At 69.6% G+C, this 42,013-nt stretch carries 32 protein-coding genes and 1 pseudogene; 20 read left to right on the top strand and 13 right to left on the bottom strand.

What is annotated here, in order from left to right:
- Together ACSDR0_RS39545 and ACSDR0_RS39540 are read left to right on the top strand one after the other, a co-directional pair.
- A partial coding sequence (locus tag ACSDR0_RS39545) for a non-reducing end alpha-L-arabinofuranosidase family hydrolase (protein WP_435294086.1) occupies positions 1-222 on the top strand: 222 nt, incomplete at its 5' end.
- 392 nt (positions 223-614) lie between these two features.
- The gene (locus ACSDR0_RS39540; protein WP_435294085.1) at positions 615-1,979 is read left to right on the top strand and encodes an extracellular catalytic domain type 1 short-chain-length polyhydroxyalkanoate depolymerase; all 1,365 of its coding nucleotides are present in this window, start codon (positions 615-617) and stop codon (positions 1,977-1,979) included.
- A 74-nt stretch (positions 1,980-2,053) separates the two neighbouring features.
- On the opposite strand, the gene ACSDR0_RS39535 is transcribed toward ACSDR0_RS39540, so the two are convergent.
- Entirely contained in the window at positions 2,054-2,797 is a 744-nt protein-coding gene (locus tag ACSDR0_RS39535; protein WP_435294084.1) for a FadR/GntR family transcriptional regulator, read from the bottom strand.
- A gap of 599 nt (positions 2,798-3,396) precedes the next feature.
- On the opposite strand from ACSDR0_RS39535, the gene ACSDR0_RS39530 reads away from it, so the two are divergent.
- From ACSDR0_RS39530 to ACSDR0_RS39520, 3 genes are all read left to right on the top strand, one after another.
- Positions 3,397-4,758 carry a lectin gene (locus tag ACSDR0_RS39530; RefSeq protein ID WP_435294083.1) on the top strand — a complete coding sequence of 454 codons (1,362 nt, stop codon included), beginning with the start codon at positions 3,397-3,399 and terminating at the stop codon, positions 4,756-4,758.
- A gap of 279 nt (positions 4,759-5,037) precedes the next feature.
- Positions 5,038-7,422 carry a ricin-type beta-trefoil lectin domain protein gene (locus ACSDR0_RS39525; protein WP_435294082.1) on the top strand — a complete coding sequence of 795 codons (2,385 nt, stop codon included), beginning with the start codon at positions 5,038-5,040 and terminating at the stop codon, positions 7,420-7,422.
- 198 nt (positions 7,423-7,620) lie between these two features.
- Positions 7,621-8,004 carry a hypothetical protein gene (locus ACSDR0_RS39520; protein ID WP_435294081.1) on the top strand — a complete coding sequence of 128 codons (384 nt, stop codon included), beginning with the start codon at positions 7,621-7,623 and terminating at the stop codon, positions 8,002-8,004.
- Positions 8,005-8,048: 44 nt separating this feature from the next.
- On the opposite strand, the gene ACSDR0_RS39515 is transcribed toward ACSDR0_RS39520, so the two are convergent.
- A complete protein-coding gene (locus ACSDR0_RS39515; RefSeq protein WP_435294080.1) occupies positions 8,049-8,819 on the bottom strand; it encodes a FadR/GntR family transcriptional regulator in 771 nt (256 codons plus the stop codon).
- 139 nt (positions 8,820-8,958) lie between these two features.
- On the opposite strand from ACSDR0_RS39515, the gene ACSDR0_RS39510 reads away from it, so the two are divergent.
- The 5 genes from ACSDR0_RS39510 to ACSDR0_RS39490 all read left to right on the top strand — a co-directional run bounded on the left by ACSDR0_RS39510 (position 8,959) and on the right by ACSDR0_RS39490 (position 15,718).
- Complete coding sequence (locus ACSDR0_RS39510) at positions 8,959-10,233, top strand: ABC transporter substrate-binding protein (RefSeq protein ID WP_435294079.1); 1,275 nt, start codon at positions 8,959-8,961, stop codon at positions 10,231-10,233.
- A 163-nt stretch (positions 10,234-10,396) separates the two neighbouring features.
- A complete protein-coding gene (locus ACSDR0_RS39505) occupies positions 10,397-11,224 on the top strand; it encodes a carbohydrate ABC transporter permease (RefSeq protein WP_435294078.1) in 828 nt (275 codons plus the stop codon).
- Entirely contained in the window at positions 11,224-12,051 is an 828-nt protein-coding gene (locus ACSDR0_RS39500) for a carbohydrate ABC transporter permease (protein WP_435294077.1), read from the top strand. The genes ACSDR0_RS39505 and ACSDR0_RS39500 overlap by 1 nt, the downstream gene beginning before the upstream one ends.
- 1 nt (position 12,052) lies before the next feature.
- Positions 12,053-13,270: a mandelate racemase/muconate lactonizing enzyme family protein gene (locus ACSDR0_RS39495; RefSeq protein ID WP_435294076.1), complete on the top strand. Its 1,218-nt coding sequence runs from the start codon at positions 12,053-12,055 to the stop codon at positions 13,268-13,270.
- A 75-nt stretch (positions 13,271-13,345) separates the two neighbouring features.
- The gene (locus tag ACSDR0_RS39490) at positions 13,346-15,718 is read left to right on the top strand and encodes an NEW3 domain-containing protein (protein ID WP_435294075.1); all 2,373 of its coding nucleotides are present in this window, start codon (positions 13,346-13,348) and stop codon (positions 15,716-15,718) included.
- Between the two features lie 114 nt (positions 15,719-15,832).
- On the opposite strand, the gene larE is transcribed toward ACSDR0_RS39490, so the two are convergent.
- Genes larE through ACSDR0_RS39465 form a run of 5 tightly spaced genes read right to left on the bottom strand, consistent with a single transcriptional unit; the run spans position 15,833 to position 20,655 of the window.
- Positions 15,833-16,660, bottom strand: a complete 828-nt coding sequence (larE, locus tag ACSDR0_RS39485) for an ATP-dependent sacrificial sulfur transferase LarE (RefSeq protein ID WP_435294074.1) — start codon at positions 16,658-16,660, stop codon at positions 15,833-15,835.
- A gap of 11 nt (positions 16,661-16,671) precedes the next feature.
- Positions 16,672-17,826 carry a nickel pincer cofactor biosynthesis protein LarC gene (larC, locus tag ACSDR0_RS39480; RefSeq protein ID WP_435294073.1) on the bottom strand — a complete coding sequence of 385 codons (1,155 nt, stop codon included), beginning with the start codon at positions 17,824-17,826 and terminating at the stop codon, positions 16,672-16,674.
- Positions 17,823-18,602 carry a nickel pincer cofactor biosynthesis protein LarB gene (larB, locus tag ACSDR0_RS39475; RefSeq protein WP_435294072.1) on the bottom strand — a complete coding sequence of 260 codons (780 nt, stop codon included), beginning with the start codon at positions 18,600-18,602 and terminating at the stop codon, positions 17,823-17,825. The genes larC and larB overlap by 4 nt, the downstream gene beginning before the upstream one ends.
- Positions 18,599-19,879, bottom strand: coding sequence for a nickel-dependent lactate racemase (gene larA / locus ACSDR0_RS39470; RefSeq protein ID WP_435294071.1), 1,281 nt, complete (start codon positions 19,877-19,879; stop codon positions 18,599-18,601). The genes larB and larA overlap by 4 nt, the downstream gene beginning before the upstream one ends.
- A complete protein-coding gene (locus tag ACSDR0_RS39465; RefSeq protein ID WP_435294070.1) occupies positions 19,876-20,655 on the bottom strand; it encodes a FadR/GntR family transcriptional regulator in 780 nt (259 codons plus the stop codon). The genes larA and ACSDR0_RS39465 overlap by 4 nt, the downstream gene beginning before the upstream one ends.
- 308 nt (positions 20,656-20,963) lie before the next feature.
- Between ACSDR0_RS39465 and ACSDR0_RS39460 the strand changes: the two genes are divergently transcribed.
- The 7 genes and pseudogenes from ACSDR0_RS39460 to ACSDR0_RS39430 all read left to right on the top strand — a co-directional run bounded on the left by ACSDR0_RS39460 (position 20,964) and on the right by ACSDR0_RS39430 (position 32,666).
- The gene (locus tag ACSDR0_RS39460) at positions 20,964-22,385 is read left to right on the top strand and encodes an enolase C-terminal domain-like protein (protein WP_435294069.1); all 1,422 of its coding nucleotides are present in this window, start codon (positions 20,964-20,966) and stop codon (positions 22,383-22,385) included.
- Positions 22,382-23,452: a sugar ABC transporter substrate-binding protein gene (locus ACSDR0_RS39455; RefSeq protein ID WP_435294068.1), complete on the top strand. Its 1,071-nt coding sequence runs from the start codon at positions 22,382-22,384 to the stop codon at positions 23,450-23,452. Before ACSDR0_RS39460 ends, ACSDR0_RS39455 begins: the two co-directional genes overlap by 4 nt.
- Before the next feature lie 28 nt (positions 23,453-23,480).
- On the top strand, positions 23,481-24,968 hold the full coding sequence (locus ACSDR0_RS39450) for a sugar ABC transporter ATP-binding protein (RefSeq protein ID WP_435294067.1): 1,488 nt from the start codon (positions 23,481-23,483) through the stop codon (positions 24,966-24,968).
- Positions 24,952-25,983 carry an ABC transporter permease gene (locus ACSDR0_RS39445; RefSeq protein WP_435294066.1) on the top strand — a complete coding sequence of 344 codons (1,032 nt, stop codon included), beginning with the start codon at positions 24,952-24,954 and terminating at the stop codon, positions 25,981-25,983. The genes ACSDR0_RS39450 and ACSDR0_RS39445 overlap by 17 nt, the downstream gene beginning before the upstream one ends.
- A gap of 65 nt (positions 25,984-26,048) precedes the next feature.
- Positions 26,049-28,916 carry a glycosyl hydrolase family 95 catalytic domain-containing protein gene (locus ACSDR0_RS39440; RefSeq protein WP_435294065.1) on the top strand — a complete coding sequence of 956 codons (2,868 nt, stop codon included), beginning with the start codon at positions 26,049-26,051 and terminating at the stop codon, positions 28,914-28,916.
- Positions 28,917-29,583: 667 nt separating this feature from the next.
- Positions 29,584-29,775 (top strand): annotated as a pseudogene (locus tag ACSDR0_RS39435) (non-reducing end alpha-L-arabinofuranosidase family hydrolase); the annotation flags it as partial.
- Positions 29,776-29,930: 155 nt separating this feature from the next.
- Entirely contained in the window at positions 29,931-32,666 is a 2,736-nt protein-coding gene (locus ACSDR0_RS39430; protein WP_435294064.1) for a beta-L-arabinofuranosidase domain-containing protein, read from the top strand.
- Positions 32,667-32,728: 62 nt separating this feature from the next.
- On the opposite strand, the gene ACSDR0_RS39425 is transcribed toward ACSDR0_RS39430, so the two are convergent.
- Genes ACSDR0_RS39425 through ACSDR0_RS39405 form a run of 5 tightly spaced genes read right to left on the bottom strand, consistent with a single transcriptional unit; the run spans position 32,729 to position 37,715 of the window.
- A complete protein-coding gene (locus ACSDR0_RS39425; RefSeq protein ID WP_435294063.1) occupies positions 32,729-33,793 on the bottom strand; it encodes a glycoside hydrolase family 68 protein in 1,065 nt (354 codons plus the stop codon).
- On the bottom strand, positions 33,790-34,638 hold the full coding sequence (locus ACSDR0_RS39420) for an ROK family protein (protein WP_435294062.1): 849 nt from the start codon (positions 34,636-34,638) through the stop codon (positions 33,790-33,792). Before ACSDR0_RS39420 ends, ACSDR0_RS39425 begins: the two co-directional genes overlap by 4 nt.
- Before the next feature lie 2 nt (positions 34,639-34,640).
- A complete protein-coding gene (locus ACSDR0_RS39415) occupies positions 34,641-35,465 on the bottom strand; it encodes a carbohydrate ABC transporter permease (protein ID WP_435294061.1) in 825 nt (274 codons plus the stop codon).
- Positions 35,462-36,352 (bottom strand): carbohydrate ABC transporter permease, encoded by an 891-nt coding sequence (locus ACSDR0_RS39410; RefSeq protein WP_435294060.1) that lies wholly within the window; start codon positions 36,350-36,352, stop codon positions 35,462-35,464. Before ACSDR0_RS39410 ends, ACSDR0_RS39415 begins: the two co-directional genes overlap by 4 nt.
- A gap of 1 nt (position 36,353) precedes the next feature.
- A complete protein-coding gene (locus ACSDR0_RS39405) occupies positions 36,354-37,715 on the bottom strand; it encodes an ABC transporter substrate-binding protein (RefSeq protein ID WP_435294059.1) in 1,362 nt (453 codons plus the stop codon).
- Positions 37,716-37,822: 107 nt separating this feature from the next.
- Between ACSDR0_RS39405 and ACSDR0_RS39400 the strand changes: the two genes are divergently transcribed.
- The gene (locus ACSDR0_RS39400; protein ID WP_435294058.1) at positions 37,823-38,845 is read left to right on the top strand and encodes a LacI family DNA-binding transcriptional regulator; all 1,023 of its coding nucleotides are present in this window, start codon (positions 37,823-37,825) and stop codon (positions 38,843-38,845) included.
- 206 nt (positions 38,846-39,051) lie between these two features.
- On the opposite strand, the gene ACSDR0_RS39395 is transcribed toward ACSDR0_RS39400, so the two are convergent.
- Positions 39,052-40,437 carry a cellulose binding domain-containing protein gene (locus ACSDR0_RS39395; protein WP_435294057.1) on the bottom strand — a complete coding sequence of 462 codons (1,386 nt, stop codon included), beginning with the start codon at positions 40,435-40,437 and terminating at the stop codon, positions 39,052-39,054.
- Between the two features lie 35 nt (positions 40,438-40,472).
- Here ACSDR0_RS39395 and ACSDR0_RS39390 point away from each other — a divergent pair, with 35 nt between their 5' ends.
- Entirely contained in the window at positions 40,473-41,018 is a 546-nt protein-coding gene (locus tag ACSDR0_RS39390; RefSeq protein WP_435294056.1) for a hypothetical protein, read from the top strand.
- Between the two features lie 337 nt (positions 41,019-41,355).
- Positions 41,356-42,013 (top strand): endo-1,4-beta-xylanase (locus ACSDR0_RS39385; protein ID WP_435294055.1); only part of this gene is annotated, 658 nt, incomplete at its 3' end.

Below are 42,013 nucleotides of genomic sequence, written 5' to 3'. Positions count from 1 at the left end.
GCCGCCACCGAGAGCAACCCCTTCGCCGGCAAGGCCAACAGCGGCGCCACCTGGACCAACGACATCAGCCACGGCGAGCTACTGCGCACCAACGCCGACCAGACCATGACCGTCGACCCCTGCAACCTGCAGCTTCTCTACCAGGGACAGGCCCCCAACCCCAACCCCGGCGACTACGGCCTGTGGCCCTATCGCCCGGGCCTGCTGACCCACCAGCGCTGACGACATGACACCCATCCGGCCCCCACACTCCCGGCGCGCACCGCGAAAACGCACACCCCACCGGGCGAGCGCGACCACGGCACACGACCAGGACCGGGCCGGAACCACCACCGACCCCGGGCGGGCCCGGCCCAAGACCGAGCCCGCCCGGGTCACACGGAGAGTCCAGCTCACCCTGCCGACCTTCCTTCCGTCCTGATGAGGGGGCCTCCGGTGCGACCTGCCGCACCGGAGGCCTCGCGTTACGTCCTGGCAGGCCAGGCCGTCAGCGGGGTGGCCGAAGGCGCTGCCCCGGCGTCCTGGTGTGCTCCCCAGGCCAGACCCCGCCTGTTGACGCCGGAGTGTCCGAGCACGCGTGCTCGGAGACGCCCCGGCAATCGAAAGGACACATTGTGAAACGAAGGCTCGGGGCCATACTGGCGGCCGCCACCTTGCCCCTGGTGATCGCGGGCCTGCTCCTGGCGGTCCGGCCCGCCGCGGCCGCGTCGCTGACCCAGGTGACCAACTTCGCTACCAACCCGACGAATCTGAACATGTACATCTATGTGCCGGACAGGGTCGCGGCACGGCCGGCGATGCTGGTCATGGTCCACTACTGCACCGGCACGGCCAGCGGGGTCTTCAACAGCGTCGGTCGTGACTACGTGACCGCGGCGGACCGGTACGGGTACGTCATCGTGGTTCCGGAGGCCACCCGCGAGGGGCGGTGCTTCGACGTCTCCTCCCCCGCCGCGCTCAGGCGCGACGGCGGCGGCGACTCCACCGGGATCATGTCCATGGCCTCGTGGGCCCGGCAGCGCTACAACGTCGACCCTGCCCGCATCGTGGTCAGTGGCTTCTCCTCCGGCGCGATGATGACCAATGTGCTCGCTGCCCAGTACCCGGACGTGTTCACGGCCGCCGCGGCGTTCTCCGGCGTCCCCGCCGGGTGCTTCGCCACCACCAACGGATCGCTGTGGAACAGCCAGTGCTCCGGCGGGAACCTCATCAAGACCGCGCAGCAGTGGGGCGACCAGGCACGGGCGATGTATCCCGGATACACCGGCCGCTACCCCCGGATGCAACTGTGGCACGGCAACACCGACACCACCCTCGCCTATCCCAACTTCGGCGAAGAGATCAAGCAGTGGACCAACCTGCACGGGTTGGGCCAGACACCGGCCTTCACCGACAGCCCTCGATCGGGCGTGACCCGGACCCGGTACGGCGCCACCACGGCCCAGGCTCCCGTCGAGGCGTTCAGCTTCGCGGGCCACGGCCACTCCCTGCCGCTGGACGGCATGTTCCCCCACGCCATCACGTTCCTCGGCCTCGACGGCGGATCGGACCCGTCCCCGTCACCCACTCCGACACCGACTCCGACGCCGGGGACGGCGGGTGCGATCAGGGGTGTGGGCTCGGGCAGGTGTCTCGACGTGAGCGGTGCCTCGCAGGCCAACGGCGCCCAGGCGCAGATCTGGGACTGCAACGGCCAGGCCAACCAGCAGTGGACGGCGACCGGCGCGGGTGAGCTACGGGTCTACGGCAACAAGTGCCTGGACGTGAGCAACCAGAGCACCGCCAACGGCGCCCTCGTACAGATCTGGGACTGCAACGGCCAGAACAACCAGAAGTGGCGCCTCAACTCCGACGGCACCATCACCGCCATCGCCGCGAACAAGTGCCTGGACGTACCCAACAGCGCCACCGCCAACGGCACCAGGCTCGCCATCTGGTCCTGCAACGGCGGAGGCAACCAACGCTGGACCCGAACCTGACTCACCTGGCGAGCCCGCCCGGGACCGGTCTGCGCCCTGGGTGGGTTCTTCGGCGCGGTCGATCCGAAGAGGAGTCAATCCGTCGGCGAGAAGATGCGCTGCTGGATCTCCCTGCGGTAGTCGTCCAGCGTGTTGTCGATGTGGGTCGCCGCGGCCTGGGCCGCCGCTTCGGGGTCGCCGGCGCGGATGGCCTGGTAGATGGCGTCATGTTCCTCGACGGCCTTGGCCGCGTGCCCGCCTATCGAGCCGCGCAGCCCGATGAGGTTGGACTGGGCCTGCAGCCGGCGGACCTCCCGTACCGCTATCTGGAGGAACATGTTGTGCGAGGCCGTCGCGATGGCGGCGTGGAAGGCGTCGTCGCCCTCGATGAACAGATCCTCGCGTCCGTTGTCGAATCCGTAGCGGCACACCCCGGCCGACTTCTCGATGTCTCCCAGCTCCGCCGGGGTGGCGCGGCGGGCGGCCAGCCGACTGGTCTCCATCTCCTGAGCCCGCCGGAACTCGAAAAGCATGTAGACGTGGTCCAGATCGGTGGGCAGGAAGAAGGACGCCCAACGCCCGGTGCCGAGCATCCCCTCATCGTCGGCCACGTACAGGCCACGCCCCTTCTGGGCGCGCACCCGGCCGAGCGCCGAGAGTATCTTCACCGCCTCGCGCACGACGGTCCGGCTCGTGCCCAACTGCCGGGCCAGCTCGTTCTCGGTGGGCATGCGGTCGCCTGGCCGCAGGCGCAACCGGCTGATCAACTCCAGCACCTGCTCCGCGGCCACCTCGTAACCCGGCCGGTATACGCCTTCCGCACGCGGAGTATCGATCACGCTGCCCGCTCCCTCCCTGCCACCACCTCCTCAAGAGTACGACCAACCGAGGGCCGGATCAGCATAATCTTCCCCAGCCCCTCCGGCATTGAGTGCTACACATCTGACCCGCCACCGGATCCTTGAATCGGACAGAGGGAAAAGGCGATGCTTCCACCTGCACTTATGCTCGAAAGAGTTCCCACTTCGACGACGACCTCTTGTGAGAAGTCGGAAATAAGTGGGCTTAAGGTCTTGACGCGCCTCAACGTGAGGAACGTAATTAGTAGCTAAGTCTCCGGGATGCCTCTGTCGGGGGTTTCCTCCTCGGCCGGACCGCATCTGGAGTGAGGCACTCCGCGGCGGCCACCGGAGGCGAGGACGGACATCGTCGTCGTCCACGACGGTGACGCGAACGGTCCCGGTCGCCTCGGATCAGGGCGCGATTGTTCGGCGACACCGGCAAGAACCGGCGAGACGTGGTTCTCAGCGCGGGAACCAGCGAAACGGCGTTGAGCCGCCACACCGGCCGGCTGAGGCTCCCACCCCCCGATGAAGGAGAACCAAGTGGTTTCCCCCTCCAGACACGTCGATGTTCGAACCGCGGGAGGGATCGTGTGATGTCGAAACACAGATCCTTTCTCGGAGCGATCGCGGTCGCGGTACTTCTCGTCCTGTCCACGGCTCACGCGGCGCTGAGCAACAGCGTCGGCGAGACCACGTCCTCCACGGGCACCGGCGCCCTCGCGCCGACCGCCGGGTGCGGCAAGTCCCCGACGCTGGCAAGCGGTACGCACACGATCCAGAGCGGCGGCAAGACGCGCTCCTACATCCTGAGGCTCCCCGACAACTACAACAACACCACGCCCTACCGGGTGTTCTTCGGGTTCCACTGGCGGGGCGGCACGATGAACGAGATCGACTCGGGCGGCACCAGCGGGTACCCCTGGTCCTTCTACGGCATGCGGCAGATGTCGAACAACAACGGGATCTTCGTCGCGCCCCAGGGCATCGGCAACGGCTGGGCCAACTCCAACAACGAGGACATCACCCTCGTCGACGACCTGAACAGGCTGCTCGACGCCTCCCTGTGCGTCGACACCGCGCAGCGCTTCGCCATGGGCTTCAGCTACGGCGGCGGGATGAGCTACTCGCTCGCGTGCAGCAGGGCGACGGTCTTCCGCGCGGTCGCGGTCTACGCCGGCGCGCAGCTCAGCGGGTGCAGCGGCGGCAACGACCCCATCGCGTACATGGGACTGCACGGCATCGGCGACAACGTCCTCAACATCTCCCAGGGACGGTCGCTGCGCGACAGGTTCGTCCGCAACAACGGCTGCACCGCCCAGAACCCGCCCGAGCCGGGGTCGGGCAGCAGGACGCACATCACCACCACCTACTCGGGGTGCCGGGCCGGGTATCCGGTCGTGTGGGCCGCCTTCGACAACGGTCACATGCCCGGTCCCGTGGACGGAACCTACGCCGAGAGCGGCATCACGACCTGGACCAAGGGAGAGGTGTGGAGGTTCTTCTCGCAGTTCGGGAGCGACCCCAACCCCACTCCGACTCCGACTCCGACGGTGACTCCGACGCCGGGAACGGCGGGGGCGATCCGGGGTGTGGGCTCGGGCAGGTGTCTCGACGTGAGCGGCGTCTCGCAGGCCAACGGCGCCGCGGTGCAGCTCTGGGACTGCAACGGCCAGAACAACCAGCAGTGGGCGACGACCGGCGCGAGTGAGCTGCGGGTCTACGGCAACAAGTGCCTGGACGTGGCCAACCAGAGCACCGCCAACGGCGCCCTGGTCCAGATCTGGGACTGCAACGGCCAGAACAACCAGAAGTGGCGCCTGAACGCCGACGGCACCATCACCGCCCTCGGCGCGAACAAGTGCCTGGACGTGCCCAACAGCGCCACCGCCAACGGCACCAGACTCGCCATCTGGGACTGCAACGGCGGAAGCAACCAACGCTGGACCCGAACCTGATTCCCTTTCCGGACCTCTGAGACACCTTCAGGATCCCTCGCCGGGGAGCGCGACGTCCCGGCGAGGGATCCTCTCCCACGGCAGGGGCACCTTCGCATGCCCGCCCGCCCAGGAGATCAGCACGCCGTCCACACCCGGACGGCTCACGGCCCGGGTGTGCCGCCCGGGCCGTGAGCGCGCTCGACACGACGGCGGCACGAGGACCGGAGCCGCACCCGCCGGACCAGCTCCAATGGGACGTTCCGCCGACCGCCCCCACCCCCCACATAAGGAAGTCCCGTGTTTGAATTCTCGTACTCCGCGATGCGGAGGCTGCTCTCAGCCGGAGCCGCCGCGATAGGACTGACCGCCGCGGCCGCCCTGGTGGCGCCGGTCTCCCCCGCCTCGGCGGCCACCACGACCCTCTACGCCTCCCCCTCCGGTACCGGCACCAGCTGCTCCACGGCCCAGCCGTGCTCGGTGCCCGCCGCGCAGACCGCGGTGCGGGCGCTCACCGGCGCGATGTCCGGCGACATCGTCGTGGAGCTGGCCGCCGGGACGTACCGGCTCTCCGCGCCGCTACGGCTGACCGCCGCCGACTCCGGCAACAACGGCTACACCGTCAAGTGGCAGGCCGCCGCGGGCGCCCGTCCCGTCATCAGCGGCGCCAGGGCGGTCACCGGGTGGTCGCTCGCCGACTCCGGGAAGAACATCTGGCGGGCCAACGTGGGCGCCGGGACCGACACCCGGCAGCTCTACGTCAACGGCGCCATCGCCACCCGCGCCCGCACCCAGGTGAACCGGGCGGACTTCACCGCGAACAGCAGCGGCCTCTCCTTCACCAACGGGGCCCTGGGCTATCTGAACAACCTCGCCAACAAGAACCGGGTCCAGCTGGAGAGCGTCAACTCGTTCACCGACCGGTACGTGTCGGTGCAGAACATCACCGGGAACTTCATCACGATGCAGCAGCCCGGCTGGAGCAACAACAACTTCGGGTACGACACCTTCACCAGCCCGCACCGGGCGGGCCCGCTCTACCTGGCCAACGCCTACGAGTTCCTCGACGCGCCGGGCGAGTGGTACATCGACCCCGGGACCGGCGCGCTCTCCTACATCCCGCTCTCCGGGCAGAACATGAGCAGCGTCAGCGTGGAGCTGCCGGTGCTGCAGTCCCTGGTGAACGTCGGGGGCACCTACGACGCGCCCGCGCACCACATCGCCTTCACCGGCATCACCTTCAGCGGCACGACCTGGATGGCGCCGAGCGGCAACCAGGGCTACGTGGACCAGCAGACCGGCGTCTACATGGCCGGCAACTGGAGCTGGCCCGCCTTCACCTCCTGTCACAACGGCTGCCCGCAGTTCGAGGCCACCCGGCCGAACTGGTACCAGATGCCCGCCGCCGTGCAGGTGTCCGCCGCCAACAACATCACCTTCAGCGACTCGCAGTTCTTCAACCTGGGCCAGACGGCCGTGGGCATCGGCAACGACGCCAACGGTCACACCAGCGGTGTCGGCCTGGGCGCGAGCAACATCACCGTCACCCGCTCCGAGATCGCCCGCAACTCGGCCGGCGGCATCGTGGTCGGCGGCGTGCGCGCCGACGCGCACCATCCCAGTGACCAGCGGATGGTCAACCGGAACATCACCGTCAGCAACAACCGCATCCACAACCTCGGCGTGGAGTACCGGGGCATCGTCTCGGTCCTGACCACCTACGTCAGCACCGCCGCCGTCACCAACAACGAGGTCTACAACATGCCCTACACCGGCATGTCGATCGGGTACGGCTGGGGCGCCAACGACGCCGGCGGCAGCGAGCACTACGCCGGCCGCGGCCTGTACAACTACCAGCCGCGGTACACCACGGCCACCACCGCGTCCAACAACCGGCTCTCTGGCAACTACGTGCACGACGTCATGCAGCAGATGAACGACGGCGGATGCATCTACACGCTCTCGGCGAACCCGAACGGACTGATCAGCGACAACTACTGCCTGCGGACCAACGGCTACTTCGGCATCTACTTCGACGAGGGCTCCCGGTACTACACCGCCCGCAACAACGTCTTCTCCTCCACCGGCACCTGGGCCACCGCCAACTACTGGTACGCCGAGAACATGGGGAACTTCACCGTCACCGGCAACTGGTCGACCAACGGCAGCACCAATGTGACCAACGGCGACCGCGGCAACGTCGTCAACAACAACGTCACGGTCACCAACGGCAACTGGCCGTCGGGCGCCCAGGCCGTGATGGCGGCCGCCGGACCCCAGGGAACCACCCCCCAGCAGGGGGTGCAGCTCGTCGGGGTCCAGTCGAACCGCTGCGTCGACGTGCCGAACTCGACCACCACCAACGGCACCCAGCTCCAGCTCTGGGACTGCGGCACCGGCACCAACCAGCGCTTCACCCACACCTCGGGCAAGCAGCTGCAGGTGTACGGCAACAAGTGCCTGGACGCGAACGGACAGGGAACCGCCAACGGCACCCAGGTGATCATCTGGGACTGCAACGGCGGGACCAACCAGCAGTGGAACGTCAACGCCGACGGCACCATCACCGGCGTGCAGTCCGGTAAGTGCATGGAGGCGACCAACTTCGGGACCGGCAACGGAACCAAGGTCCAGCTGTGGTCCTGCACCGGCACGAGCAGCCAGAAATGGAGCCTGCGCAGCTGATCCGGCCGTCTCACTCCTTCGCCGGGGCGGTCCACCGTCCCGGCGAAGGCCATCCACGAACACTCCGGCCACGGAAGGCCGGGGCGGGGGTGGGCCGCCGGGCCCACCGGTCCGGGGCGGTCCGGGGGGACGTCGTCGCTGGAACACCTGCTGGGCACCCCCCATCCCGCCGACACCACCGACACGAGGGAGCGCCGCGTGAGCACGCCGGACGACATCGACGACCTCCTGCGGCACCTGGAGCGTGAAGGCCTCGTCCTCCATCTCGGCATCGGTGACGCCACCGTGTGGTTCGCCACCGAATTCCGCGAGCGCATGATCGCCGAACGGCTGGCGATGCTGCCCGACGAGCCCATGGTGAGCGTCGCCGTGGCCGCCGCGGTGCTCAACGTTCCGCACTCCCACGTCATCGCCGAAGTCCGCGCCGCCACGCTGGCCGGCCACGACGGTGACCGTCGGGTCTGGGTGCGGCGCGAGGCCCTGGTGCGGCGCATCACCACCCTGGGCCTGCCCTGCCCGGCTCCCTCCGCCGAGCCCTCGAACCTCCCCGACGGCCATACGCGGGGGAACGCGCGCCCATGAGCGCCGATATCGCCGGAGGCGTTCCCGCTGAGCGAGGACGGCGCTCAGCGCTCCAGGCGCACGGGGTCGTCCGGCCCGCCGCGACGGACGAGCCAGGCGTCGGTGATGTGGTTGAACATCGCCTCGGCGGCGCCGCCGGGGTCGTGGGCGGCGATGCGCTCGTAAACGCGGCGATGGCCGAGGTTGGACGCCACGCACAGAGCCCGCTGGGGCTGGCCCATGTAGCGGGCGGTGTTGATGACCTGGCTCTCCAGGGCCCGCACCACGCCACGGGCGATACGGTTCCCGGACGTCTGCATGATCGTGTCATGGAAGGCACGGTCGTGCTCGGCGTACGTGACGTGGTCGTCCACGAGCTCGTCCATCCGATCCACCAGCGCGCCCAGCCGGTCGATGGTGTCCTGATCCGCGAGGCGGGCGGCGAAGTTCGCCATGTCGGACTCAAGCACGCGCCGCGTGACGACGAGGTCGTCAAGGATCGCCAGGCTCTCGTCCTCGGCGATGGTCGCCGCGAGGACGAGCTCGTCGAGCATGTCCCACATCGTCGGCGGGGTGACTATGGTGCCGCTGCCCTGGCGGACCTGCACCAGCCCCTTCTCCTGAAGGATCTTCACCGCCTCGCGGACGACGGTCCGGCTCACCGAGAAGGCGTCACAAAGCGCGGGTTCGGCGGGCAACGGTGTTCCTGAGGGGTGCACCCCTCGAACGATGCGCTCCACCAGCTCCGCCGTCACCGCCCTGGCGAGGTTGGCCGGCCGTCGCACCCATGCCGGCGGGGACGCGGCGCTCGGCGGCGACTCCTGCGATGTCGTCATATCTCCTCCGGTGCCGCGGGCGGCGCCACATTTCGACGTCAGTATATGTCACGTGTATTGACGTCAGACGTCATACGAATTACGTTTCGCCTCAAACAGCGGCCGGGCGAGCCGGCCGTCCTCTGGAGAGTGAACAGCAATGAAGCAGCGAACACTGTGGTCCGCCCTTCTGGTCGCCGGACTGGCTTTAGCCGGTTGCGGGAGCGCCACCCGGCCCACGTCGGCGCCGAGCGACTCCAGCAAGGTCACGAAGCTCGTGGTCTGGGACTGGAAGTCAAGTGACGCGGCCGCGGCCTCCTACATCCAGAAGGCCAAGGACGACTTCGCCAAGAAGCACCCCGGCGTCACGGTCGAATTCGTGGCCCAGCCGTTCGACCAGTACTACACCCTGCTGGGCGCGGCCATCCAGTCCAACACGGGACCGGACGTCATGCTCTTCAACGGAGGCGGCCAGATCCGCGACCGCGTGGACTCGCTCCTTCCGCTCGACCAGTACGTGGCCGAGGACAAGCAGCGCCTGGCGGGCTGGGACGCGTTCAGCAAGGACGGCAAGATCTACGGCGCGCCGGTGACGTTGCAGGGTCACCCGATCTACTACAACAAGACGCTGTACGAGAAGGCCGGACTCGACCCGGCGAGCCCCGCCACGACGTGGAAGGAGTTCGTCGACGACTGCGCCACCATCAAGCAGAAGACCGGGGCCGACTGCTTCGCGCTCGGCAACAAGGAGGGCGCCGGCATCCAGTTCTTCATGTCGGGCCTCGGCTCGGGCATCCTGACCGCGCAGGAGTACGACGACTGGATCGCCGGGAAGCGCGCCTGGGACTCTCCCAACGTGAAGCAGATCTTCAAGCTGTGGAAGGAGGCCGGCGACTCGGGGCTGAACAACAAGGGAGGCAACTCGACCGCGATGTTCAACGACGCCTTCACGATCTTCAACTCCGGCAAGGCCGCCCACATCATCGGCCTGATGTCGGACATCGGGCACTGGAAGGACTTCAGCGAGTTCCTGGGGGCCGACAAGGTCGGCGTCATGCCGGCCCCGGTCGTCACCGAGGGAACCACCCCGAGCCTCGCGTACGACGGCGGCATCGGCTACGCGGTCGCGAAGAAGGCGAAGGACCCCAAGCTGGCCGCCGACATGGTGCGGTCGCTGACCACGACCGACGCCCTGACCTCCTTCTACTCCGACGCCGGCGCGATCGCGTCCGACACCACGATCGACGTGTCGCAGGGCCCCGTGGCCGTCGGCACGATCGTGGCCGACCTCAAGGGCGGTAAGCCCGCCCTGCACGTCGCGTTGTCCTCCAAGACCCTGGACCTGATGGGAAGGCTGTCCCAGCAGCTCCTGAGCGGATCGGCGACCGTCGACGAGGTGGTGGAGCAGCTGGCCGCCTCGGATCGGGCGAGCTGATCCCGTGCCGATCCGAGATTCGTCACCGTTGGTCCGCCCGGTCGGCCCCGGGCGGACCGGCGGAGGAGAGACGGGACGGCCGGAACGCCGCGGTGACACCGGGACCGCTTCCCGTCCGGCCTCCCGCACGTTGCGTTCCGAACGCCTCGCGCCCTACGTTCTGGTGGCTCCGGCCCTACTGATCATCGTGGCGCTGCGACTGTGGCCGCTGCTGCTGGGCGTCAACTTCTCCTTCACGGGCGACGGCGAGCGCAACGGGACGATGGTCGGCCTCGACAACTACCTGGAGATGTTCCAGGACGCGACGTTCCAGAGCGCGCTGCGCAACGTCGGGCTGCTGGTGCTGCTGCTTCCGGTGGCGGTGGCCATCCCGGGCCTGCTCGCGACGTTCATCTACCTGCGCGTACCCGGGCACCGGGTCTTCCGCAGCGTCTACTTCTTCCCGGCCGTGCTCTCACCGGTGATCATCGGTGCGATCTTCAACCTCATGCTCGCCTTCGACGGCCCGTTGAACACCGCCCTCGCGGCGATCGGCGTCGGCCCGGTCGACTGGCTCGGCGACCCGGATGTCGCCATGTTCGCGGTTGTCGGCGTGCACATCTGGGCGACGTTCGGGATGGCCCTGGTGGTGTTCCTCGCCGGATTCGCCACCCTGGACCCCGCGCTCCTGGACGCGGCCCGGGTGGACGGCGCGTCGCTCCCCCGGATCATCTGGCATGTGATCATCCCGAGCCTGACCCGCACCATCCAGTTCGTCTTCGTGACCACGATGATCGGGATGCTGACGTCCATGTTCGGCCTGCTGTACGTCATGACCAGCGGCGGCCCGGAGGGGTCCACCTACCTGCCGGAGTACTACGTCTGGATCCAGCAGGGACAGATGAACCGCCCCGCGCTCGCCTCGGCCGCGTCGACGGTGCTCTTCCTCATCATGCTCGTGGTGGGGCTCCTGCAGATCAGCGTGCTCCGCCGCGCCGGAAGGGAGGACTGATGCTCGGCAAACGCCTGGGCAAGTGGGTGGTCGCCGTTCCGATGGCGCTCCTCGCGCTGGCGACGATCTATCCCCTCGTGTTCACCGTCAACGTCGCCATGAAGACCCGGCGTGACTACGTCCTCGACCGGTTCTCCCCGACGACCTCCCTGAACTGGGACAACATCGTCACCGCGTGGACCAGCGTCGGCATGGCACGATACTTCGCCAACTCGCTCATCGTGGTGACGATCTCGGTGGTCGTCCTGCTGCTCCTCGGATCGATGGCGGGCTTCGCGCTGAGTCAGCTGCGGTTCCGCGGTTCCAAGGCGCTCTTCCTGGGCTGTCTCGCGGCGCTGTTCATCCCGTTCCAGGTGATCATGGTGCCGCTCACGCGGGTCATGGCGGACAGCGGCCTCATCGACACCTATCCGGGACTGATCCTGGCCTACGTCGCGCAGTTCCTCCCTTTCACAATCTTCCTGATGACGAGTTACTACAAGACCGTTCCAAGGGAGATCATCGACGCGGCGAGAATCGACGGGAACACGACGTACGGCGTCTACCGGCGGGTCATGCTGCCGATAGGGGTCCCGGCCCTGCTGTCGGTCGGCATTCTCGACGCCCTGTTCTGCTGGAACGACGTGCTCATCTCCCTGCTGATGATGCCGTCGGCCGACCACCGCACCCTCATGGTCGGGGTCACCTCGCTGCGCGGACAGTACTCCGACGACATCCCCACCTTCGCCTCCGGGGTTCTGATCGCCGCCGTGCCCGTGTTGATGGTCTATCTCTTTCTCCAGCGCCAGATCGCCGACGGTGTCACCGCCGGTTCCACGAAGGGCTGACATGCGTATTTCGGGGTATCGCACGTTGACGACGGTCCAGGAATGGGACCGTCCGGTCGGTGACGCCAACGGCGTCTACGCCGACGGGGTCGTTCCGGTGTCGATCATCATGGTGGACACCGACGAGGGGATCACCGGCGTCGGCATCGGGCCGCACGTGGAGCTCGACGGCGTCTTCGCCGCCATCGAGGGTGAGGATCCGCGCGGCGTGACGGCGCTGTACGACCGCATGCTGCGGCAGACCTTCAAGGCGGGCCACGCGGGCGCGGTGTTCGGGACCATCGGCGCGCTCGACACCGCCCTGTGGGACATCAAGGCGAAGGCGGCCGGTGAACCGCTCTGGCGTCTGCTGGGCGGGCGTGACAGGCGGGTTCCCGCCTACGCCTCGGGCCTGGACATCGGCCTGACCGACGACGAACTCGTCTCGGTGTACGAGGTCTACGCCCGGCACGGTCTGCGGGCGGCCAAGATCAAGGGTGGCCTCGACATCGAGCGGGACCGGCACCGCCTGACCCTGGTCCAGGAGGTCCTGACCGAGGCCGGGCACGGAACGCGGCCGGGCCTGATGCTCGACGTGAACGAGGCCTGGTCGCGCAAGCAGGCGATCCGGCACGTCCGCGAGCTCGAGCGCACCCTGGATCTCACCTGGATCGAGGAGCCCGTCCGGCGGTGGGACGCCGAGGGCCTGGCCGTCGTCGGCCGCGGGATCCGCGCGTCGGTCGCCACCGGGGAGAACCTCACCGGGCTCGAGCAGTATCGTCCGCTGCTGGCCGCGGGGGCCGTCGACATCGTCCAGACGGCCGCGGTCTGGGGAGTCACCCACTTCCTGCGGGTGTCCGCCCTGGCGCACGCCCACGATCTGCCGGTCAGCCCGATCGGCAACATCCCGGCCGGCCTGCTGCACGCCGCGACCTCGGTGCCGAACCACATGGCCAGCGAGCTGCAGGACCTGCGGCCGCCGCTCGGAGTGTCCGTCGACCTGTGCGTCGAGGACGGCGCGTTCCTCCTCGGGGACTCGCCCGGCCTGGGCCTCACGGTCGACGAGGACGTCATCGGGGGGCTCACCCTCCGGCCGGGCACCCTGACGGCCGACGGTCCCGGCGTCCGGCCCGAGCAGGCCGGCCGGCGGCTGCTGGCGGTGACCGACAACGGTCACGTCGCACAGCAGCGCCTGCTCACCCCCCTGGTCATGGACGGTCAGCGTCGAACGCCGAGGTGAGTCCCGCCGTTCGACGCCGACCGTCCATGCCGTATCCCGGACCGGAAGAAGGGAACGCACGTGTGTCCGTCACCCGTGCCGCACATAGGTACATCGGCCGCGACCCGGGCGGAAGCCGTCCGGGCGGGCCACACGATCGTGGTCGCGCCCCCCGGCGCCGAGAACGCCGACGACAGGGGGCCGGGCAGTACGGACCGGCCACTGGCGACCTTGGAGGAGGCGCGGCGACGGGCGCGCGACGCGGCGGCCGAGGGGAACCGCGACGTCACCGTCCTGCTCCTGGACGGGACCTACCGGCTGGCCTCGCCGCTGCGCTTCGACGCCGCCGACTCCGGCCGGAACGGGCACACCGTGACCTGGAAGGCGGCGCGCGGAGCCACACCCGTGCTGAGCGGCGCCCGGCCCGTCACCGGCTGGGAGCCCGACGACGCCGCCACGGGCGTCTACAGGGCGCACGTCGGCACCGGATTCGACAGCCGGCAGCTCTACGTCGACGGAATCCCGGCACAGCGCGCGCGGATCAAGCTGGCGCGCGGCGACATCACGCTGACCCCGACCGGCTTCACCATCGACAACCCGGACCTCGCCTACCTGGCCCCCCTGCCCGACCAGGGGCGCATCGACTTCCAGGCGATGCTGTCGTTCACCAACCGATTCGCGCCGGTGCGGAGCATCTCCGGCTCGACGGTCGTCATGCGGCAGCCGGCCTGGGACAACAACACCTACGGCTACGACACCGTCCAGGCCCCGTTCCGCACGCCGACGTTCTTCCTGCTCAACTCCAGGAGCTTCCTGGACGAGCCCGGCGAGTGGTATCTGGACACCACGGCGGGAACGCTCTACTACAAGCCGCTTCCCGGGCAGGACATCTCGCGCGCGCGGGTGGAGCTGCCGCGGCTGGAATCGCTGGTCCAGATCGGCGGCACCTACGACGAGCCCGCCCGCGACCTGCGGTTCGAGGGCCTGACCTTCACCGGCACCACGTGGCTGCGCCCCGGCTCGCCCGACGGGTACGCGAACCAGCAGACCGGCGTGTTCATCAGCGGCGTCCAGCCCCACCGACCGGCCGACGCGTTCACCTCGTGCTCCTCCGGCTGCGCGGGACTGGAGGCGTCCCGTAACGGCTGGGAGCAGGCGCCCGCGGCGGTGCAGGTGTCGGCGGCGGACGACATCGGGTTCGCCGGCTGTACCTTCGTCAACCTCGGTTCCGTCGGGCTGGGCATCGGCAACGACGCCGGCGCCCACGCCACCGGCGTGGGCCTGGGCGCGCACAGGGTCTCGGTCGTGGGGTGCACGTTCACCGCGAGCTCCGGCGGCGGCATCGTGGTCGGCGGCGTACGCCCCGACGCGCACCACCCGTCCGACCCTCGTATGGTCAACAGCGACATCGTGCTCGGCGACAACCGCGTCCACGCGACCGCGCTCGAATACCTGGACCAGGCCGCGATCTTCGCCAGCTACGTCACGCGGCTGACCATCGAGCACAACTACGTCTGCGACATGCCCTACATGGGCATCGGACTCGGTTACGGCTGGGGCGCCAACGACCCGGGGGGCAGCCCCGACTACCTCGGCCGGGGGCTCTACGACTTCCAGCCGGTCCACGGCACGCCGACGACTCTGAGCGACGTCCGCGTCGTGGGCAACCACGTGCGCGACGTCGTGCGGACGATGTCGGAGGCCGGCTGCATCTACACGCTCTCGGCGATACCCGGCGGCCTCATCGACGAGAACTACTGCGAGAACAGCGGGCAGTTCGGCCTGTACTTCGACGAGGGTTCCCGGTACCTGAGCGTGAGCCGCAACGTGTTCGCCGACACCGCGGGGCAGTGGGCGCACGCCAACACCCAGAACGGCAATCACACCGGCGACCTCACGCTGATCGAGAACTACGTGACCAACCCCGCCATCACCGGCATCGCCGACGGCGACCGCGACAACGTCGTCCATGGCAACATCACCGTCGCGCACGGCAACCTCCCGATCGAGGCCAGCCGGGTGATCTACAACGCGGGCCCCACCGGCCCGTACCGCGGCGCTCCCGACCCGCGGCGTCCCCCGGTCGGCGCCTTCCTCGCGGCCGATCCGGTCACCGTGAGTGCCGGTGATCCGGCCACCGTCACCGCCACGGTGAAGAACCTGGGCGACCACCTGGTCACCGGCCTGACCGTCTCGATCACCGTCCCCGAGGGCTGGCGGGCCGAACGCGCCGGCAGGCCGGTGAGACGCGCGCTGCCCCCCGGCGCCTCGGACACCGAGACGTGGAAGGTCACGGCACCCGAGCCGTTCACGCCCCCGATCGGCCACACGCCCGTCAAGGCGTCGGTGATCTTCCAGGTCGGCGAGGCCGGTTACGTCCTGGACAGGTCGCTGACACCGGCCGCGCCCGGCCCGCCGTGGGGAGGCGGGACGCCGGGTCGATCACCGTCTCCCACGCCGCCGGCGTGACGGGCCGGTCCGGCTTCGACGGCCTCACCGTGAGCGAGCCCGGGGCCGTACGGACCGTGACCGGGCCGTACGGCTTCCCGGTCACCAGGGCCACGCGCGGGCGACCCCGGCCGGTCACAGGCGGGGCGGCTCGATGTTCAGGGCTCCGGAGCGGAAGGCCGCCACCTCCACCCGAGCGCCGGGAAAGCCGGCCTCGCGTACGGCCGGCACCAGGCCCGGCAGGCCGGCGGCCCGGGGCGTCAAGCCGGCGTCCACTTCCACTCGCACCCGGTCACCGAGGTCACGTACCCGCAGGTCGGTGACCGGCAGACCGGCTCGGGCCAGCAGGCGGCGCACCGCCCGCTCGGCCGTCTCGATCCGGTGCAACCGGGCCGGCGTCACCTCCAGGCCGTAGGCCACCCGGCTGGCCAGACAGGGCGCGGCCGGCTTGTCCCAGGTGACCAGGCCCCACGCCTCGCTGACCCGCCGTACCTCGGCCTTGGTCAGACCGGCGTCGCGCAGCGGGGCGAGCACCCCGCGCTCGTCGGCGGCCCTGATTCCCGGCCGGAACGGGTCCACGGCGTCGTCGGCGTTGGTGCCGGTGGCGACGTGTGCGAAGCCGTGCTCCGCCGCCACCCGGCCGATCACGTCGAGTACCTCCGATTTGCAGAAGTAGCAGCGGTCGCGGCCGTTGGCGCGGTAGCCGGGGTTCGCCGCCTCGGCGGTGGCCGGCAGCGGGTGCCGTACGCCGAGGGAGGCCGCGAACCGCCGGGCCACGTCGAGTTCCTCGGCCGCCAGGCTGTCGGAGACCGCCGTCACCGCCAGCACCCGCCCGGTCCCAAGTGCCCGGACCGCGGCCGCCAGCACCAGCGCGGAGTCGGCCCCGCCGGAGAAGGCGACGGCGAGTGAGGGCAGGGCCGCCAGCCGGTCGAGCAGTGTGGTGATCTTGCTGTCGGGGGTCATCCTGATCTCTTTTACGTAGGGGGCCGTTCGCGAGTCAGCCGTAGCGCCCAGGCGGCCGTCTCGCGCAGGGACAAGCCAAGGGCGGCCGAGGCGGCGGCCACGTCGTCGTGTTCGGGTTTGGCCGAGTGGGGTCCGTGCTTGACACGCACGCGATGGCCTTCCAGGTCCACCTCGGTGGTGTGCCGGGGCAGGGCCGTGCGCTCGACCGCGACCTCGCGCACGCCGAGCGCGCCGGTCTCGGTGAGGACCAGTTCGCGCAGGGCCGGTGCGGCGGGGCGGCGGCACAGCAGGTGCAGCACGTGCGCCGGCCGGCCCTTCTTCATGGTGGCCGGGGTGGCCCAGGCGTCCAGGGCGCCGGCGTCGAGGGCCCGTGCGATCGTGTGGCCGAGCACCTCGCCGGTGACGTCGTCCAGGTTGGTCTCCAGGACGACCAGGGGCTCGGTGCCGGCGTCGCGGGCGGGTTCGGCGAGGGTGACGGCGACGATGTTCGGCCGGTCGGGAAGCTCCCGGGTGCCCGCGCCGTAGCCGGTCGCCACCGGGGTCATCGCCGGCGGCGGGGTGTATCGCGTTCCCATGGCGCGCAGCAGCGCGGCCCCCGTGGGGGTCACGGTCTCCCCGGGCAGGTCGCTGCCGGTCACCAGAGCCCCCTGCAGCAGGGCGGCGGTCGCGGGGGCCGGTACGGGCAGTACGCCGTGGCGGGTGATCACCGTGCCGGTGCCGAGGGGGATCGGGGCGCAGTGCACGGCCGTGACGCCGAGCAGGTGCAGCGCGGCGGCCACGCCGACGATGTCCACGAGCGCGTCGTGGCCGCCCAGCTCGTGCAGGTGCACCCGGCCGGGGTCGGCGCCGTGGATCCGGCCCTCCGCCTCGGCGATCGCCCGCAGCGCGGCGCCGGCGAGGGCGGCGACCGGTTCCGGGCAGGCGGCCCCGGCCATGGAGATCAGCTCGGCCGCCCGTCGCTCGGTCGCGGTGTCGGTGACCACGACCCGTACGCGGGTCACCGCCAGCCCATGGCTGACCACCCGCCCGGCCGTCAGCTCCCACCCGGTGAGACCGGTCGATCCCACCGCCGCGCGGATGCCGTCCAGCGGTGCCCCGGCGTCGATGAGCGCCGCCAGCAGCATGTCCCCCGCCAGCCCCGTGAACGGGTTGACCCAGCAGATCACGGCCCTTCCCCCTGCTCCGCCGCCTCCGCGCCCGCCGGGGAGGGCCGGGGTGCGGGAGAGTCCGCGCCGACCGGGAACGGGGTGGGCGGGGATGGTGAGGAGGCGCGGCGGGTGGCGGTGTGGGCGAGCCGGTGAGCGGCCATGGCGGCGCCGAACCCGGAGTCGATGTTGACCACGGTGAGGCCCGCGGCGCACGAGGACAGCATCGCCAGCAGGGCGGTGACGCCCTCCAGGGCCGCGCCGTACCCGACGGAGGTGGGCACGGCGATCACCGGCGCCGCCACGAGACCGCCGACGGCGCTGGCCAGCGCGCCCTCCATGCCCGCCACGACGATCACCGCGTCGGCCGCGCGTAGCCGCCCGGTCTCGGCGAGCAGCCGGTGGATTCCCGCCACGCCCACGTCGCGGACGACGGTGACGGCCAGCCCGATCGCCTGGGCCACGGCCGCCGCCTCGGCCGCCACCGGCCCGTCGGACGTACCCGCCGTGACCACCGCGACCGCGAAAGGGCCGGCCGCCGCCGGCCGCCACACCAGCAGCCGCGCCACCGGGTCGTAGGACCCGCCCGGCACGGTCGCCAGGACGGCCCCGGCGGCCGTCTCCTCGACCCGCGTGGCCAGCACCGGGCCGGTGTTGCGGGCGAGCAGGGTGGAGACGATGGCGGCGATCTCCCCGGCGGTCTTGCCCGGCCCGTAGACGACCTCGGGCGTCCCCTGGCGGGCCTCCCGGTCCACGTCGACGCGGGCGAACCCCAGGTCCACCGCGCGTTCGCTCATGCCCGGCCGCCGGACAGGTAGGGAATGGTCTGCGGGCCCTCCGGCAGCACGCACAAGCGGGCGCCCGGCCCGGCGGCGGCCAGCGCCTCGGTCACCGTGGCCGCGATGTCGCCGGTCCGTTCCAGGTGGGCGACCGCCAGGTCGGCGTCGCTGAGATATGAGGTGTGCATCACCACCCGCGCGCCCGCCTGGACGCGTGCCTGGATCTGCACCTGCCACTGGTCGGGGACGGTCACCGGCCGGGCGGCGATCGCGTCGAGCAGCGCCCGCGGGGAGGGCGCCGAGGCCAGCACCTCACGGTAGGAGCCGTGGTCGGGGAAGCCGTCGCGGCACTCGGCGGCGCAGACGATCACGCCGCCCGGCCGGACCACCTGGAACGCCGCCGACATGCCCTTGACCGACTGGTAGAGGTTCTGGTCGAGGGGGTAACCGGAGTTGGTGGTCACCACCACGTCGAAGGGCGCCTCGACCCCTCGCATGGCGACCCGGCGGGCGGCGGCGGTGGCGGCGGCGTGCATGGGCAGGATGTCGCCGCCGAACGCCGCCGCTATGTCCTTGTCCCGGTTGAGGATCACGTCGAGGGCGAAGGTCACCCCGGTGCCCTCGGCGATGGCCCGCACGTCGTCGTGCACGGGGTTGCCCTCGATCACTCCCCAGGTGGCCCGGGGGTCGCCGATGCGCGCGGCGTCGTGCAGGGTGAGCACGGTCTCCAGCGCGGCCAGGCCGGGGGCGACCAGCTTGGGTCCGCCGGAGAAGCCCGCGAAGAAGTGCGGCTCCACGAAACCGGTGGTGATCCGCACGTCGGCCTCGACCCAGGCGGTGTTCAGCCATACCGGCACGTCCTTGCCGAAGCGGCCGAGGTAGGTGAGCGATCCCGGGTCGCGGGCGTCGTGGTTGACGATCCGCACGGAGTCCACGACCGTGTCGCCGAACATCGCGCGCAGTTCGGCCTCGGTGTTGCCGCGATGGGTGCCGGTCGCGACGAGGATGGTCACGTCGTCGAGGTCGATGACGCCGTCGAGTTCGTCAAGGATCGCCGGAATCATCAGGTGCCGCGGCTGGGGGCGGGTGCCGTCGCAGGCCGAGATGGCGACGGTCTGGCCGGGCCGTACCCTCTCGCGCAGCGGCGGCCCGGACACCGGGTCGCGCAGAGCCGCTCGCAGCGCGCCCATCTGGTCGGGCGCGGCCGCGTGGTGGACAGGCGTCACCACCGTGGTGGCCCTGTCGGGCAGTTCGACCGTCAAGCCGGTCTCCCCGTAGGCCAGGCGGACCTTCACGGCGTCTCCTCCGCGCCGGGCTCCGGCCAGAGTCCGTCGGAGATGCCGGTATCGGCCGGGTCCGGGTCGCCGTCGGCCCCGTCCGGGGAGCCCTCGACGTCTTCGAGCACCGAGCGAAGCCACGTCTCGGTCGTGCCGATGTGCACCAGCGCCGCCGCCTGGGCGAGCGTCGCGTCACCGGCGGCCAGGGCGTTGTAGATCGCCTCGTGCTCGGCGATGGTCTTGTGCGAGCTGCCGGTCTCGACCGTGCCACGCCACACCCGCATCCGCAGGGTGCGGCCGGAGATCCCGTCGAGCAGGGTGGACAGCGTCTCGTTGCCGGTCGCCCGCACCACGGCACGGTGGAAGGCGGCGTCATGGTGGTTCAGCTTCTCCACGTCGTCGCTGGCCGCGCACATCGCGGCCAGGTGCTCGCCGATCTCGGCGAGCTGTTCGGCGGAGATCCGGGACGCGGCCAGCGCGGTCGCCGCGGGCTCCAGCATCCGCCGCACCTGGACGATCTCCAGCAGGGTGTCGTCGCGCAGCAGCTCGACGGCCAGCCCCAGCCCTTCCAGCAGCAACCGCGGCTCCAGGCTGGTCACGTAGGTGCCATCACCCCGCCGTACGTCGAGCACCCGGGCCACGACCAGTGCCTTGACCGCCTCGCGCAACCCGTTGCGGGAGACACCGAGCTGGGCGGCGAGCTGGTGCTCCGGGGGCAGCCGCGCCCCGGGGGGGAGCTCACCCGACTGGACGAGCGCCCGGATGCGGGAGATCGCCTCGTCGGTCAGGGACATGGGCGCGGCCTCCGGCCGTGGAGTCGCTCGATCGGTACGCAGGTCACAGCGGGAACATAACAGACATCCCATGTCCGTGCGAGGCGCCGATCGATCGCAGGACAAACATGGGCTGTATCCGCGCGACGCACTCAGTAAATATCCGACTAATACGTCATGTTAGCGATATCTCGTCTGAGGGTCTAGACACATCGCGCCCGGGGGATTACAAAGACATCCCATGTCCATGTGGTGAAGATCTCTTCACCTTCCGGAAACATCCGCTGGAGGTAGACCTTCGTGCGCACGCATCGCCAGAGCGGGTCACCGTGACGGAGCTGGTCACCGCGGTCGAGGCCCACGACATCCGATTCCCCACCTCTCGATACCTCGACGGTTCCGACGCCATGAACCCCGAGCCCGACTACTCCGCCGCCTACGTGATCGTGCGGACCGGCGGCGGGCAGGAAGGGCACTCGCTCGCCTTCACCGTCGGGCGCGGCAACGAGATCGCCGTCGCCGCCGTGGAGTCGCTGGCGCCGCTGGTCACCGGACGGCCGGTGGCCGAGGTGCTCGGCGATCTCGGCGGGGTGTCGCGCCGGCTCACCGGCGACAGCCAGCTGCGCTGGCTCGGCCCGGAGAAGGGCGTCATCCACATGGCGGCGGGGGCCGTGCTCAACGCCCTGTGGGACCTTCGCGCGCGCAGGGCGGGCAAGCCGCTGTGGCGGCTGCTGTCGGAGCTGTCACCTGAGGAGATCGTCGACGTCGTCGACTTCCGCTACCTGGAGGAGGCGCTCACCCGGGAGGAGGCGCTGGTCATCCTGCGCGGCGCCGAGCCGGGCCGCGCCGAGCGCCGCGCACGCCTGCTCGCCGAGGGCTACCCGGCCTACACCACCACCCCCGGCTGGCTCGGCTACACCGATGACAAGCTGGTCCGGCTGGCCAAGGAGGCGGTCGCCGACGGGTTTCGCCTCATCAAGCTGAAGGTCGGCGCCGATCCGGCCGAGGACGTGCGGCGCGTACGGCTGGCCCGCGAGGCGGTCGGCCCCGATGTGCGCATCGCCGTGGACGCCAACCAGGCATGGAACGTCGGCCAGGCGGTCGAATCTCTGGCCCCGCTCGCCGAGTTCGACCTGTACTGGATCGAGGAGCCCACCTCCCCCGACGACGTGCTCGGCCACGCCGCCATCCGCAAGCGGGTCGCGCCCATCAAGGTCGCCACCGGCGAGCACGCCCACAACCGGGTGATGTTCAAGCAGTTCCTGCAGGCGGGCGCGATCGACATCCTGCAGCTTGACGCGGCCAGGGTCGCCGGGGTCAACGAGAACATCGCCATCCTGCTGCTGGCCGCCAAGTTCGGGGTGCCGGTGTGTCCGCACGCGGGTGGCGTCGGCCTGTGCGAGATGGTCCAGCACCTGTCGATGTTCGACTACGTGGCCGTCAGCGGCACCACCGAGGACCGCGTCATCGAGTACATCGACCACCTGCACGAGCACTTCACCGACCCGGTGGTGATCAGAGACGGCCGGTACGTCGCTCCCCTCGAACCAGGCGGAGGCGCCGAGATGCGTCCGGCGTCGCGCGCCCAGTACGCCTATCCGCACGGCCCCCGGTGGGCCCCCGACACAGCCCCCGACACAGCCGCTGACACAGCCGCCGGCGGCAGAGGGGCGGCCGGCACCGACCTGGCCGTGGACGGCGGCATGTACGGCCTTCGGCCGCGACCAAGCACAGGAAAGGAACGACCATGAGACGAGGACTCGCCCTGGGAACGGCCGTCGCCCTGGCGGCCGGCCTGACCGGCGCCTGCGGGGGCGGCGCCGGCAGCGGCACGGCGGCCGCCCCGGAGGGCGGCAAACCGGTCGTCGGGGTGGACTACCCCCGCTCCGACACCGACTTCTGGAACTCCTTCATCAAGTACGTCCCCCAGTTCGGCGCCGAGAACGGTCTGGAGCTGAAGACCTCCAACTCGCAGAACGACATCTCCAAGCTCACCGCCAACGTGCAGAGTCTCATCAGCCAGGGCGTCAAGGGCCTCGTGCTGGCGCCGCAGGACACCGCCGCCGTGGCGCCCACCCTCCAGCAGCTCACCGCCAAGAAGATCCCCGTCGTCATGGTCGACACCCGCCCCGAGCAGGGCGACGCCTACATGGTCGTACGCGCCGACAACCGGGCCTACGGGGAGAAGGCGTGCAAGTTCCTCGGCGAGAAGCTGTCCGGCAAGGGCAAGGTCATCATGCTCCAGGGCGACCTGGCCTCCATCAACGGCCGCGACCGCACCGAGGCGTTCAACGACTGCATGAAGGCCGGCTACCCCGGCATCACGGTGTTCGGCGAGGCCACCAACTGGGACGGCGCCATCGCCTCGCAAAAACTCCAGACGCAGCTCACCGCCCACCCCGACATCAAGGGCGTCTACATGCAGTCGAGCTTCGCCCTGTCGGGCACCCTCCAGGTGCTCAAGCAGCGCGGCCTGCTGGTCCCTCCGGCCGACTCCAAGCACGTCTTCGTCATCTCCAACGACGGCATCCCCCAGGAGCTGAAGGAGATCGCCGCCGGCAACATCGACGCCACCGTCTCACAGCCGGCCGACCAGTACGCCAAGTACGCGCTGGAGTACACCAAGGCCGCCATCGACGGAAAGACGTTCAAGCCCGGCGCGACCGACCACGACAGCACCATCGTCCAGGTGCGTCCGGGCCTGCTGGAGGACCAGCTCTCCGCGCCCCTGGTCACCGCCGACGGCGCCACCTACGGCGACGTCCCGAGCGTCAAGTCGGACGACTCCTCGCTGTGGGGCAACAACCTTGGCGGCTGACCGGGCGCCCGCTCCTCTCGTCGAGGCGGTGGGCGTCACCAAGAGATACGGCGAGACCGTCGCGCTGGACCGCGCCGGAATCCAGATCATGCCCGGCCGGACTCACGCCCTGGTCGGCCGCAACGGGGCCGGGAAGTCCACCCTGGTCTCGATCCTCACCGGGCTCCAGCCCCCCGACGAGGGCGAGGTGCGGTTCGGCGGCGAACCCGCCCCGCGCCTCGCCGACCGCGACGCCTGGCGGCGGCGGGTGGCCTGCGTCTACCAGAAGTCCACGATCATCCCCGAGCTGACCGTGGCGGAGAACCTCTACCTGCACCGCCACGACCTGAACCGGTTCGGGCTGGTCCGCTGGGGCGCGCTGCGGCGCAAGGCGGCCACGCTGCTCGCCGACTGGTCGGTGGACGTCGACGTACGCCTGCCGGCCGGCGAGCTGGACGTCGAGCAGCGGCAGTTCGTGGAGATCGCCCGCGCGCTGTCCTTCGGCGCCCGGTTCATCATCCTCGACGAACCGACCGCCCAGCTCGACGCCGCCGCCATCGCCCGGCTGTTCACCCGCATCCGCGCCCTGCAGGAACAGGGAGTGACCTTCCTGTTCATCAGCCACCACCTGCGGGAGATCTACGAGATCTGCGACACGGTCACCGTCTTCCGCGACGCCCGGCACATCCTGACCACCACGGTGGCCGACCTGACGCACGCCGAGCTGGTGGCGGCGATGGCGGGAGAGGCCACCGGCCTGGCCACCGCACTCCCCCGGGCCTCCGTGCCCGCCGATGCCGGCGTGGTGCTCGGCGTGCGCGACCTGTCATACGGCGACGCCTACCGGGAGATCGACTTCCAGGTCCGGGCCGGCGAGATCGTCGGCCTGGCGGGCGCGACCGCCAGCGGCCGGACCGAACTGGCCGAGACCGTCGTCGGGCTGCGCGCGGCCGATTCGGGCGCGATCGAGGTCGCCGGCCGCCGCCCCCGTCCCGGCAGCGTGCCCGACGCGCTCGCCGCGGGTGTCGGTTTCGTCCCCCGCGACCGGCATCACCAGGGATTCGTCTCGATGATGTCGATCGCCGACAACGCCACCATGACCGTCCCCGAACGGCTCGGCGAGGCCGGCCTGATCAACGGCCGGCGACGTGACCGGCTGGCCAGGACCCTGATCACCAACCTGGCGATCAAGACCCCCGGTCCCGGCCTGCCCGTGATGGGCCTGTCCGGCGGCAACCAGCAGAAGGTCGTCATGGCCAGGGCGCTGGCCTCCGATCCCCGGCTGCTCGTGCTGATCACCCCCACCGCCGGGGTGGACGTGAGGTCCAAGGAGTTCCTGCTCGGCAAGGTCGAGGAGACGGCCGCCAAGGGGAGCGGCGTGCTGATCGCCTCCGACGAGCTCGACGACCTGCGGCTGTGCGACCGGCTGCTGGTGATGTTCCAGGGCCGCCTCGTCGCGGAGATGGCCGCCGGATGGCACGACCACGACGTGGTGGCGGCCATGGAAGGAGTCCGGCTCGATGCCCTCGACGCCTGAGAAAACCCTCACGCCCGCCGCGGAGAGCGCCGTCCCCCCGCGGGAGCGGCCACGGGTGCGGCTGGCCCGGCTGCGCGACCTCGCGCTGATCCCCGCGATCATCGTGATCGCCGTCGTCGGCCAGATCGTCCACCCGATCTTCCTGCAGGGCGACAACCTGATCAACATCCTGCAGACCATGTCGGAGATGTCGCTGCTGGTCATGGCGCAGACGATCGTCCTGGTCGCCGGCAAGATGGATCTCTCACTGGAGTCGACCTTCGGTCTCGCGCCGGGCGTGGCCGCCTGGCTGACCGTCGCCGTCGGCTCGGGCGCCGGGCTGGGCGTGCTGTCGGGCGTCTGGGCGATCCCGGTCACCCTGGCCGTCGGCGCGCTGATCGGCGCGATCAACGCGCTGCTGATCGTGCGGTTCGGGCTCAACGGCTTCATCGTCACCCTCGGCATGCTGATCGTGCTGCGCGGCCTGCTCACCGGCATCTCCGGCGGCCAGACCTTCTTCAACCTGCCGCCGTCGATGCTCTACCTCGGCTCGGCCCTGTGGCTCGGCGTGCCCGCCTCGATCTGGCTGTGCCTGCTGCTGTTCGCCGCCGGCATCGTGCTGCTCGGCTTCACCCGCTACGGCCGCGCCCTGTACGCCATCGGCGGCAACGTGGACGCGGCCAAGGCCGCCGGCATCCGCACCGGCCGGGTGCTGTGGACCGCCCTGGTGGGCGCCAGCCTGCTCGCCGCCCTCGGAGGCCTGCTGCTGTCGGGACGCCTCGCCTCGGTGGCCGCCGCCCAGGGCGACGGCGCCATCTTCACCGTGTTCGCCGCGGCCGTCATCGGAGGCGTCAGCCTCAACGGCGGCAAGGGCACCATGTTCGGCGCGTTCACCGGCATCCTGCTCCTCTACATGATCCAGAACGTCCTCACCCTGGCCGGCGTGCCCGCCCAGTGGATCCAGGCACTCAACGGCGCCATCATCCTCATCGCCCTCATCCTGTCCCGCCTCACCGGAGGAAAAGTCCAGGAATAACCCGCCCCAGACAGCCATTCCCCGTTCCTCCGCCACGGCACTTCCAAGCGCCACACCCCCTACCGATGGGAACGACAATGTCCGACGAGCACGACCTGACACGCAGGCGACTGATGCAGATCGGAACAGCCGGAGCCGGCGCTCTGCTGTTACCGCTGCAATGGACGGCGGCCGCGCGGGCCGCCTCGGCGCCCCCTCCAGCGGTGAGCGCCGCGGGCGACCTGGCGCTGTGGTACGACGAGAGCGCCGGCACCGACTGGCTGCGCGCGCTCCCGATCGGCAACGGCCGCCTGGGCGCCATGGTGTTCGGCAACGTCGACACCGAGCGGCTGCAGCTCAACGAGGACACCGTCTGGGCCGGTGGGCCCTACGACCAGAGCAACACCCGGGGCGCGGCGGCGCTCGGACAGATCCGGCAGCTGGTCTTCCAGAACCAGTGGAGCCAGGCCCAGACCCTGATCGACCAGAACATGCTCGGCAGCCCCGCGGGCCAGCTGGCCTACCAGACCGTCGGCAACCTGCGGCTCGCCTTCGGCAACACCTCCGGGGTCTCGGAGTACAACCGCTATCTGGACCTGACCACGGCCACCACGACGGTGTCGTACCTGAAGAACGGCGTGCGCTACCAGCGCGAGACGTTCGCGAGCGCGCCGGACCAGGTGATCGTCATGCGCCTGACCGCCGACAGGACCGGCTCGATCACGTTCTCCGCGACGTTCGACAGCCCCCAGCAGACGACGCGATCCAGTCCGGACGGCACGACGGTGGCGCTCAGCGGCGTCTCGGGCAACATGGAGGGCAAGACCGGCGCGGTCCGGTTCATGGGCCTGGCGCGGGCCGTCATCGAGGGCGGCACCGTCAGCAGCTCCGGCGGCACGCTGCAGGTGACGTCCGCGAACAGCGTGACGGTGCTGATCTCGATCGGCTCCAGCTACCGCAACTTCCGCGACGTCAGCGGCGACTACCAGGGCATCGCGCGGCAGCATCTGAACGCCGCCGTCGCCAGGACCTACACCGACCTGCGCGCCCGGCACGTCGCCGACTACCAGCGGCTGTTCGGGCGCACGACGCTCGAGCTCGGCCGCACCTCGGCGGCCGACCAGCCGACCGACGTGCGGATCGCGCAGCACAACAGCGTCAACGACCCGCAGTTCTCGGTGCTGCTGTTCCAGTTCGGCCGCTACCTGCTGATCTCCTCGTCCCGGCCCGGCACCCAGCCGGCCAACCTGCAGGGCATCTGGAACGACTCGCTGGCACCGTCCTGGGACTCGAAGTACACCATCAACGCCAACCTGCCGATGAACTACTGGCCGGCCGACACGACGAACCTGTCGGAGTGCTTCGAGCCGGTGTTCGAAATGATCAACGATCTCACGGTCAGCGGAGCCCGCACGGCCCAGGTCCAGTACAACGCCGGCGGCTGGGTGGCCCACCACAACACCGACGCGTGGCGGGGCAGCTCCGTCGTCGACGGCGCGTTCTGGGGCATGTGGCAGACCGGCGGCGCGTGGCTGGCCACCCTGATCTGGGAGCACTACACCTTCACCGGCGACACCGCGTTCCTCCAGCGGTACTACCCGGCGATGAAGGGCGCCGCGCAGTTCTTCCTCGACACCCTCGTGCAGGAACCGAGCCTCGGGTTCCTGGTCACGAACCCGTCGAACTCCCCGGAGCTGGCCCACCACAGCGGCGTCAGCGTCTGCGCCGGCCCCACGATGGACAACCAGATCCTGCGCGACCTGTTCAACGGCTGCGCCAAGGCCGGCCAGGCGCTCGGCGTCGACGCCGACTTCCGGACGCGGGTCCTGGCCGCCCGGGACCGGCTCCCTCCGACGAAGACCGGCTCGCGCGGCAACATCCAGGAGTGGCTGTACGACTGGATCGAGACCGAGCCCGCCCACCGGCACGTCTCCCACCTCTACGGCCTGCACCCCAGCAACCAGATCACCAAGCGCGGCACCCCGGCGCTGTACAACGCCGCGCGGCGCACCCTCGAACTGCGCGGCGACGACGGGACCGGCTGGTCGCTCGCCTGGAAGATCAACTACTGGGCGCGGATGGAGGAGGGCGCCCGCGCGCACACCCTGATCCGTCTTTTGGTGACGACGGCCCGGCTCGCGCCGAACATGTTCGACCTGCATCCTCCGTTCCAGATCGACGGCAACTTCGGCGCGACGTCCGGTATCGCGGAGATGCTCCTGCAGAGCCACAACGGCGAGCTGCACGTGCTCCCGGCGCTGCCCACGGCCTGGCCGGCCGGGAAGGTGCAGGGCCTGCGGGGGCGTGGCGGCTACACGGTGGACACGACGTGGAGCTCCGGCACGGCCACCGAGATCCTCGTCAGGTTCGACCGCGACGGGACCGTCAACGTGCGCAACCGGATCTTCACCGGTACCTACCAGGTGGTCGACACCGCGAGTGGCGCCGCCGTCACCGTCACCAAACCCGAGTCCGACGTCGTCGCGCTGACCGGCCAGGCCGGCCGCACGTACCGCCTGACCGGAACCGGCGCACCGCAGCCCACCTATGTGCGGATCGCCAACGGGACCACCGGCCTGGTCCTGGACAGCGGCGGCAACGTCGCCTCCGGGTCGAACCTCAAGCAGTGGAACAACGACGGCAGCGCCAACCTGCAGTGGCAGCTCGTCGACCTGGGCAGCGGCTGGTACCGCATCGTCAACCGCACCAACGGCATGGTCATCGACAGCTGGGGCAACGCCGCCAACGGCGCCGTCGCCCGGCAGGCGGCCTGGGGCGGCGGCAACAACCAGCAGTGGCGCCTCAACAACGTGGGCAACGGCCGCTCCCAGATCATCAACCGCGGCACCGGTACGGCCCTGGACGGCATGGGCAACAGCACCGCCGGCTCCACCGTCGCCATGTGGGCGCCCAACACCAACACCAACAACCAGTGGACCATCACGGGCGTGTGACGGTCGGCACCTGTCCCAGACCTGATCCATGTGTGCTCCGCCGCGACCGGCCACCGGTCGTGGCGGAGCACATCCCGGTGTGCGCGTCGCGCCCCGGGACGGCTCCGGCGCCCAGCCGGCGGCCGGGCCGGCACGAACGCCGGGCGTTCGGACCGGCGAGGCGTTCGTGGTCGGAGTTTTCCTCGCCGGAAGCCGATCGGAAGGGGAACCGCCACACCTGACAGCCAGGTCACAGAAGTTAGCGGAATTCGGTCCGAAATTCATGATTGCCAAGTCGTAACTTCTGTGAAACTTTCACTTGCGCGGGCGCCGTCAGACGATCCCTCCCCGGACGAATGTCCAGGCAGGGAAGCGTGCCGACGGCGACGCTCAGGTCAGCGAGGATCGCGGCTCGTTGACGCCGGTCGACCAGTCGGATGTACTCCGCGACATCACCCCCCTCAGGAGCAGGCCATGGAGATCTGGAACCTCAAATGTTAGCGGTAACAATTTCCCGGCCCACCGCTGCGGCGCAGGGCCACGTGTCGTGCATCACCTCGATCAGCGCCTCGTCGAGCGCCGTGGACCAGCAGAACACCACCTTCCGGGCAATTTCACGACCGTAATGTTAACGCTAACAAGTTCTTGAAAGGAGAATGATGCGTCCTGCCAGGCGAAATGGTGCGGGCCCGCCTTCTCCTGCCGCACCTCCAGCGACCCCACCAGCCCCAACGGCTGGTCATCACCACGAACCCTCTTCTCCGGCAGCATCTCCTGCTCCGGAACCGGCCCCGTCGACCAGGCCTCATCGGCGCCGACCAACGATGGAACCGCACCTGACCGTAGCCGCGCTCAAGGTCCGGTTCCTCGGACCACGTGAACCGGACCTTGAGCCTGCTCGCCGCCGTCGGTGCCGGCCCCGAGACGCGGCGGACGCCGGCGGCTCACATGGCCTTCGCCGCCGGGACGGTACGGCTGACGCTGCCGGACCGGCGGCACGGTCCGACAATTCCCCCCACCCCCCTCGGAGTTCACATGTCACCCCTTAGCCGACGCCAACTGTTCCAGGCGGCGGGCATCACCGCCGCCGCCGCAGCCGCCGGTCAATTCACCGGCATCGCGCCCGCCTTCGCCGAGATCGCCCCCGTCCGCCCCGACATCGGCGTGTCCGCCCACCCGTTCGAGTTCGGGCAGGTGCGCCTGACCTCCGGCCGCTGGCTGGACAACCAGAACCGCACCCTGGCCTACCTGCGGTTCGTCGACGTCAACCGGCTGCTGTACGTCTTCCGCGCCAACCACCGGCTGTCCACCCAGGGCGCGGCGGCCAATGGCGGCTGGGACGCCCCCAGCTTCCCCTTCCGCAGCCACATGCAGGGGCACTTCCTGACCGCCTGGGCCCAGGCGTACACGGTGACCGGTGACACCACCTGCCGCGACAAGGCCAACGCCATGGTCGCCGAACTGGCCAGATGCCAGGCCAACAACGGCGCCGCCGGCTTCAACACCGGCTACCTCTCCGGCTTTCCCGAGTCCGACTTCACCGCGCTCGAGGCCCGCACGCTGAGCAACGGCAACGTGCCGTACTACTGCGTCCACAAGACCCTGGCCGGGTTGCTCGACGTGTGGCGTTACATGGGCAACCTCCAGGCTCGCGACGTGCTGCTGGCGTTGGCCGGCTGGGTCGACTGGCGGACGAGCCGGCTGACCTCCAGCCAGATGCAGGCCATGCTGGGCACCGAGTTCGGCGGGATGAACGCCGTCCTGACCGACCTGTACCAGCAGACCGGCGACGCGCGCTGGCTGACCGCCGCCCAGCGGTTCGACCACGCCAGCGTGTTCAACCCTCTCGCGTCGAATCAGGACCAGCTCAACGGCCTGCACGCCAACACCCAGGTGCCCAAGTGGATCGGCGCCGCCCGGGAGTACAAGGCCACCGGCACGACCCGCTACCGCGACATCGCCTCCAACGCCTGGCGTATCACCACCGGCGCGCACACCTACGTGATCGGCGGCAACAGCCAGGCCGAGCACTTCCGGGCGCCAAACGCCATCGCCGGGTACCTGGCGCGCGACACCGCCGAGGCCTGCAACACCTACAACATGCTGAAACTGACGCGGGAGCTGTGGCTGCTGGACCCGAACCGGGCGGACTACTTCGACTACTACGAGGGGGCGCTGATCAACCACCTCATCGGCCAGCAGAACCCCGCCGACGCCCACGGGCACATCACCTACTTCACCCCGCTCAACCCCGGCGGCCGCCGGGGTGTCGGTCCCGCCTGGGGCGGCGGTACCTGGAGCACTGACTACAACTCCTTCTGGTGCTGCCAGGGCACCGGTATCGAAGTGAACACCAAGCTGATGGACTCCATCTACTTCCACAACGGCACGACGCTGACGGTGAACCTGTTCACCCCGTCGGTGCTGGACTGGAGCCAGCGCGGCATCACGGTCACCCAGACGACCTCCTTCCCGGCGAGCGACACCGTCTCGCTCCAGGTCACCGGTAACGTCAGCGGCTCGTGGGCGATGCGCGTCCGCATCCCCTCCTGGACGAGCGGCGCCACGGTCAGCGTCAACGGCGCCCAGCAGGACATCGCCACCACGCCCGGCTCGTACGCGACGATCACCCGGTCGTGGACCTCCGGCGACACCGTGACCGTGCGCCTGCCGATGCGCGTGGTCATGAAGGCCGCCAACGACAACCCGAACGTCCAGGCGGTCACCTACGGGCCGCTGGTGCTGTCGGGCAACTACGGCAACACCGCGCTGTCGGCGCTGCCGTCGCTGAACCCCGCGTCGGTCACCCGGACGAGCACCTCGGCGCTCACGTTCACGGCGACCGCCAACTCCGCGACCGTCAACCTCATCCCGTTCTACGACGCCCACGGCCACAACTACACCGTTTACTGGAACACCAACGGCCAGGGCGGCACGGGGACGGCGAGCTTCCGGCTGCAGAACGCGGCCACCGGGCTCGTCCTCGGTGTCCAGAACATGTCCACGGCCGACGGCGGCCTGGCCGTGCAGTGGGCGGACAACGGCACCGCCGACCACGACTGGGTCCTGGTCGTGGACGGCAATGCCGTCAAACTGCGCAACGTCAACAGTGGCAAGGTCCTGGGCGTGGAGAACATGGCCACCACGGACAACGCCCGCGTGCTGCAGTGGGGCGACACGGGCACCGCCGACCATCGATGGACGGTCGTGGACGCCGGGGACGGGACCCACAAGCTCCGCAACGTCAACAGCAACAAGCTGCTGGCCATCCTGAACGGCTCCACGAGCCAGGGCGCGCAGGCCGTCCAGGATCCCGACAACGGCAGCGGCGACAACCAGTGGCGCTTCCTGCCCACCGGCGCGCGCCGCATCCAGAACGTCGCCAGCGGCATGGTGCTGGGCGTGACGAACATGTCCACCGCCGACGGCGGCCTGGTGATCCAATGGGGCGACACGGGCACCGCCGACCACCTGTGGACGGCCGTGACCGACACGGGCGGCTACTTCAAACTGCGCAACTCCAACAGCGGCAAGGTCCTCGGTGTCGAGAACGCCTCGACGAGCGCGGGCGCCCGGGTGGTCCAGTGGGCCGACAACGGCACCAACGACCACCGCTGGCGGCTCCGGTACGGCACCGGCGGCTCCTTCCGCATCCAGTGCGCCAACGGCGGCCGCGTCCTGGGCGTCAGCGGCGGATCCACCGCGCAGGGCGCCCAGGTCGTGCTGGCCGACGACACCGGCGCCAACGACCGCCTGTGGCGATTCCTGTGAGCGGTTCACGGTAGACGACGCGAAGCGAGAGGGCCGGGCCCGGAAGGGCCCGGCCCTCCTCCTCAGATGGCCGGTTCAAGTCGGGTGCGGGTGCCTTTCAGGCGCAGTCTCAGCATCGGGGCCGGCGTCCCCCCGAAGTGGGCCCGGTCGGCCGGGCCCCGGTAGTCGAGGAAGCTGACCACGCGCAGGTCGTCGAGCACCATCCAGGCGTAGGCCTGGTCCGGCTGGGCCGCCGGGTTCCCGATGACCAGGCCGGAGCCGTTCAGGGGTTCGTAAGGGCCCTCCAGCCTCGCGGAGACGAAACCGTAGAGGCCGGTCGGGGCGGCGCCCTCCGGTTCGAACGACTGGCGGTGGGTGCAGAAGAACAGGTAGTGGAGGCCGTCGTGGGTCACGACGTGAGGGCGTTCGATCTCGCGGTTGATCCCGTCGGCGACCAGGAGCGGCGGGCGCAGCGGCCGGCCCTCGGACTCCGGGCCCGCCAGCGCGACGGCGCCCATGTGACGGTCGCCCCACGGGATGGAGGCCGCGATCAGCAGATGGCCCCGGAACCAGGCCGGGTCGCGGAAGGCCCGGATCTTGCCCGGCCCGCCTTCGCGTTCGTCCGCCGGAAGATAGAACTCGCCCCCGGAACGTACGATCTCCCGATGCTCGGCCGATCTCGGTTGCCCGGGCTCTCCGTTGAGCGGTAGCCGGGCCTCGAACACCCGCTGGGCGAAGGTGGGCCGCTTCTCGTCGCGGTGCCCGGTCACCGTGTAGAAGACCGAGACCGTGTCGTCCGTACGCCGGATCGCCGTACCGGACCACTCGCGGCTGCCCGGCGACTCGCCGTCGGGGAAGACGTTCCCGAGGTCGATCCACTTCCCCTCGTCCAGGGCGAGCAGGCGGATGCGGGCGACGTCGTGGCGGTCCTCCGGATGGCCGGCCGCCGGGGCGGTCAGGCCCATCCAGAGTTCGCGGCCGTCGAAGAGGGCGGTGGCACCGCTCTCTTCCTGGATCGGCCACATGTCCCACAGGTCCAGGCCGGGCAGCGCCGCCTCGACGGGGCCGAGGATGGGCGGTGCGGTCGTCGCCGGGTCCTCGGTGATCAGGTCGAGGTGATGCCGCGTCCACCGGGTGGTCGTGCTCACTCGTTCTCATTTCCGTTCAGGGCCGCTCGGGCCAGTTCCGCCGCGCCGGTGATCCCGGACAGATTTCCGAGTCCCGGCGGGGTGATGACGGTGTCCAGGGGATAGCCACCGGCCAGTTCGGCGGTGCGGGCCCTGACCAGATCGAGCAGGCCGGGCCTGGCGCCGACCCCGCCGCCGATGATCACCGCCTGTGAGGACAGGGTGGCGGCCAGGTTGTGCACGGCCAGCGCCAGATACTCGGCCTCCAGTTCCCAGGGTTCGCCGTCCTCCAGTTCCTGCGCGGGCCGCCCCCAGCGCTGCCGCATCGACGTACCCGAGGCCAGCCCTTCGAGGCAGTCTCCGTGGAACGGGCACACGCCGGGAAACGGGTCGCGCGTGGTGTCGTGGGGCACCCGCATGTGCCCGGCCTCCGGGTGGGTGCGGCCGTGCAGGGGCCGCCCGTGCACGATGACGCCCACCCCGATCCCGGTGCCGACCGTCATGTAGGCGAGCGTGTGCAGCCCCCGCCCGGCGCCGTGGCGCAGCTCACCGATGGCGGCGCCGTTGACGTCGGTGTCGAGCCCGACCGGCACCCCGAGCCCCTCCCGGAAGGGCGTCACCACGTCGGTGCCCGACCAGCCGGGTTTGGGGGTGGTGGTGATGCGCCCGGCCGCCAGGTCGACCGGCCCGAAGGTGGCGACGCCGATCGCCGCCGGTGCGGGATGGCGGCGGAAGAAGCCGACGGCGGCCGGGATGGTCTCGTCGGGGGTCGTCGTCGGGACCACCTCGGTGGCCACGATCTCTCCGTCGGTGTCGACGAGTGCGCACACCCATTTCGTGCCGCCGGCCTCGACTGCTCCGTACATGATCATCCCTTCAGCGAACCCTGGAGCAGGGCCGTGACGAAACGCCGTTGGAAGATCAGGAACACCGTGAGCGTGGGTGTCAGGATGAGCAGCGAGCCCGCGCACAGCAGTGGGATGTCGGTGCCCCACTGCCCCTGGAAGGCGCCCAGGGCGCCGGACATGGTGCGTTGCAGCGGGTCGTCGACCAGCACGATGGCCAGCAGGAACTGGTTCCACGTCCACAGGAACAGCAGGATCGCCAGCGACGAGGTCGCCGGGGCGGCCAGCGGCACGTGCACCCGCCAGAAGAGCTGCCAGGTCCCGGCGCCGTCGATGCGGGCGCTCTCCGACAACTCCTCGGGCATGTTCACGAAGTGGGCCCGCATCCAGAACACCGAGAACGGCATGAAAAGCCCGATCAGCGGCAGGATGATCGCCCACCGGGTGTTCAGCACGCCCATGTCGCGTACCAGGTAGTAGAGCGGTGTGATGATGCCCTCGAACGGCAGCGTCAGCCCCAGCGCGAACGCGAGGAAGACGAACCGCCGCCCGGGGATGCGCAGATGCCCGATGGCGAATCCGGCCATGGTGGCCACGACCAGCGAGATCGGCACCACCCCGAGCACGATCAGCACGCTGGACTTGAGCAGCTCGGTCATCCGGGCGGCGGTGAACGCGGTGACGAAGTTGCCCCACTGCGGGTCGTCGGGCCACTCAAGACCCAGCGGGTAGCTGCCCGACGGGTGGAGCGCGGTGACGAGGAGACTGAGGAACGGCAGCAGCGTGGCCGCCATCAGCACCAGCAGCAGCACCCGGCCGGTCCAGGCCTCACGGCGATCGGAGATCATGATTTGCGGTCCCTGGTGAGCCACTGGATCGGCAGTGCGCACGCGATCACCAGCACGGTGAGGACCACCGCGAGGGCCGAGGCGAGGCCGACCTGACGTTCGGAGAAGGCCAGGTAGTAAATCTCCAGGCCGGGCACCATGCTGGCGTTGCCGGGCCCGCCCTGGGTCGAGATGTAGACGATGTCGAAGCTGGCCAGCGCGGCCACGACCGTGACGGTGACGGTGACCCCGATCTCCTGCCGCAGGCTGGGCAGGGTGATCGAGAAGAACTCGCGGAGGGGTCCGGCGCCGTCGAGACGCGCGGCTTCGTACAGGGCCGGATCGATCTTGCTCATCCCCGCCAGCAGCAGGAGCGTGCACAGCCCCAGGAGCACCCAGGCGCCGATCACCCCGACCGCCGGCAGGGCCGTCGAGAAGTCGCCCAGCCAGGCGCGGGTGATCTTCTCCAGTCCGATGGACGTGAGGATCTGGTTCACCAGCCCGGTCGAGGACAACAACCAGCTCCAGGTGATCCCGGCCGCGACCAGCGGGATGACCTGCGGCAGGAAGATGACCGTGCGGGCCACCAGAGCCAGGCGGCTGGTGGCGATGCGACGGATCGTCGCCGCGATGGCCAGCCCGAGCACGACCGGGACCGCGCTGAAGAACACGATCAGCCTCACCGCGTTGAGGATCGAGGCGAACAGGTCGGGGTCGGTGAAGACCCGCAGGTAGTTCTGGACCCCGGTCCAGGTGGCCACGCCGATGCCGTCCCACCTGTAGAGGGAGTACTGCACCGTCATGGCCAGCGGCTGGATCACGAACACGACGTAGAACGCGGCCGCGGGCAGCACGAACACCCAGCCGGCCCATCTCGACCCGCTCCGCCGTTTCACGGCCGCCTTCACCTCAGCCTCCCTTGACCTGGCTCTGGTAGTCGGCCTGCACGCTCTTGAGCAGGCCTTCGGGGGTCTGCTTCCCGCCCACCAGCTTCTGCAGGTTCGGCGTCCAGCTCTTGGCGTAGATCGCGCCGGTGGCGTTGGCGATGAAGTCCATCGCGCCGTTGTCCTGCGCGATCCGCGCGCCCGCCGCCAGGGTGCTCTCGGTGACGGTGCCCTCCGCCACCGGCGGCATCGGCCCGTCGGCCGGGCCCATCGGGTGGGAACCGCCGACCTGGACGCCGATCGTGCGTGCCTGCGTGTCGGTGGCGACCCAGTCGAGGAACTCGGCGGCGCAGTCGGCGTTCTTGGCGTTCGCACCGATGCCGAACGCCAGCGGGGCCGACATGGCGGCCCGCTTGCCGCCGGCCTGGGCCGGTGGCATCAGGAAGAAGCCGATGTCGCCCGCCATCTGCTTGTCGAGGTTGCCCGACTCCCAGTCGCCGTTGAACATGAACAGGCCGTCGCCGCCGATGAAGCGGCTCATCATCGTGGCGTAGTCGACGGCGTTGACGTCCTTCCAGAAGTATCCGGCCTTGATCCACTTCTCCAGGTGCCGGGTGGCCTGGAGGTTGGACGGGGTGTCGATGGTCGCGCCGGACTTCTGGAAGATCCACTCGTTGATCGGCGCGGGCGGGCCGTAGGAGGCCATCAGGTCCTGGAGCGGGAAGGCCAGACCACCGGTCGCGCCGCCGTTGAACTGGGCGATCGGGACCAGGCCCGCGTCCTTGGCCTTGGCCAGGGCTGCGTCGAGGTCGGCGAGGGTCTCCGGCGGATCGGTCATGCCGATCCGCTCGGCCAGCTTCTTGTTGTAGAACACGCCGGTCATGGAGAAGTTCAGGCCCATGGCGTGGAGGGAACCCTCACCCCGCACGGCGCCGCCGGGCGCCAGGCGCATCTGTTCGAGCTGGGAGGCGGGCCACTTGTCCCAGCCGTAGACCTTGGCGTACCCGTCGAGGTTCTTGAGCAGGTTGTTCTTGACCAGTTCGGAGACCTGGGGAAGGCGCATCAGGTCCGGCGGGTCGTCGGCCAGTACGCGCGGGGCGTTCTGGGTGATCACCGCGAACTGGTCCTCGCGGATGTCCCAGGTGACGTTCGGGTGTTGCTTGGTGAACTCGGTGGTGAGCGCCCTGGGCAGGGGGAATCCGGTTTCGAAGTAGCCCTTCAGCGTGACCGGCGCGGTGCCGCAGGTCGGCGCGGCCGACAACGACGACGCGGCGGCCGTCGGTTGCGCGGTGCCGCTTCCCGGCGCCGCGCAGGCGGCGGCCAGGCCTCCCCCCAGGAGGACCACCATCGCCACGCGGCTCCGGCGGGAGTGAACTCGACGAGACATGGTGCGTCTCCCTTTGCTAAATCGGATTAGCGATGCGATAGTCTCACCGCACGCATTCGATGGTGTCAAGGCCCCGTAATTCAGCTGGAATGTTGGAGGTCTCCCCCGTGAGTCGACGCCGGGTCACCTTGGCGGATCTGGCCCAGGCGGCCGGAGTGTCCCGTACCACCGCCTCGCTCGTGATGACGGGCAGGGGCCGTGAGCTGCGCATTTCCCACGATGTCGAGCAGAGGGTACTGCGCGCGGCGGACGAGTTGGGCTATCGCCCGAACGCGGTCTCCGTCGGATTGCGAACCGGAACGAGCCGGACGATCGGCTTCGTCTCCGACACCGTCGCGACATCCCGCCTCGCCGGAGACATGATCAAGGGCGCCCTGGAGGCCGCCCGCGAACGCGGCGTGATGTTGTTCATCGGTGAGACCGAGGGCGATCCCGAACTGGAGCGCGGCCTGCTGCACGCCATGCAGGACCGCCAGGTCGACGGCATCATCCTGGCCGCCATGTACACCCGGACGATCAAGGTCCCGAAGGACATCGGCCCCGCCGTCCTGCTCAACGCACTGGCGAAGCCGGCCTCCAGCCTGCCGTCGATCGTCCCCGACGAGGTGGCGGCCGGACGGGCGGCGGCCCGGGTGCTGCTCGACGCCGGCCACCACACGGAGGTCTACCTGATCGGGGCGGGACCGAGGTCGCGCGACATGCCCGCCGCCGGCGTCGCGGAGGTGGAACGCCTGGCCGGCATCAGGGAGAGCGGCCTGAAGATCGCCGGAGCCCGCGCCTGCGCCGACTGGCAACCCGAGAACGGTCTGGCCGCGACCCGGTCCCTGCTGGCCGACCACCGGCCCCGGGCGCTGATCTGCCTCAACGACCGGCTGGCCCTGGGCGCCTACCAGGCGTTGAGCGACGCCGGGCTCTCGGTTCCCGAGGACGTGTCAGTGGTGTCGTTCGACGACCACCCCATCGCGTCGTGGATGCGACCCAAGCTGACGACCGTGGCACTGCCGCACCACGAACTGGGACGCAGGGCGGTGGAGGTGCTGTTCGCCCAGATGGGTGAGGAGGCCGAACCCGGCCAGGTGCACCGGGTCCCCATGCCGGTGAGACACCGGGAGTCGGTCGCGCCCCCGTGACCCGCGGGGGCGAGTTGATCCGGTGTTTCACGCCGGGCGGCCGGCGTGGCAATCGTCGATCCGGCCCGGCGCCGTGCCGCCTCGTGCCGCCTCGTGCCGCGCCGGCTCCCTCGGCCCGACACTGTCGCGTCGCCGATGCGGGCGACCGGGGGCGGCCGACAGACCGCTTTCTCGCAGCGGTCCGTCGGCGGCGCGGTGGTCCGGCGTCAGAAGTTCTTGTTACGGACCGTCCAGGGTGCTTTGGCCGCCAGGCCTGAGGGGCTCAGGATGTACGAGCGTGCCGTGGCGTTGCCGTTGAGGGTCATGTCGAGGAAGTGGACGACGGCGGTCATGCCGTCCGTTCTCTGACTGCCGGTGATGAAGCCGGCGTGGCCCGCCTGCGGATGCTCGGCCAGCACGGAGGGTACCCGCGCCATGTCGTAGGTGGCCCGGGTGTTGTCGTAGGCGATGTCGGAAGATCCACCGTCCATGAACATCGCCGGGGAGTGCAGCTTGTAGATCTCTGAGCGGGGGTAGCCGAACGAACCGTCGGCGAAGAATCCGCTGTCGAGCGAGACGACGCTCTTGACTCGAGAATCCTGGGCGGCGACCAGCGCCTCCAGCCCGCCACAGGAATGACCCGCGGTGGCGACCTTGGACAGATCCAGTCGCTGGTAGAGCGGTGAGCCGTTGCGGACGTTCTCCCTCTCGGCCCAGGTGATTCCCTCGGTCAGCAGCGACGGCATCGGAGACCCGCTCGGCACCCCGTTCGCCGCGCCGTTGACGGATGCGGTGTTCACCACCACGAAGCCGCGGGCGGCGATGAACGTCAGCGCCTGGATCACCTCGCTCCCGTTGGTGTGCGCGCACGCACCGTTCCCGAAGAGCAGCACGGGCATGGTGCTCCCCACGGCCGCGGGGTTGGACGGCCGGAAGATGGTGTAGCGGTTGGTGCCGTAGGCCCCTTCCCTCGTGACCGGGTAGTTGTTCTCGATCGCAGGCCGACTCGTCGGGGTCGGGGTCGGAGTTGGGGTTGGGGTCGGGGTTGGGGTCAAAGTCGGGGTCGGAGTCGGTGAGGTGACGGAGCCGGTACACGTTACGCCGTTGAGGGCGAAACTCGTCGGCGTCGGGTTGGAGCCGTTCCAGCTCCCGTTGAACCCGAAGCTCACGCTGCCGCCGTTGGGGATGGTCCCGTTGTAGGAAAGGTTGGTCACCGCGACCTGGGCACCGGATTGGGTGAAGGAGCCGTTCCACAGTTGGGTGATGGTCTGCCCGGCTGGATATGCCCACGTGAGCGTCCAGCCATTGACGACATCACCCAGATTGACGATGTCGACGCTCGCGCCGAAGCCTCCGGACCACTCACTGGACTTCGTGTAGGAGACCTGACAGCCTGCAGCGGCCGCTGATGCGATGTGCATGCCGCCCACACCGGCCCCAGCGATCAGAAGCATGGCGAAGACCGACGAACTCAGTCTTCGGCGTAAGAAGTCGGCATATCTCATGAATGTCTTCCCTTCTTCGAGAAGCGGCGATCTCCGCGCCGGCTTCACGCCATCGGTGCCGATAACCCGCACAACCGCTCCGGGTCCACTGCTGGTCGGCGCTGCCATGGCAGTCCCACCCTTGCGGTTGCGTACCGTCGGCGATGCCGGCGTTCGGCACGTCCGGCAACACCCACACCCGTCAAGGCGATGGCGAGGGGCAGAGCAATCGACCACCGCGCCCCGGACACGTGCTCGGCTTTCTGAGAGGGTCCGCAAGTTTCGTTAAAATAACCAGTTTTGACCTTTTCATCACGAATAGCGCCAGATGGGATATCTGGGGAGCACGAAATCCGATACTCGGCGGACGGGCCGGCGATGCCATGGTGGTGAAACCGGCGGAAGGCGCCATGCGTCAGCCGCTTGCCCCTCCCCAGGCGAGGAGAGCCGCGGCGGCAAGACGTGAGACCGGCAAAGGTGGTGTTTTCCCAGGTCTCACGGCACTTGTGGTCGCGACGTGCGTTACGTCGGCGCATGAGTTGTTATCGCTAACAATTTGTGTCGAAAGCTCTCCCCTCATTACAGAACATCCGTCGGTGATGGCGCGGATTAAACACAAGATGCGCTCACTACGTCAAGAGCCAGCTGTGCGACAGATCGACCGAACCGAGGGGCCGACCGAGCAGGTTCACGATGTAATTCGCACCTGACCAGCGGGGACGCTGTTATCTCGCGTCATCGATCTTGGCCACTCCCAGATCTGCCGGGCCGTAAGTTTCAAGGTTTATGCCGAAAGCTAAGGGTGACGAAGCTGGTCGACCTGCACAGACGTTTCCGAAATTTTCGGGAAAGACTTGACATGTTTCGGTGATGTTTCCAGACTGAGTCTCCAGACGGCCCCCGCCCCGTCGGTGGTGCACGGCACAGGGCCCTCTGTGTGGCGCTTTGCGGTGCGCGCCTCCCGATGATGGCGCGGCGTCGATCTCGCAGGTGAAGTCCGTGTTTCCTTCGTTTCCGTCACCCATTCATGGAGTTCAACGCATGGGCATGAACGACTTACCCCCATCTGGCACCCGCCGCCGCCTCGGCGGTCTCCGCCAGGTACTGATCGCCGGTGCCCTCGGCACCCTCGTGCTCGGCACGATCACGGCGGTGACCGTCCCGGTCTCCGCCGGTGCCGCTTCCACCAGTGCCGCCGCGTCCACGCTCGGTGCGGCGGCCCAGCAGAGCGGACGCTACTTCGGCACCGCGATCGCGTCGGGCAAGCTCGGGGACTCGCAGTACACCACGATCGCCAACCGCGAGTTCGACATGATCACCGCCGAGAACGAGATGAAGATCGACGCCACCGAACCCAACCGGGGCCAGTTCAACTTCTCCAGCGGTGACCGCGTCTACAACTGGGCCGTGCAGAACGGCAAGCGGGTGCGCGGCCACACCCTGGCCTGGCACAACCAGCAGCCAGGCTGGATGCAGTCCCTGTCGGGCGGCACGCTGCGCCAGGCGATGATCGACCACATCAATGGCGTGATGAACCACTACAAGGGCAAGATCTACGCCTGGGACGTCGTCAACGAGGCCTTCGCCGACGGCAACTCCGGCGGCCGGCGCAGCTCCAACCTCCAGTCCACCGGCAACGACTGGATCGAGGTCGCCTTCCGCACCGCGCGCGCCGCCGACCCGGCCGCCAAGCTCTGCTACAACG

This window comes from Streptosporangium sp. G11, from assembly GCF_051192615.1.
Classification (GTDB): domain Bacteria; phylum Actinomycetota; class Actinomycetes; order Streptosporangiales; family Streptosporangiaceae; genus Streptosporangium.
This window is presented reverse-complemented; position numbering and strand designations above follow the sequence as displayed.

What these genes read in the sequence shown, in the direction of transcription:
- ACSDR0_RS39395 (WP_435294057.1), bottom strand. Translation starts at nt 40,437, where the DNA reads ATGGCAGCGCCGACCAGCAGTGGACCCGGAGCGGTTGTGCGGGTTATC.
- larE (WP_435294074.1), bottom strand. Translation starts at nt 16,660, where the DNA reads ATGACCCCCGACAGCAAGATCACCACACTGCTCGACCGGCTGGCGGCC.
- ACSDR0_RS39510 (WP_435294079.1), top strand. Translation starts at nt 8,959, where the DNA reads ATGAAGCAGCGAACACTGTGGTCCGCCCTTCTGGTCGCCGGACTGGCT.
- ACSDR0_RS39455 (WP_435294068.1), top strand. Translation starts at nt 22,382, where the DNA reads ATGAGACGAGGACTCGCCCTGGGAACGGCCGTCGCCCTGGCGGCCGGC.
- ACSDR0_RS39415 (WP_435294061.1), bottom strand. Translation starts at nt 35,465, where the DNA reads ATGATCTCCGATCGCCGTGAGGCCTGGACCGGCCGGGTGCTGCTGCTG.
- ACSDR0_RS39405 (WP_435294059.1), bottom strand. Translation starts at nt 37,715, where the DNA reads ATGTCTCGTCGAGTTCACTCCCGCCGGAGCCGCGTGGCGATGGTGGTC.
- ACSDR0_RS39420 (WP_435294062.1), bottom strand. Translation starts at nt 34,638, where the DNA reads ATGTACGGAGCAGTCGAGGCCGGCGGCACGAAATGGGTGTGCGCACTC.
- ACSDR0_RS39430 (WP_435294064.1), top strand. Translation starts at nt 29,931, where the DNA reads ATGTCACCCCTTAGCCGACGCCAACTGTTCCAGGCGGCGGGCATCACC.
- ACSDR0_RS39390 (WP_435294056.1), top strand. Translation starts at nt 40,473, where the DNA reads ATGCCGGCGTTCGGCACGTCCGGCAACACCCACACCCGTCAAGGCGAT.
- ACSDR0_RS39495 (WP_435294076.1), top strand. Translation starts at nt 12,053, where the DNA reads ATGCGTATTTCGGGGTATCGCACGTTGACGACGGTCCAGGAATGGGAC.
- ACSDR0_RS39500 (WP_435294077.1), top strand. Translation starts at nt 11,224, where the DNA reads ATGCTCGGCAAACGCCTGGGCAAGTGGGTGGTCGCCGTTCCGATGGCG.
- ACSDR0_RS39465 (WP_435294070.1), bottom strand. Translation starts at nt 20,655, where the DNA reads ATGTCCCTGACCGACGAGGCGATCTCCCGCATCCGGGCGCTCGTCCAG.
- ACSDR0_RS39440 (WP_435294065.1), top strand. Translation starts at nt 26,049, where the DNA reads ATGGGAACGACAATGTCCGACGAGCACGACCTGACACGCAGGCGACTG.
- ACSDR0_RS39515 (WP_435294080.1), bottom strand. Translation starts at nt 8,819, where the DNA reads ATGACGACATCGCAGGAGTCGCCGCCGAGCGCCGCGTCCCCGCCGGCA.
- ACSDR0_RS39445 (WP_435294066.1), top strand. Translation starts at nt 24,952, where the DNA reads ATGCCCTCGACGCCTGAGAAAACCCTCACGCCCGCCGCGGAGAGCGCC.
- larB (WP_435294072.1), bottom strand. Translation starts at nt 18,602, where the DNA reads ATGAGCGAACGCGCGGTGGACCTGGGGTTCGCCCGCGTCGACGTGGAC.
- ACSDR0_RS39530 (WP_435294083.1), top strand. Translation starts at nt 3,397, where the DNA reads ATGTCGAAACACAGATCCTTTCTCGGAGCGATCGCGGTCGCGGTACTT.